53 protein-coding genes and 4 pseudogenes (2 of these 57 running past the window's edge) are annotated in these 55,464 nt (G+C 65.7%); 27 read left to right on the forward strand and 30 right to left on the reverse strand.

Translation table 11 applies throughout. The annotated features are described in order from the left end of the window. The 6 genes from N8H22_RS00235 to malE form a co-directional block, all read right to left on the reverse strand. Window positions 1-1,353: the 5' portion of an alpha-amylase family glycosyl hydrolase gene (locus N8H22_RS00235; RefSeq protein WP_264588635.1), read on the reverse strand. Its footprint begins 276 nt before the window's first position; the window shows 1,353 of its 1,629 coding nt (coding positions 1-1,353); the start codon lies at window positions 1,351-1,353; the stop codon falls past the left edge of the window. A 148-nt stretch (window positions 1,354-1,501) separates the two neighbouring features. Continuing rightward, window positions 1,502-2,050 carry a sugar O-acetyltransferase gene (locus tag N8H22_RS00240; RefSeq protein ID WP_264588636.1) on the reverse strand — a complete coding sequence of 183 codons (549 nt, stop codon included), beginning with the start codon at window positions 2,048-2,050 and terminating at the stop codon, window positions 1,502-1,504. Between the two features lie 110 nt (window positions 2,051-2,160). After that, window positions 2,161-4,908, reverse strand: coding sequence for an HTH-type transcriptional regulator MalT (gene malT, locus N8H22_RS00245; protein ID WP_264588637.1), 2,748 nt, complete (start codon window positions 4,906-4,908; stop codon window positions 2,161-2,163). A gap of 105 nt (window positions 4,909-5,013) precedes the next feature. After that, window positions 5,014-5,904: a maltose ABC transporter permease MalG gene (gene malG / locus N8H22_RS00250; protein WP_264588638.1), complete on the reverse strand. Its 891-nt coding sequence runs from the start codon at window positions 5,902-5,904 to the stop codon at window positions 5,014-5,016. Between the two features lie 10 nt (window positions 5,905-5,914). After that, a complete protein-coding gene (gene malF, locus N8H22_RS00255; protein ID WP_264588639.1) occupies window positions 5,915-7,480 on the reverse strand; it encodes a maltose ABC transporter permease MalF in 1,566 nt (521 codons plus the stop codon). 67 nt (window positions 7,481-7,547) lie between these two features. Beyond that, the gene (gene malE, locus N8H22_RS00260) at window positions 7,548-8,735 is read right to left on the reverse strand and encodes a maltose/maltodextrin ABC transporter substrate-binding protein MalE (RefSeq protein ID WP_264588640.1); all 1,188 of its coding nucleotides are present in this window, start codon (window positions 8,733-8,735) and stop codon (window positions 7,548-7,550) included. 423 nt (window positions 8,736-9,158) lie between these two features. Between malE and N8H22_RS00265 the strand changes: the two genes are divergently transcribed. Beyond that, entirely contained in the window at window positions 9,159-10,277 is a 1,119-nt protein-coding gene (locus tag N8H22_RS00265; protein ID WP_264588641.1) for a hypothetical protein, read from the forward strand. Between the two features lie 222 nt (window positions 10,278-10,499). Here N8H22_RS00265 and mta read toward each other — a convergent pair whose 3' ends face one another. Then, a complete protein-coding gene (gene mta / locus N8H22_RS00270) occupies window positions 10,500-12,146 on the reverse strand; it encodes a glucan 1,4-alpha-maltotetraohydrolase (RefSeq protein ID WP_264588642.1) in 1,647 nt (548 codons plus the stop codon). Window positions 12,147-12,532: 386 nt separating this feature from the next. On the opposite strand from mta, the gene N8H22_RS00275 reads away from it, so the two are divergent. Continuing rightward, on the forward strand, window positions 12,533-13,825 hold the full coding sequence (locus tag N8H22_RS00275) for a maltoporin (RefSeq protein ID WP_264588643.1): 1,293 nt from the start codon (window positions 12,533-12,535) through the stop codon (window positions 13,823-13,825). 114 nt (window positions 13,826-13,939) lie between these two features. Continuing rightward, window positions 13,940-14,863, forward strand: coding sequence for a MalM family protein (locus tag N8H22_RS00280; protein WP_264588644.1), 924 nt, complete (start codon window positions 13,940-13,942; stop codon window positions 14,861-14,863). A gap of 67 nt (window positions 14,864-14,930) precedes the next feature. Here the strand turns inward: N8H22_RS00280 and N8H22_RS00285 are convergent, their stop codons facing one another. From N8H22_RS00285 to zwf, 6 genes are all read right to left on the reverse strand, one after another. After that, complete coding sequence (locus N8H22_RS00285; RefSeq protein WP_264588645.1) at window positions 14,931-15,368, reverse strand: CBS domain-containing protein; 438 nt, start codon at window positions 15,366-15,368, stop codon at window positions 14,931-14,933. A gap of 150 nt (window positions 15,369-15,518) precedes the next feature. Then, on the reverse strand, window positions 15,519-15,839 hold the full coding sequence (gene sugE / locus N8H22_RS00290; protein WP_102827762.1) for a quaternary ammonium compound efflux SMR transporter SugE: 321 nt from the start codon (window positions 15,837-15,839) through the stop codon (window positions 15,519-15,521). A 220-nt stretch (window positions 15,840-16,059) separates the two neighbouring features. After that, complete coding sequence (locus N8H22_RS00295) at window positions 16,060-17,688, reverse strand: NADP-dependent glyceraldehyde-3-phosphate dehydrogenase (RefSeq protein ID WP_264588646.1); 1,629 nt, start codon at window positions 17,686-17,688, stop codon at window positions 16,060-16,062. Window positions 17,689-17,755: 67 nt separating this feature from the next. After that, window positions 17,756-18,493: a bifunctional 4-hydroxy-2-oxoglutarate aldolase/2-dehydro-3-deoxy-phosphogluconate aldolase gene (locus tag N8H22_RS00300; RefSeq protein WP_264588647.1), complete on the reverse strand. Its 738-nt coding sequence runs from the start codon at window positions 18,491-18,493 to the stop codon at window positions 17,756-17,758. A gap of 18 nt (window positions 18,494-18,511) precedes the next feature. Next, window positions 18,512-19,225, reverse strand: a complete 714-nt coding sequence (gene pgl / locus N8H22_RS00305; RefSeq protein WP_264588648.1) for a 6-phosphogluconolactonase — start codon at window positions 19,223-19,225, stop codon at window positions 18,512-18,514. Further along, window positions 19,212-20,681: a glucose-6-phosphate dehydrogenase gene (gene zwf / locus N8H22_RS00310; protein ID WP_264588649.1), complete on the reverse strand. Its 1,470-nt coding sequence runs from the start codon at window positions 20,679-20,681 to the stop codon at window positions 19,212-19,214. Before zwf ends, pgl begins: the two co-directional genes overlap by 14 nt. A 171-nt stretch (window positions 20,682-20,852) precedes the next feature. Here zwf and N8H22_RS00315 point away from each other — a divergent pair, with 171 nt between their 5' ends. Further along, on the forward strand, window positions 20,853-21,722 hold the full coding sequence (locus tag N8H22_RS00315) for a MurR/RpiR family transcriptional regulator (protein WP_264588650.1): 870 nt from the start codon (window positions 20,853-20,855) through the stop codon (window positions 21,720-21,722). Window positions 21,723-21,793: 71 nt separating this feature from the next. Here the strand turns inward: N8H22_RS00315 and N8H22_RS00320 are convergent, their stop codons facing one another. The 4 genes from N8H22_RS00320 to mdtD form a co-directional block, all read right to left on the reverse strand. After that, entirely contained in the window at window positions 21,794-22,753 is a 960-nt protein-coding gene (locus N8H22_RS00320) for a glucokinase (RefSeq protein ID WP_264588651.1), read from the reverse strand. Next, window positions 22,750-24,576 (reverse strand): phosphogluconate dehydratase, encoded by a 1,827-nt coding sequence (gene edd / locus N8H22_RS00325; protein WP_264588652.1) that lies wholly within the window; start codon window positions 24,574-24,576, stop codon window positions 22,750-22,752. Before edd ends, N8H22_RS00320 begins: the two co-directional genes overlap by 4 nt. A 104-nt stretch (window positions 24,577-24,680) precedes the next feature. Then, complete coding sequence (locus N8H22_RS00330; RefSeq protein WP_264588653.1) at window positions 24,681-24,941, reverse strand: hypothetical protein; 261 nt, start codon at window positions 24,939-24,941, stop codon at window positions 24,681-24,683. Between the two features lie 258 nt (window positions 24,942-25,199). Beyond that, window positions 25,200-26,627: a multidrug transporter subunit MdtD gene (gene mdtD / locus N8H22_RS00335; protein ID WP_264588654.1), complete on the reverse strand. Its 1,428-nt coding sequence runs from the start codon at window positions 26,625-26,627 to the stop codon at window positions 25,200-25,202. Window positions 26,628-26,806: 179 nt separating this feature from the next. Here mdtD and N8H22_RS00340 point away from each other — a divergent pair, with 179 nt between their 5' ends. The 4 genes from N8H22_RS00340 to N8H22_RS00355 are packed head-to-tail and all read left to right on the forward strand — an operon-like array spanning window position 26,807 to window position 29,927. After that, complete coding sequence (locus N8H22_RS00340; protein ID WP_264588655.1) at window positions 26,807-27,340, forward strand: iron transporter; 534 nt, start codon at window positions 26,807-26,809, stop codon at window positions 27,338-27,340. 14 nt (window positions 27,341-27,354) lie between these two features. Next, window positions 27,355-27,681 carry a cupredoxin domain-containing protein gene (locus N8H22_RS00345; protein WP_264588656.1) on the forward strand — a complete coding sequence of 109 codons (327 nt, stop codon included), beginning with the start codon at window positions 27,355-27,357 and terminating at the stop codon, window positions 27,679-27,681. Between the two features lie 15 nt (window positions 27,682-27,696). Beyond that, on the forward strand, window positions 27,697-28,554 hold the full coding sequence (locus N8H22_RS00350; protein ID WP_264588657.1) for an FTR1 family protein: 858 nt from the start codon (window positions 27,697-27,699) through the stop codon (window positions 28,552-28,554). Further along, the gene (locus tag N8H22_RS00355; protein WP_264588658.1) at window positions 28,551-29,927 is read left to right on the forward strand and encodes a 4Fe-4S binding protein; all 1,377 of its coding nucleotides are present in this window, start codon (window positions 28,551-28,553) and stop codon (window positions 29,925-29,927) included. Before N8H22_RS00350 ends, N8H22_RS00355 begins: the two co-directional genes overlap by 4 nt. Before the next feature lie 78 nt (window positions 29,928-30,005). On the opposite strand, the gene N8H22_RS00360 is transcribed toward N8H22_RS00355, so the two are convergent. The 3 genes from N8H22_RS00360 to N8H22_RS00370 all read right to left on the reverse strand — a co-directional run bounded on the left by N8H22_RS00360 (window position 30,006) and on the right by N8H22_RS00370 (window position 32,924). After that, entirely contained in the window at window positions 30,006-30,701 is a 696-nt protein-coding gene (locus N8H22_RS00360; RefSeq protein WP_264588659.1) for an anaerobic ribonucleoside-triphosphate reductase activating protein, read from the reverse strand. After that, on the reverse strand, window positions 30,698-30,853 hold the full coding sequence (gene nrdD, locus N8H22_RS00365; RefSeq protein ID WP_043297960.1) for an anaerobic ribonucleoside-triphosphate reductase: 156 nt from the start codon (window positions 30,851-30,853) through the stop codon (window positions 30,698-30,700). The genes N8H22_RS00360 and nrdD overlap by 4 nt, the downstream gene beginning before the upstream one ends. A gap of 76 nt (window positions 30,854-30,929) precedes the next feature. Beyond that, a complete protein-coding gene (locus N8H22_RS00370; protein WP_264589310.1) occupies window positions 30,930-32,924 on the reverse strand; it encodes a ribonucleoside triphosphate reductase in 1,995 nt (664 codons plus the stop codon). 256 nt (window positions 32,925-33,180) lie between these two features. Here N8H22_RS00370 and N8H22_RS00375 point away from each other — a divergent pair, with 256 nt between their 5' ends. Beyond that, window positions 33,181-33,858 (forward strand): Crp/Fnr family transcriptional regulator, encoded by a 678-nt coding sequence (locus N8H22_RS00375; RefSeq protein WP_264588660.1) that lies wholly within the window; start codon window positions 33,181-33,183, stop codon window positions 33,856-33,858. 97 nt (window positions 33,859-33,955) lie between these two features. Continuing rightward, window positions 33,956-34,369, forward strand: coding sequence for a putative zinc-binding protein (locus N8H22_RS00380; RefSeq protein ID WP_264588661.1), 414 nt, complete (start codon window positions 33,956-33,958; stop codon window positions 34,367-34,369). Window positions 34,370-34,408: 39 nt separating this feature from the next. On the opposite strand, the gene N8H22_RS00385 is transcribed toward N8H22_RS00380, so the two are convergent. The 5 genes from N8H22_RS00385 to norR form a co-directional block, all read right to left on the reverse strand. Continuing rightward, a complete protein-coding gene (locus N8H22_RS00385; RefSeq protein ID WP_264588662.1) occupies window positions 34,409-34,903 on the reverse strand; it encodes an SCP2 sterol-binding domain-containing protein in 495 nt (164 codons plus the stop codon). After that, the gene (locus N8H22_RS00390; RefSeq protein WP_264588663.1) at window positions 34,897-35,787 is read right to left on the reverse strand and encodes a U32 family peptidase; all 891 of its coding nucleotides are present in this window, start codon (window positions 35,785-35,787) and stop codon (window positions 34,897-34,899) included. Before N8H22_RS00390 ends, N8H22_RS00385 begins: the two co-directional genes overlap by 7 nt. A gap of 14 nt (window positions 35,788-35,801) precedes the next feature. After that, a complete protein-coding gene (locus N8H22_RS00395) occupies window positions 35,802-36,797 on the reverse strand; it encodes a peptidase U32 family protein (protein WP_264588664.1) in 996 nt (331 codons plus the stop codon). A 225-nt stretch (window positions 36,798-37,022) separates the two neighbouring features. Further along, entirely contained in the window at window positions 37,023-37,232 is a 210-nt protein-coding gene (locus N8H22_RS00400) for a hypothetical protein (RefSeq protein ID WP_264588665.1), read from the reverse strand. A gap of 85 nt (window positions 37,233-37,317) precedes the next feature. Then, window positions 37,318-38,847, reverse strand: a complete 1,530-nt coding sequence (gene norR / locus N8H22_RS00405) for a nitric oxide reductase transcriptional regulator NorR (RefSeq protein ID WP_264588666.1) — start codon at window positions 38,845-38,847, stop codon at window positions 37,318-37,320. A 150-nt stretch (window positions 38,848-38,997) separates the two neighbouring features. Here norR and ytfE point away from each other — a divergent pair, with 150 nt between their 5' ends. From ytfE to N8H22_RS00425, 4 genes are all read left to right on the forward strand, one after another. Next, window positions 38,998-39,669 carry an iron-sulfur cluster repair protein YtfE gene (ytfE, locus tag N8H22_RS00410; RefSeq protein WP_264588667.1) on the forward strand — a complete coding sequence of 224 codons (672 nt, stop codon included), beginning with the start codon at window positions 38,998-39,000 and terminating at the stop codon, window positions 39,667-39,669. A 54-nt stretch (window positions 39,670-39,723) separates the two neighbouring features. Continuing rightward, window positions 39,724-40,239, forward strand: coding sequence for a DnrO protein (locus N8H22_RS00415; RefSeq protein WP_264588668.1), 516 nt, complete (start codon window positions 39,724-39,726; stop codon window positions 40,237-40,239). Between the two features lie 146 nt (window positions 40,240-40,385). Then, window positions 40,386-41,069 (forward strand): Crp/Fnr family transcriptional regulator, encoded by a 684-nt coding sequence (locus tag N8H22_RS00420; RefSeq protein ID WP_264588669.1) that lies wholly within the window; start codon window positions 40,386-40,388, stop codon window positions 41,067-41,069. A 68-nt stretch (window positions 41,070-41,137) separates the two neighbouring features. Next, window positions 41,138-41,332: a DnrP protein gene (locus tag N8H22_RS00425; protein ID WP_264588670.1), complete on the forward strand. Its 195-nt coding sequence runs from the start codon at window positions 41,138-41,140 to the stop codon at window positions 41,330-41,332. 59 nt (window positions 41,333-41,391) lie between these two features. Here N8H22_RS00425 and N8H22_RS00430 read toward each other — a convergent pair. Next, window positions 41,392-42,388 (reverse strand): annotated as a pseudogene (locus tag N8H22_RS00430) (TonB-dependent receptor); the annotation flags it as partial. A gap of 9 nt (window positions 42,389-42,397) precedes the next feature. Between N8H22_RS00430 and N8H22_RS00435 the strand changes: the two are divergent. Beyond that, window positions 42,398-43,030: pseudogene (locus N8H22_RS00435) on the forward strand (tetratricopeptide repeat protein); the annotation flags it as partial. A 43-nt stretch (window positions 43,031-43,073) separates the two neighbouring features. On the opposite strand, the gene N8H22_RS00440 reads toward N8H22_RS00435, so the two are convergent. Then, the gene (locus tag N8H22_RS00440; protein ID WP_264588671.1) at window positions 43,074-44,237 is read right to left on the reverse strand and encodes a type III PLP-dependent enzyme; all 1,164 of its coding nucleotides are present in this window, start codon (window positions 44,235-44,237) and stop codon (window positions 43,074-43,076) included. Between the two features lie 394 nt (window positions 44,238-44,631). On the opposite strand from N8H22_RS00440, the gene N8H22_RS00445 reads away from it, so the two are divergent. Continuing rightward, window positions 44,632-46,215 (forward strand): peptide chain release factor 3, encoded by a 1,584-nt coding sequence (locus tag N8H22_RS00445; protein WP_264588672.1) that lies wholly within the window; start codon window positions 44,632-44,634, stop codon window positions 46,213-46,215. A gap of 68 nt (window positions 46,216-46,283) precedes the next feature. Beyond that, entirely contained in the window at window positions 46,284-46,592 is a 309-nt protein-coding gene (locus tag N8H22_RS00450) for a hypothetical protein (protein WP_264588673.1), read from the forward strand. A gap of 21 nt (window positions 46,593-46,613) precedes the next feature. On the opposite strand, the gene N8H22_RS00455 is transcribed toward N8H22_RS00450, so the two are convergent. Further along, the gene (locus N8H22_RS00455; protein WP_264588674.1) at window positions 46,614-46,931 is read right to left on the reverse strand and encodes a TraR/DksA family transcriptional regulator; all 318 of its coding nucleotides are present in this window, start codon (window positions 46,929-46,931) and stop codon (window positions 46,614-46,616) included. 172 nt (window positions 46,932-47,103) lie between these two features. Here N8H22_RS00455 and N8H22_RS00460 point away from each other — a divergent pair, with 172 nt between their 5' ends. From N8H22_RS00460 to N8H22_RS00480, 5 genes are all read left to right on the forward strand, one after another. Then, entirely contained in the window at window positions 47,104-47,409 is a 306-nt protein-coding gene (locus N8H22_RS00460) for a nucleotide pyrophosphohydrolase (RefSeq protein ID WP_264588675.1), read from the forward strand. After that, complete coding sequence (locus N8H22_RS00465) at window positions 47,406-48,155, forward strand: methyltransferase (RefSeq protein ID WP_264588676.1); 750 nt, start codon at window positions 47,406-47,408, stop codon at window positions 48,153-48,155. Before N8H22_RS00460 ends, N8H22_RS00465 begins: the two co-directional genes overlap by 4 nt. A 17-nt stretch (window positions 48,156-48,172) precedes the next feature. Further along, the gene (locus N8H22_RS00470) at window positions 48,173-48,769 is read left to right on the forward strand and encodes a DUF4136 domain-containing protein (RefSeq protein WP_264588677.1); all 597 of its coding nucleotides are present in this window, start codon (window positions 48,173-48,175) and stop codon (window positions 48,767-48,769) included. A 93-nt stretch (window positions 48,770-48,862) separates the two neighbouring features. After that, complete coding sequence (locus N8H22_RS00475; protein ID WP_264588678.1) at window positions 48,863-49,423, forward strand: DUF4136 domain-containing protein; 561 nt, start codon at window positions 48,863-48,865, stop codon at window positions 49,421-49,423. 90 nt (window positions 49,424-49,513) lie between these two features. Beyond that, window positions 49,514-49,963: a DMT family transporter gene (locus N8H22_RS00480; protein ID WP_264588679.1), complete on the forward strand. Its 450-nt coding sequence runs from the start codon at window positions 49,514-49,516 to the stop codon at window positions 49,961-49,963. Between the two features lie 9 nt (window positions 49,964-49,972). On the opposite strand, the gene N8H22_RS00485 is transcribed toward N8H22_RS00480, so the two are convergent. Then, window positions 49,973-50,905, reverse strand: a complete 933-nt coding sequence (locus N8H22_RS00485) for an SdiA-regulated domain-containing protein (RefSeq protein WP_264588680.1) — start codon at window positions 50,903-50,905, stop codon at window positions 49,973-49,975. A gap of 240 nt (window positions 50,906-51,145) precedes the next feature. Here N8H22_RS00485 and N8H22_RS00490 point away from each other — a divergent pair, with 240 nt between their 5' ends. From N8H22_RS00490 to N8H22_RS00510, 5 genes and pseudogenes are all read left to right on the forward strand, one after another. Beyond that, on the forward strand, window positions 51,146-51,439 hold the full coding sequence (locus tag N8H22_RS00490; RefSeq protein WP_264588681.1) for a hypothetical protein: 294 nt from the start codon (window positions 51,146-51,148) through the stop codon (window positions 51,437-51,439). Between the two features lie 96 nt (window positions 51,440-51,535). Continuing rightward, on the forward strand, window positions 51,536-52,912 hold the full coding sequence (locus tag N8H22_RS00495; protein WP_264588682.1) for an MATE family efflux transporter: 1,377 nt from the start codon (window positions 51,536-51,538) through the stop codon (window positions 52,910-52,912). A 2-nt stretch (window positions 52,913-52,914) separates the two neighbouring features. Further along, window positions 52,915-53,373, forward strand: a complete 459-nt coding sequence (locus N8H22_RS00500; protein WP_264588683.1) for a DUF2214 family protein — start codon at window positions 52,915-52,917, stop codon at window positions 53,371-53,373. 75 nt (window positions 53,374-53,448) lie between these two features. Next, window positions 53,449-54,564 (forward strand): annotated as a pseudogene (locus tag N8H22_RS00505) (ATP-binding protein); the annotation flags it as partial. 60 nt (window positions 54,565-54,624) lie between these two features. After that, a pseudogene (locus tag N8H22_RS00510) lies at window positions 54,625-54,951 on the forward strand (response regulator); the annotation flags it as partial. A 44-nt stretch (window positions 54,952-54,995) separates the two neighbouring features. On the opposite strand, the gene speA reads toward N8H22_RS00510, so the two are convergent. After that, window positions 54,996-55,464, reverse strand: the 3' end of a protein-coding gene (gene speA / locus N8H22_RS00515; protein ID WP_264588684.1) for an arginine decarboxylase. 1,442 nt of this gene lie beyond the right edge of the window; the window shows 469 of its 1,911 coding nt (coding positions 1,443-1,911); its start codon lies off the right edge, out of view; the stop codon is at window positions 54,996-54,998.

The raw sequence follows: 55,464 nt of genomic DNA on the forward strand, positions 1-55,464 counted from the left end.
ACAGTTGAGCATCGAATGCGGATCGGCATCCTGCGCGGCCACCGACAGCGAGCGGTGCGAGTCGTCCACCGGTAGCCACGGCTGGCTGCCGGTGAAGCCGGCGTGATGTGCCTCGCTCTCCCACGGCATCGGCGTGCGGCAGCCGTCGCGGCCCTTGAATTCCGGCCAGAAGGTGATGCCGTACGGATCGACCAGATCCTCGTAGCGCAGTTCCGCTTCCGGCAGGCCCAGCTCCTCGCCCTGATAGAGGCAGACGCTGCCGCGCAGGGACAGCAGCAGCGCCATCAGCACGCGACCGCGCTCAGGATCGGGCCGGCCATCGAGCGCCCAGCGCGTCATCACCCGCACCACGTCGTGGTTGCCCATGGACCAGCACGACCAGCCATCGGCCAGCTCGCGCTCGATGCCCTCCACCGTGCGGCGGATGTATTCCGGGCTGCACTGCTCGGTCAGCAGATCGAAGGAATAGGCCATGTGCAGCGTGTCGCCGCCGCTGGTGTAGGCGGCCATGGTGCGCAGCGACTCGTCACAGCCGATCTCGGCCACCGAGGAGGCACCGGGATAGCGCTGCAGCAGGGCACGCAAACGGCGGAGGAATTCCAGGTTCTCCGGCCGCGTCTTGTCGTAGATGTGGCGCTGGTAGGCGTAGGGGTTGTCGATGCGCACGCCGATGCTGCCTTCACGAATCTCGGCGTTCGGCGGGTTGTCACGCAATTCGAGGTCGTGGAAGTAGAAGTTGGCGGCGTCTAGGCGGAAGCCGTCGACGCCGAGCTTGAGCCAGAACTCCATGTCGTCGAGCAGCTGATCCTGCACGGCCGGGCAATGGAAATTCAGGTCCGGCTGGCTGGATAGGAAGTTGTGCAGGTAGTACTGCCGGCGCCGACTGTCCCAGCTCCACGCGGGGCCGCCGAAAACCGAGAGCCAGTTGTTCGGCACGCTGCCGTCCGGCTTGGGGTCGGCCCAGACGTACCAGTCGGCCTTGTCGTTGTCGCGGCTGGAGCGACTCTCGACGAACCAGGGGTGCTGGTCCGAGGAATGGTTGAGCACCTGGTCGATCAGCACGCGCATGCCGCGTTCGTGGCAGGCCTCCACCAGCCGGACGAAGTCATCCAGCGTGCCGAACAGCGGATCGACGCCGCGGTAGTCGGCCACGTCGTAGCCGAAATCCTTCATCGGCGAGGTGAAGAACGGCGACAGCCAGATGGCGTCGACGTTGAGGCTGGCGATGTAATCCAGCTTGTGCAGCACGCCGGGCAGGTCGCCCACGCCATCGCCGTTGCTGTCGAAGAAACTGCGCGGGTAGACCTGATAGATCACCCCGCCGCGCCACCAGTTCTGAAGTTGCTCGGACATACCACATACCTTGAGTGAGCAGTGAAGACGGGGCCACTCTAGGTGCGGCAAGCGGTCGCAACATCCTCCGGCGGCGGGGTGTTGCGGGCGTAACAAGCGGGCGTAGATGGCCCGCCGAGCGAGGGCGTAGAGCGGGCCAGCGAGCCGGTCAGCGCACCCGCGCCGGGTTGCCGACCACCGTGGCGCCGGCCGGCACGTCGCGGGTTACCACGCTGCCGGCGCCGATCAGCGCATCGTCACCGACCGTCACGCCAGGGAGGATGATCGCCCCGCCGCCGACCCAGACGTTGCGGCCGATATGGATCGGCCGACCGAACTCGACGCCCGAGCGGCGCGCCTCCGGGTCACGCGGATGGTCGGCGGTGTACAGCTGCACCGCCGGGCCGATCTGCGTGCCCGCGCCGATGTGCACCGCGACCACGTCGAGAATCACGCAGTTGAAATTGAGAAAGGCGCCTTCGCCCAGGTGGATGTTGTAGCCGTAGTCGCAGTGGAACGGCGGGCGGATCACCGCGCCGGCACCGACCGAAGCCAGCCGCTCGGCGAGCAGCGCGCGGCGCTCGTCCGGCGAGGCGGCCAGCGCCGCGTTGTAGCGCACCATCCAGGCCTTGGCCGCGGCCTGATCGGCGAGGATTTCCGGGTCGCCGGGGTGGTACAGCTCGCCGGCCAGCATCTTCTGTTTTTCGCTCATCGTCATCGTGGTGCCTCCATCAGCAAAGCTTCGTAGGTGCCACAGTCGGGCGCCGCCCTCCTCCTCCCCCGGCGTCCGCTCGCGAGGCTGGCGACCGGCGGTCAGCCAAACGCCAGCTAGTCGCCCTGGATCTTGCTCAGCAGGTCGCGCGCCAGCTGCACTGCCTCGCTGCGGTGGGTGATGTTGAGCTTCTGGTAGAGGCTGCGGATGTGCGTCTTGATGGTGGTGGGCGCGACGTTCAGGTGATCGGCGATCTGCTCGTTGGATTGCCCGGCGTGGATCAGGCTCAACACCTGCCATTCGCGCCGGGTCAGCGGCGAACGGCGGATCAGCTCGGGCACGTCGGGGCGGTTGATGATGTCCTGGATCACCGCCTCGTCGAGGGTGATGCGGATGGCACGGCTGAAATCGCGCTGCTGTTGCGCCAGCTGGATCAAGCGCGTGGCGCGCTGGGCCTCGGCTTCGTCGAGGGTGCGCTCGTGCAGCAGGCACTTGAGCATGCCGATGATCGGCTTGCCGACGCGCAGGAAGCTGCCGATCGCGCCGCTGCCGCTGGCCAGGGCCATGGCGCGTTGCAGGTGATCCAGCGCCTGCTGGCGCTCTTCGCGCAGCCAGTGCAGCTGCGCCAGCAGGATGTGGTTGCGGTTGCGATCCATCACCAGACCATGGCGCTCGGCATCGGTCAGCAGCTGGCGCAGGATTGGCAGTGCGCTGTCCAGCTGGCCCAGCGCCACATGGGCGCGGGCATGATTGCGCGCGTTGAGCTGGGCGAAGTGGTTGGCGCCGGCGCTGACCGGCGGCGCGCTGAGCAGCCACTGGCGGGTCGCCTCGCGGTCCTGGCTGGAATCCCAGTAGGCGAGCATCACCGCGTGGGCATTGGCCAGCCAGTCGATGTGGTAGCGATCATCGGCGAGCATCGCTTGCAGCTGGGCGATGTAGTCGGCACAGGCGCTCTGCTGGCCGCGGGCGTAGGCGACGCCGGCCAGCAAGGCGTAGTTCTGTAGGCGCCAGCGCTGGTCGCCGAGTTCATCGAGAATCTGGATGCCCTGCAGCGCGCACTGCTCGGCGGCATCCAGCTGGTGCCATTCCAGCAGCACCTGGCCGCGCACCCGGTAGACGAACTCGACGATCGGCGTGGCCTGCAGATGCTGCTGTTCGATGTACTGGATGGCGCGCTCCTGCAGCGTGTAGGCCTTCTGCAGATGGCCCTGGGCGATGGCGATCTCCGATAGCTGGCCGAGGCTCCACACCACCAGGTGCGAGGCGTTGATCTCCCGCGCGCGGCGCTCGGCTTCCTCGTACTGCTTTTGCGCCTGCGGCAGTGCGCCCTGGACGAAATGCGCCTCGGCCAGGCCGGACAACGCGGCCACACGCGAGGTGCGCATGATCAGCGGCTCGCAGGTCAGCGCCTCCTGGGCCAGGGTGATGGCGCGCTGCTCGTCGCCTTGGTTCATCGCCACCTGTGCACGCACCGCGTTGAACTCGCAGACGATGCGCGCCCAGTCCTGCTCGGAGCAGCTGCGCTGCAGCGCCAGCTCGGCGGCCTTGATCCAGCGCTCGACGTGCTCGAACTGATAGCAGTTCTGCGACACCCAGGCCTGCAACAGAGTGAGCAGCGGCGAGCCGGCGACCACCGCTTCGGGCAGGGTTTCCAGACATTGCTGCAGCAACTCCAGCCGACCCTGACGGTAGAAGGCACGTCCGTGCCGCTGCAGAATCTCGGCGACCTGCTGCGGGTCGCCGGCCAGCACGGCGTGCCGTGCGGCTTCCTCCGGCATGCTCTCGGCCAGCAGCGCCTCGGCGGCACGCAGGTGCAACTGGTTGAGCCGCTGCGGCTGATAGGTGCGCAGCTCGCCCTGGAGGAATACGGCGAACAGCGGGTGATAGCTGTACCAGCGGCGCAGGCTGTCCAGCGGCTGGATGAACAGACCACCACGCTCGAGCCGTTCGAGCATCTCGCGGCCGTGGCAAGCCTCGGTCAGGTGATCGGCCAGCGCGGCGTTGAAGCGCTCCAGCAGGCAGGTCGCTTCGAGGAAACCGCGCAGGTCAGCGGGCAGCCCCTCGATCACCTGCTCGCGCATGTAGTCGCGGATATCCGGGTGGCCGAGCTGCAGGTTCTCCAGGAATAGGTCCATGCCGCGGCTGGTCTGCACTTCCTGCAACGCCAGCTGCAGCGCGCAGGGCCAGCCACCGATGCGTCGATTGAGCCGTTCGACCTGCTCGCGGTTGATGTTCACCGGCACGCCCAGCTCCAGCAACGCCTGTACCTCGTCATCCTCGAAGGCCAGCTGGCGGGCATCGAGCAGCAGCAGCTGATGCTTGACCCGCAGCTCGGCGACGCCCAGCTCGGGCAGCTGTCGGCTACACACCAGCAGGGTCATCCAGCAAGGCATGTGGCGCAGGAAGAAGCGCAGCCCGGCGATCAGCTCGGCGTCGTGCAGCACCTCGAATTCGTCGAGCACGATCAGGATTGCCTCGTGCTCGCCCGGCAGCTCGGCCAGCAGTTGAGTGAACAGCGCATCCAGCGACACCTGGCCTTGCTCGGCCAGCGCCAAGGCCAGCGGACAGCCGGCATCCAGCTGGCGGTCCAGCGCCTGGGTCAGGTAGCGGCCGAACTGCAGCCCCAGGTTGTCGCTGGCATGCAGCTGGAACCAGGCGATGCGGCCGTCGAAGGCCCGTGCCCACTGCGCCGCCAGGGTGGTCTTGCCGAAGCCGCTGGCGGCATGCAGCACCGCCAGGCGCACCTGCGGCAGGCGCTGCTGCCACTCGTCCAGGCGCGGCCGTTCGAGCAGGCCCGGCGGCAGCATGGGGATCGCCAGCTTGGTGGGGATCAACGGCAGCAGAGGTGGCATCGCGGCATTCATCGACGGTTCCCTGTTCTTGTTCTTGTTCTGTTCTTGTCATGACCTGGCGCACCGATTCGCACCGCTCCCGCTCCCCGGTCTCGCGCCTCGTTTCAACTCACGCGGTCAGCCCTTCACCCCGCCGGCGGTCAGGCCACCGACGATCCACTTCTGGCAGTAGAGGAACACGGCGGTGATGGGCAGCCCGGAGAGTACCGCGGCGGCGGCGAAGTCGCCCCACAGGTAGTTCTGCGGATAGAGGTACTGCTGCGCGCCGACCGAGAGGGTGAGCTTGTCCACGTCCATCAGCAGCACCGAGGCGATGGGGTATTCGGTGACGCTGGTGATGAAGGCGAGAATGAACACCACCGCCAGGATCGGCACGCTCATCGGCAGCAGGATATGGAAGAACGCCTGCCAGGTGCTGGCGCCATCGACGATGGCGGCCTCCTCCAGCGAGGCGTCGATACTCTCGAAGTAGCCCTTGATGGTCCAGATGTGCAGCGCCATGCCGCCCAGCGAGGCGACGATCACCGCGCCGTGGCTGTTCACCCCGAGCCAGCTGACGTGCTGGCCGAGCTGGTCGAACAGGGCGTAGATCGCCACCAGCGAGAGCACCGGCGGGAACATCTGGAAAATCAGCATGCTCTTCAGGATCGGCGCCTTGCCGGCGAAACGCATGCGCGCGAAGGCGTAGGCGCTGGTGGTCGACAACAGCAGGATCAGCGCCGAGCTGACCAGGGCGATCTTCACCGAATTCCACAGCCACAGCAGCACCGGGAACGGCGGCTGGGTCACGCTGCCATCCTCGTGGGTGTAGGGGATGCCGAGGGCCAGCGACCAGTGTTCCAGCGTCGGGTTCTCCGGGAACAGGCTGCCGGTGGCGAAGTTGCCCTCGCGAAAGGAGATCGACACCACCATCAGCAGCGGAAAGAGGATCGCCACGACGAAGGCCAGCAGCGCCGCATGGGTCGCCCACAGCCGGTAACGCGCGGATTTCGGTTGCACCATGGCCATGACCGTCTCCTTATACCTTCACTTTCGAGAGCTTGAGGTTCAGCAGCGCCATGGCACCGACGAGAATGAAGATCATCGTGGCGATGGCCGCGGCCAGGGCGAAGTCCTGCCCGGAATCCTGGAAGGCGATGCGGTAGGTGTAGCTGACCAGCAGATCCGTGGTGCCGGCCGGCGTGCTCGCGCCGATGATGTCCGGGCCGCCACGGGTCAGCAGGGTAATCAGCACGAAGTTGTTGAAGTTGAAGGCGAAGCAGGCGATCAGCAGCGGCATCAGCGGCTTGATCAGCTGCGGCAAGGTGATGCGCAGCAGGTTGTCCAGCGGGCTCGCGCCATCGATCGCCGACGCCTCGTACTGATCCCGCGGGATGGCCTGCAAGAGGCCCATGCACAGCAGCAGCATGTACGGGTAGCCGAGCCAGGTGTTGACGATGAGGATCATCGTGCGCGCCAGGGCCGGGTCGCTGAACCAGTCCGGGCGGATGCCGAACAGCCCTTCGAGCAGCAGATTGATCTCACCGAAGTTCTGGTTGAACAGCCCGCGGAACACCAGGATGGAAATGAACCCCGGCACCGCGTACGGCAGGATCAGCATCAGCCGGTAGAACGCCTTGCCGCGCACCAGCTCCCACTGCAGCAGGCTGGCCAGCACCAGCCCCACGGCGAGGGTGAAGACCACGGTGAGCCCGGCGAAGGCGAAGGTCCAGGCGAAGATCTGCACGAACGGCTCACGGATGCTCGGTTCACTCAGCACCCGGGTGAAGTTGGCGAAGCCGGCGAACACGGTGAAGCCCGGCGGCACCGCTTTGCCCGTCTCGTCCACATAGAAACCGCGCTCCATGTCGGCGGTCAGGCGCGCACCGCTGCGGGTGTCGACCAGCACGCCAGGGCCTTCCTGGCGATAGACCGGCTCGACCGCCGCCACCTCGCGCAGCCCGTACAGCCGTAGCAGGCTGCCATCCGGCGCCTGCATGACCCATTGTTCCAGCGCCTTGCGCCGCTGAATCACCTCGCGCAGCGCCAGCGCCTCGCCCAGGCCTTCGACGCTTTCAGCCGGCTGCAGCGTCAGCGGTGCTTCCGCATCCGGCTCGCCGGTGAGCGGCGGACTGACGAACACGCCCTGCTCGCCCTTGTCCACCCGCAGCCGCTCGCCTTGCGGGCTCGAATGCAGGCTGAAGCGGAAGCGCTCGCCGGCCAGATAGGTCTGGCTCAGGTGATAACGCTCCACCTGGGCCAGGCTCAACAGGTGGCTGCCGCTGTAGTTGGTGAAGCCGATGCCCACCGTGTAGAGCAGCGGGAAGATGACGAACACCAGCATCCCCGCCACCGACGGGTAGACGTAGCGCTGGGCGTACATGCGCCGGTTGATGAACAGGTAGCTGGCGATGCCGGTGACCACCAGTCCGAGCAGAGCGAACGCCATCTGCTTCTGAACGTAGAGCGCGACCACCAGATACAGCGCGAAAGCGTTGAAGGCCAGCCAAAGCAGCCAGCGCAGGCCGGTGGTCAGGGAGCGGGGCAAACCCCAGGGTGTCGGGCGGGTCATGGCTGGGCTGGGCAACTCGGCACGGGCATTCACGGGAGCAGAACCTTTGAAAACGGAGCATAGTCCGCCGGCGCGCCCGAGGCGGCGGCCGGCGACGGGTTCAACGGGTGATGCGCTTGGCGGCGTCATCCAGGGCGGCGTCGACATCCTGCCGGCCGGAGGAGATGTTGGTCAGTGCGGCTTCCATCGCCGACCAGAACGCCCCCATCTCCGGTACGTTGGGCATCGGCTCGCCCATCTGCGCGTTCTCGAAGGTCGCCTTGATGTGCGGATTGCTGGACAGCTCTTCCATATAAGCGGTGTTGGCGACGGCACCCAGCGGCACGTCGGCGTTCACCGTCTTCAGTCCGTCGACCTCAAGCAGGTAGTTTTCGAGGAATTCCACGGCCAGATCCTTGTTCGGGCTGGCGGCGTTGAGCAGCGCCGCGGCCACACCGACGAAGGGCTTGCCCGGCTCGCCGTCGATGGCGGGAATCGGCGCCACGCCGAAGTCGATGCCGCTCTTCTCGATGTTCGACCAGGCCCAGGGGCCGCTGATCATCATCGCCGACTCGCCCTTGTTGAACGCCGCCTCGGCCACGCTGTAGTCGGCACCCTTGGGCATCACGCCCTTGTCGATCAGCTCGCGCAGCACCTTGGCACCGTCCTTGGCGCCGGCGTTGTTCACGCCGGTGGATTTGACGTTGTAGCCGCCGTCGGTCTGCTCGAACACGTAGCCGCCCTTGGCCGACAGCAGCGGCCAGGTGAAGTAGGTGTTGTTGTAGTCCCAGAGGATGGCCCGCTTGCCCTGAGGGGCGAGCTTCTCGTTCAGCGCCAGGACGTCGTCGAAACTCTTCGGCGGGGTGTCAACCAGCGCCTTGTTGTAGATCAGGCCGATGGTTTCCACCGAGATCGGGTAGCCCCACAGCTTGTTGTCGTAGGTCACCGCCTGCCAGGAGAAGTCGGCGATGCCGGACTTGGTTTCGGCGCTGGGGGTGACAGGGGTGAGCAGGCCGCTCTTGGCCCATTCGCCGATACGGTCGTGAGCCCAGATGAAGATGTCCGGGCCGTTGCCGGTGGCGGCGGCCTGCTGGAACTTGTCGGTGGCGCTGTCCGGGTGGGCCACTTCCACCGGAATGCCGGTCTCGGCGGTAAACCGCTTGCCAACTTCGGCCAGGCCCTTGTAGCCCTTGTCGCCGTTGATCCAGACGACCAGCTTGCCTTCCTCGATCGCTGCCAGCGCCGGCAGCGGCAGGCTGAAGGTGGCCGCCAGACCGACGGTGGCGATACACCAGAGTTTCTTGTTCATGCTTCGCTTTCCTCGTGGCTTCTTGTTTTTTGTTCCACCTGCTGCCGGCCTGAGGCTCTGGCAGTCGTGCCATGCTCGACGCGTGCTGCGCCCGCTACATCCTCCCCGAAGGCGGTGTCGAGGGCGTAGAAGCGGGGCGTAGTCCGTGACTGGCAACGTCACAAAATACGCTGCCAAGCCTAGCGCTTACGCCTGTTGCGGGCCGCCAATGCGCAGTCAAATGCTGCGAAATCACCACGGAGTTGCCGCGATGCCAGCCAATCCGTCGTCCGACCTGCCGCAAGCCCTCGGCCCGATGCGACCGAACGCAGCCCATGCCCGTGCGGCGTTTGTCGCTCGTTGCGTCAGGCGTGCACTTGGCACAGACAGCAGCCACCGCGACGAAGTGCCCGAAGCCGGTCGGCGCGGCGAGGAGTTCCGCCGATGAGCACGGCCTCCCTGAACGCCTCGGCACGGCGCCAGGCTCAGCTCGCCTTTCTCGCCAGCGGCACCGAGTATCGTCTGGGCCGCGCCGAGGATTGCCCGCTGCCACCGGAACAGCTGGCCGCGATCACGGGCGATGAGCCCTGGGTGCGTGCGTGCCTCGATGATGGGCTGACCGCTCGCGTCTACCGCATCCGGCTGGATGGCCGCGATTGGGCGCTCAAGGTCGCCCGCCGCCCCTGTCGGGTGCAGAACCCCGACGGCCAGACGAGCTTTCTCAACGAACTGCAGCGCCGCCGCGACCTTACCCGCTTGATGCGCACGCCGGAACAGGCCGAGCGTCTGGCCGGTATCGTGCCGACGCAGTACGCCTCACTGCAGCAGGGCATCATCCTCTCGCCCTGGGTCGAAGGCCGGCGCATCGAGCGCTGGGACGAGCGTCAGTTGCTGGAGCTGTTCGCCCTGCTGGTCGCCCTGCTACTGGGTGGGCTGTTCGAATGGGACCTGGCCGCCGGCAACACGCTGGACGACGGGCGCATCCGCCTGTTCGATTTCGGCTACCTCTACCCCTTCGACCCGCTGCGCCAGTACAACAGCGACGGCCTCGCCTCGCCGGGTTTCCACGTCGCCGAACGCTTCGAGACGCGGCAGCTGTTCGCCTGCCTGCTACGGCTGGAACAGGAAAGCGAGACGCAGGCACTGGCCGATTTCGCGCTGGAAAAACGCATCGCGCTGGAGGCCTACCAGCGCCTGCATCGGGAACTCGCCACCCGAGGTGCCAGCCAGGGAGTGCTGGCCTGGCTGGCCGACATCATGCGTCGCTGGCGCACGGCGCTGACCGGCAATCTGGGGGCGCTGTACCTGCAGGAGGCCTGGCGCTCGCACTGGCTGGATGTGAAGGACGACCTCAGCGGGCAGAGCTGTACGCCGCTGACCTTGCAGCGCCTGGCCTGGCTCAGAGACAAAGCCACCAGCCAGCGTGCCGAGCTGCTCGCCGGCGGGGCGCTGGCCAACGAACGACAGCCCGACCGCGAAGCGCTGCTCGACGACCTGCGCCAGGCCGAAGCGCAGGCGATTCGCTGGCAACTGGCCGATCTGCGGAGCGCCGAAGGGGTGTGAGCGGTGCGCAGATTGCGCCCGGGCGGGAAGGTATTGCGGCGGTGGGCTGAAGCCCTCCCTTCGACGCTACGATGAAGCCATCTCCTGTAGGGTGGGCTTCAGTCCACCACAACGGCCCCAGAAACAGCCGCGACCTCATCCACAACCCGCCGCTGCGCTCATGAGGCCAACAAAAAAAGCCCGCCTCCTATCGGCGAGGCGGGCCATCGCTACCGCTTAAGGCTAGAACCGCCCGGCCGTGGTGGCACCTTCGCTCGGCGTCAGGCTGTTGTTCGCCCCGCTCTGCCATTGCCGCACCTGGGTGGCGTTGGCCTCGTTGCGGATCAGGCATTTCCATTCCACCGGCTGCCCGGCCGGCACGGCAATACGGCCCTTCCAGGTCGGGTAGGCGCTGGTGTCGGTCAGGCGCACCGCCGATGCCGGGCTCCAGTTGCCGAGCTGGCTGACGTTGCCCGCCGCGTAGACGCTGTCGCCGGGTTGCGTCACGCCGTTGTCGCAGCGGAAATTCACATTGACCAGCGCGCCGGGTTCACCGCCACCGCTGCCCGTGCCGCTGCGCCAGACGCGCACCTGGCCGTCGCTGGCGTTGACCGCCTCGCTGAAGCTGCCGCTGGCGACCTGGCCGGGGTTGGCCAGATCGGAGTTGAGCGCCACCACCAGGGTCTGCTGGCTGCCGCTGACGGTGGCGACGAGGCCGCTGTAGCCGCTGTGGAAGCTGATCGCCGAATCGGCACGCACGCCGGCGGCGCGCCGCACCTGAATCAGCTGGCGGATGAAGTCGCCGTAGCCCCAGTCGTACATGTGCGACCAGTACACCACCGGCGTGCCCGGGCTGGTCAGAATGTAGGCGTAGGCCTGGCGGATCAGCCCGTCCTGCAGCGCCCAGTGGTGCTGGCCACCGTTCTGCCCGGGCGAATAGCCGGTGTCGTGGTTGTCGACAAAGGTCACCGCCACCTCGCGCCAGCGCGGGTCGGGGTTGCCGTTAAGGCCATGCTTCCAGTCGGCGACCGAGCCGTTCTGCATGCGCTCCTTGAGCGCGAAGTCGAACACCGGGCACTTGGCCCGGTCCGACCAGTCCTTGATGATCTGCTGCCAGCTGGCGGTGTTGCGCCAGTCCCAGCTCGGATATTCAGAAGGGCCTTTCCACAGCTCGCCAACGCAGAAGCTGCTGTCGGCGCTGTCGCTCATCCAGCTGTCGACCCGTTCGGGCGCATAGCCGCGAACGAAGTCGAAGCGGAAGCCGCCGGCGCCGTAGCCGCTGCGCAGGTTGGCAAGCTCGTCGCGAAACATGACGTAGATCTGCGGATGGCCGGTGTTCAGGTCCGACTCGCCGCCGATGAAGCGGTCACCGTCATCGCAGTCGTTGGGGTAGTTGCCCGGGTCGGCGCAGTCGTTGCGCCAGAAGCCCTGGCCGGCCGGCAGGTTGATCTCCTTGTCCGGGTAGCCGCGGTTCATGTGATTGGGCACCACATCGTAGAGCACTTTCACCCCGGCGCCGCCGAGCGCGCCGGCGGCCTGGCGCAGCTGGGCGTCGCTGCCGTAGCGGCCGTTCTTGTTGAAGTCATGCCAGAAGTAACCCTCGCCGCCGCCGGACTTGCCGCCGTCGGTCCAGCTGGAGAAGTCACGCCAGGGCACCGGCATCCAGATTGCCGAGAAGCCGTCCGCGGCGATCGTCGAGGCCTGCTGGCGAAGGATGTTGTACCAGTCGTTGGGCGCTTCGCGGACGACGTTCCAGTGGAAGCCCTGGAGGATGATTTCGTCGCCGCCGTGGTAGCGCACGCCGGCCGGGCTCTTGCCGGCCTGGTCAGCGAGGGCGGGGAACGGCAGCAGGATCGCCGCCAATACGGCGGCACGTAGGGTCTGGCTCATCGCAATACTCCGGTTCTTGTGCTTGTTCGCGGGTATCCGGCAACGGACTGCCGAATAAGGATGAACGCCGGTCGCACCTTCGACCGACCTGGGCAGCCTGCCCCTGCACGCCCCGGCCACCAACCTCCCCCGCCCAGTTGCAGGCGGCGTAGTGGCCAGGCCGAAGGCCCCTGGCAATCATCTGCGCCCTGCCGGGCGTAGCCCCGCCCCGGGGATTACGCCGCACTCATCCTGATTACGCCCTCGAGCTGCGCCAGCGAAATCTCTGGGCGGGAGGATGCCGCCAGCGGAGCCATCCCCGAGGCTTTCGCCACCGAGCTGCGCCCTGCGACACGCAGCGAAGGCGTGATCGATTCGGCATTAACAAGAAAAACAAGGACCTCGTCATGAAGCACACCGCGCACCCCCTGTTCGTCCTCAAACCCGCCTGCCTGCTTGCCGCCCTGCTGGTCGGCGGCCCGGCCCTGGCGGTCGATTTCCACGGTTATCTGCGTTCGGGCGTCGGCGCCACGGCCGGCGGCGGCGACCAGGCCTGCTTCCAGGCCGCCGGTGCACCGGCGAAATATCGCCTGGGCAACGAATGCGAAACCTACGCCGAGATCGGCCTCGGCCAGGAGGTGTGGAGCGAAGGCAACCGCAGCTTCTACGTCGATAGCATGATCGCCTACCGCTCCGACCAGGGTAACGACTGGGAAGCCACCGGCACCGACACCAATGGCGGCGAGAACAACCCCTTCGACGAGGCCGGCACCACCTCCATCCGCCAGTTCAACGTGGTCGGCAAGAACCTCATCCCGAGCCTGCCGGGCGCGGCGATCTGGGCCGGCAAGCGCTACTACAAGCGCCACGACGTGCACATCAACGACTACTACTACTGGGACGTCTCCGGCCCCGGCGCCGGCATCGAGGACATCGACCTGGGCTTCGCCAAGGCCAGCGTGGCGTGGATCCGCAACACCGACGGCGACTGGGTCTACCAGGGCTCGGGTACCGGCACCAATCTGGCCAACGACACCCTCGACTTCCGCCTTGGCGAGATCGACGTCAACCCGGGCGGCAAGCTGGAGATCGGCTACGACTACGGCAAGGCCAACCTCACCGACGAGCAGGAACGCGACCCCGGCTACGAGGACCAGAAGGGTCATCTGGTCACCCTCGAACACACCCAGAGCGACTGGTTCGGCGGCTACAACAAGCTCGCCCTGCAGTACGGCACCGACGGCATCATCGGCAGCAGCGGGCGCAACAGCACCGGTAACAGCGACGGCAAGATGTTCCGCCTGGTCAACCAGGGCGTGATCGGCCTGAGCGACAACATCGAGATGATGTACGTGCAGATCTACGAGGACCGCGACTTCGACAACGACTCCGGGCAGACCTGGGCCAGCTTCGGCGTGCGCCCGGTGTACAAGTGGAGCGAGGTGATGAGCACCGCGCTGGAGTTCGGCTATGACCGCGTCGATCCGCAGGCCGACGGCGAACGCACCCGCGACCTGAAGAAGCTCACTCTGGCCCAGCAGTGGTCGGCCGGCAACAGCTTCTGGGCGCGCCCGCAGATCCGCGTGTTCGCCACCTACGCGCAGTGGGACGGCGGCCGTTACCAGGCGGCCAGCGAATCCATCGATGCCGGCGACGACGACGGCATCACCTTCGGCGTGCAGGCCGAGGCCTGGTGGTAAACCGCACCGACTGAACGCCGTTAAGCAACGGCAGCCTTTCCGCTCCCACCGTCCAGACGGTGCCTTTTGCCCCGGCTCTGGCAGGTCGGGGCATTTTTTATCCGGAGAACCGCCATGCATCCTTTATCTCTTCTCGCCGCCGGGCTGATCGCCCTGGCGCTCGCCGGCTGCGGCAGCGAGCCGCTGCGCCGGGTCGACGCCCTCGCCGCCAGCCCTGCGCCGCTGCAAGGCTCGGTCGAACAGGCGCGCGCCGCACTGGCCGCCGCACCGATCTGCTGCAGCGGTGTCGACCGGTTGCCGTTCGAGCCGCTCGAAGCCGGTTTCGCCGGCGACGTGCTGATCGACACCCAGGCGCCGGCCTACCGCTTCGAGACCGGCAAGAGCTTCCTGCGCGCCTTCAAGCTACCGGCCGGCGGCCCGTCATTCGAAATCCGTCTCTACAGCCAGGCCGGCAGCAGCGTACTGGCACCCAACGCCATGCTGCTCGACAGCCGCATGCGCCCGACCCGCCTGCTGGATGCCGACGACTTCGTCTACGTTCCGCCAACCGGGCTCAAGGGCGACAGCCTGGACGCACGCCTGCGCATCGACCGTTCGCAGCCGGAGCACCCGGGCAACGAGCGCTACCTGATCCTCTACACCAGCGAGGCGCAGATGGCCGGCCAGACCACGCTCGAACACCCGGCCAAGGCCTATGCCAAGGCGCTGGGCAACGAACCGCCGAGCATCCCCGACCCGGTGGCGCAGCACTCGCCAGTAGGCGTGATCAAGCTGGTGATGATCCCCGACAGCGCCGCCGGTTCAACCGCCAAGGGCTATGTGCCGGGTTACAGCATCGGCCAGGAAATGGGCAACGAACTGCCCGTCGCGCCGGCCCCCGCGGTGCTGCCGGAGACTTCGGCCTACTACCGCCAGGCGATCGACGCCGCGCTGGCGCAGAAGGATCTGGAACGCGCGTTGCGTCTGGCCGACGAAGCGGCACGGGTAGGCGACAGCACGGCGAAGCAGCACCTGCTCGAACGCATCGAGATTCGCTGATCGGTCAGTCGTCGCCGGCTGGGTAACGGTGCAAGGGCCACAGCCGCCTGCGGCTGTGGCCTGACGTTCATTCGCCGCGGATGTACTGTTCGAGCTGCTGGATCAGGCTGTCCTGTTCGGCCATGGTTTCCTTGACCACGTCACCGATCGACAGCAGGCCGACGGTGCGGCCCTGGTCCAGCACTGGCAGGTGGCGCAGGTGCTTGTCGGTCATGATCTCCATGCACTCGCGGATGCTCTGGCGCGGCTCCACCGTGACCACCTTGGTCGTCATGATGGCGCTGACCGGGGTGACGAACGAGGAGCGCCCCTGAAGCACCATCTTGCGCGCGTAGTCACGCTCACTGACGATTCCCACCAGCCGTCCCGAGGCATCGGCGACTGGCAGTGCACCGACGTTTTTCGCGGCCATCAGCTTGAGCGCGTCGAACACCGAATCCTCGGGAGCGATCGTCACGATGCCCTGTGTCTGCTTGGCACCAATCACCTGCGCAACCGTTTTCATGGGACAGCTCCTTCTTGTTGGTTTTGACGGAAATGCGGCCCAGGGCATCTCCACGTCGAGCAAGCCGAAAGCAGAACATATAGCGTGGCCGCGAACGCAGCAAAGCGTTTCAGCCGGCGCATGAGCAAGCCTGTAATTGCTTCCGGCGAGTCAGGCGCTCAGCTTCAGGCCGACCAGCCCGGCGAGCAGCAACAGCGCGCTGAGCAGTCGCGCTGGCGAGGCACTTTCGCCAAAGATGACGATGCCCAACGCCACGGTGCCCAACGCACCGATGCCGACCCATATCGCGTAGGCCGTACCGACCGGCAGCACCTGCATGGCGCGGGCGAGGAGGAAGAAGCTGCCAGCCATCGCCAACACGGTGAGCACACTGGGCAGCGGACGGGTGAAACCTTCGGAAGCCTTGAGGCCAATGGCCCAGCCTACTTCCAGAAGGCCGGCAATGATCAGCATGATCCAGGCCGAATGCATGAGGATGACTCCATCAACGGCAGGGTCGTCCCCGCATGATCCGACACACCAGCGGGTCGTCCCGCGGCGAATGCGACCCTAGCACACAGCGCACCCTTGGGCAGCCACCGCAGCGTCCGCCGACGGATCGAATCCACGCGCGCACTGGGTGCGTCATCGCTCCGTGTAGGGTGGAAAACTGCGAAGCATTTTCCACCCTTGCTGGGCGAGGCCGACGCCGTCAGAAGATGTAGTCGGTGGTCAGGAAGCTCGACTGGCGGTCCCGAATGATCCGGTCGACCAGCTCCTTGTTGCCTTCGTTGAAGCGCGTCGCCACCAGGGTACGGATGGAGAACACGCGCAGGGCGTCATGTACCGACAGCGTGCCCTCGGCGGAATTCTTGCGACCATTGAACGGATAGCTGTCCGGTCCGCGCTGGCACTGGGCGTTGATGTTGATGCGCCCGACCTGGTTGACGAAGGCATCCACCAGCCGGCCTACCTGCGCCGGGTCGTTGCCGAAGATCGACAGCTGCTGGCCATAGTCGGAGGCGGTGACGTAGTCGATCACCTCCTGCAGGTCGCGGTAGGGCACCACCGGCACCAGCGGGCCGAACTGCTCTTCGTGATAGACACGCATCGTCGAATCGACCGGGCTCAGCACCGCCGGCTGGAAGAAGCTCTGGTGCGACTCGCCACCGCCGGCGTTGATCACCCGCGCGCCCTTGGCCACGGCGTCTTCCAGCACCGCATGCAGATAATCAGTCTTGCCCGGCTCGGGCAGCGGCGTCAGCGCGACGCCGGGCTCCCAGGGCATGCCCGGCTTGAGCGCGTTGACGCGAGCGGCGAAGCGTTCGAGAAAGCCATCGAGCACCGCCTCATGCACGAAGAGGATCTTCAATGCCGTGCAACGCTGGCCGTTGAACGACAGCGCGCCGGTCACGGCCTCTTCCACGGCATTGTCCAGATCGACCTCCGGCAGGACGATGCCCGGGTTCTTCGCGTCCAGCCCCAGCGCGGCGCGCAGGCGGTGCGGACGCGGGTGCAGTTTCTTCAGGTCGGCGGCGCCCTTGTGCGTGCCGATGAAGGCGAACACGTCGATCTTGCCGCTGGCCATCAGCGCGCTGACCGTCTCGCGACCACGGCCGTAGATGACGTTGATGACCCCGGCCGGGAAGCTGTCGCGGAAGGCCTCGAGCAGCGGGCGGATCAGCAGCACGCCGAACTTGGCCGGCTTGAACACCACCGTGTTGCCCATGATCAGCGCCGGGATCAGCGTGGTGAAGGTCTCGTTGAGTGGATAGTTGTACGGCCCCATGCACAGCGCCACCCCCATCGGCACGCGGCGGATCTGGCCGAGGGTGCCCTGCTCCAGCTCGAAGCGGCTGGAGCTACGGTCCAGCTCCTTCAGTGCGTGGATGGTGTCGACGATGTAATCGCAGGTGCGATCGAACTCCTTCTCGGAGTCCTTGAGGTTCTTGCCGATCTCCCACATCAGCAGCTTGACCACCGCGTCGCGCTGTTCGCGCATGCGCGCCAGAAAGCGCTCGACATGGGCAATGCGCTCGGCCACGCGCATGGTCGGCCAGGCACCGCGACCGTAGTCATAGGCGGCGACAGCGGCGTCCAGCGCACGCAGCGCGGCGTCGGCATCCAGCAGCGGCGTACTGCCAAGGACTACCTGGCGCTCGCCGCCGTCCGCCTCACGCAGGAACACCGGGCTGCGTAACTCGGCCAAAGGACCGTCCCAGTTCATCAGCTCGCCATTGACCAGATAATCGCGCTGCGTAACCGGTACATCCGGACGATAGGCCTCGGGAATCTCATCCAGACGGGGGAAAAGCTCGGCAAGCGGGCGCGCGGTAGTCATGGAACCTCCAGTAGCGAAGCGGGGCGATCGCGGCAGGCCCCACGCCCACCGCGACGGGTCGGACGGATTACAGCTCGCGCTGTTCGGCACGCTCGGCGCGCAGGTCGAAGTCGCGCGGCAGTTCGGCTGCCGGCGCGCTGTCCAGCGCCTGCAGGGCCTCGCGCGTGGCGCTTTCGATGGCGGCCCAGTCGCCGGCGCGTACGGCCTTGGCGTCGACCATCCAGGTGCCACCGACGCACATCACATTGGACTGCGCCAGGTAGTCCCGGGCGTTGCGCGCGTTGATGCCACCGGTCGGGCAGAAACGGATATTGCCGAACGGCCCACCCAGCGCCTTGAGCGCGGCGACGCCGCCACAGACCTCGGCTGGGAACAGCTTGAAGCGGCGATAACCCAGGGCGTAGCCGAGCATGATTTCCGAGGCGCTGGCCACGCCCGGCAGCAGCGGCAACGGGCTGTGCAGCGCGGCATCCAGCAGTTCGCCGGTGCTGCCCGGAGAGACGATGAACTGCGCCCCGGCAGCCTCGGCCTGCTCGAGCATGGCGGCATCCAGCACGGTGCCGGCACCGACGATCAGTTCGGGGCGCTGCTCGCGCAGCAGGCGGATGGCGCTCAGACCCAGCGCCGAGCGCAGGGTGATTTCCAGCACCTTGAGGCCACCGGCGGCCAGGGCGTCGGCCAGCGGCAGGATGTCCGCCTCGCGCTCGATGGTGATCACCGGCAGGATGCGTGCGGCACTGCACCACTGGTCGATCAGGGCGATCTTGTCGGTCATGCTGGCGGCGCGGGTTTGGCTAGATGTCATGGCAGATTCCTTGCGCCCTCACGGGCACCAGTAGATTTCGAGGGGACGGGCGAGGAAGGCGCGGATCGGCATCGCTTCATAGGATTCGCCGGCCAGGGCCTGGTTGAGCGTGGCCAGCTTGCCCGGGCCGTGCAGGGCGAGCAGGGTCAGCCGCGCGTTGGCCAGCAACGCCAGGCTCATGCTCAAACGCTGGCGCGGCACGCTCGGCGCCTGCATCGGCAGACAGCGCCGCGTACCACGCGGGTCGAGCGCCGCTTCTAGGTTCGGGCTGTCGGGGAACAGCGAGGCGGTGTGGCCGTCCTCGCCCATGCCCAGCACCAGCACGTCGATCGGCGGCAGTTCGGCCAGCACAGCATCGGCGCGCTCAGCCGCCTCGTCGAGACTGGCCGCGCTCTGATAAAGGCCGATCAGCCGTGCCGCGGCAGCCGGCCCCTGCAACAGGTGTTGGCGTACCAGCCCTTCATTGCTGTCCGGATGACTGACTGGCACCCAGCGCTCGTCGGCCATGCTGACGGTGACCTTGGCCCAGTCCAGCTCCTGCTGCGCGAGGCGCTCGAAGAAGGCGATCGGGCTGCGGCCGCCGGAGACCACCAGGGTCGCCGCACCGCGCTCGGCGATCGCACTGCGCACGGCGTTGCTCACGGTCAGCGCCAGTTCGCCGGCCAACTGGTCGGCGTTGCCGAGGCTGAAACCGAGGGTCTGCACCGGCAGATCGAGGTTAGAGATCGTCATACCAACTCCTGCCGTCACGGCTGATCAGGGCAATCGAGGCAGCCGGTCCCCAGCTGCCTGCTGTGTAGGGTTTGGGAGGGGCGCCGACGCGCTGCCAGCCGTCGATCAGCTGGTCGCACCACTTCCAGGCGTATTCGATTTCGTCCTTGCGCACGAAGAGGTTCTGGTTGCCCTTCATCACTTCCAGCAGCAGACGCTCGTAGGCGTCGGGGATGCGCGGGCTCTTGTAGGTTTCCGAGAAGTTCAGCTGCAGCGGCCCGCTGCGCAGCTGCATGCCCTTGTCCAGGCCCTGGTCCTTGGTCATCACCAGCAACGAGATGCCCTCCTGCGGCTGCAGGCGGATGATCAGTTTGTTGCCGATCAGCTGGCGCTGCTCCGGGGCGAAGATGTAATGCGGCGGCGCCTTGAAGTGGATGACGATCTGCGACAGCTTCTGCGGCATGCGCTTGCCGGTACGCAGGTAGAACGGCACGCCGGCCCAGCGCCAGTTGCAGATGTCCGCGCGCAGGGCGACGAAGGTCTCGGTGTCGCTCTGGGTGTTGGAGTTTTCCTCCTCCAGATAGCCCGGCACCTGGCGCCCGAGGATGCTGCCGGCCACGTACTGCCCGCGCACCAGCTGCTGGCCGAGCTGCTCCGGCGCGATGGGCGCCAGCGCCTTGAGCACCTTGACCTTCTCGTCGCGGATGCTGTCGGCGGAGAGGTCGCTGGGCGGGTCCATGGCGATCAGGCAGAGCAGCTGCAGCAGGTGGTTCTGGATCATGTCGCGCAGCTGGCCGGCCTGGTCGAAGTAGCCCCAGCGGCCTTCGATGCCAACGGTTTCGGCGACGGTGATCTCCACATGGGAGATGTGGTTCTGGTTCCACTGGGTCTCGAACAGGCTGTTGGCGAAACGCAGGGCGATCAGGTTCTGCACCGTGTCCTTGCCCAGGTAGTGATCGATGCGGTAGGTGCGGTCTTCCGGGAAGAAGCGCGCCACCGCGTCGTTCACTTCGCGGGATGACTCCAGGTCATGGCCGATGGGTTTTTCCAGCACCACGCGGGTGCGCTCGGCCAGCCCCGCCTCGGCCAGCCCGGCGCAGATCGCACCGTAGACGGACGCCGGAGTGGCGAAGAAGGCAACAATGCGCTCGGCCTGGCCGGCCTTGTCCGCCAGCGCGGCGAAATCTCCGGTGCGGCGAAAATCCATGCTCAGGTAGTCCAGCCGGGCCAGGAAGCGCTGCAGCACGATCTCGTCGAGCTCGCGTTCGGCCACATGCCGACGCAGGTGCTCGGCGATCAGCGCCAGATGCGTGGCCGGCTCGCCGCCGTCGCGGGCCAGACCGAGGATGCGGGTGTCCTCCGGCAGCAGGCCGGCACGATCGAGCTGATAAAGCGCGGGGAACAGCTTGCGCAGGGCCAGGTCACCGAGGGCGCCGAACAGCGCCAGGGTGCAGGGTTCGACAGATAGTGGCGTCATGATGTTTGTTCTTCTACTAAAACTGCCCTATGAATACACGGCGATGCTCGGTTATTCAAGTTCAATGTAGTAATAAAAACAACATTTACCGCAGATTTAGATACCTGTGGCCGCTGCGCACCACCCTCAGTAGGATAGGCCACCCCTTTGGCAAGCCGCATCAGGACCGACATGGACCGCGTACACAACCTGCTCGAGCAGATCCAGCGCCGCCTCGAAGACCTCAACAAGGCCGAGCGCAAGGTCGCCGAAGTCATCCTGCGCAACCCGCAGCAGGCCACCCGTTTCAGCATCGCCACCCTGGCGCAGACCGCACAGGTCAGCGAGCCGACAGTGAATCGCTTCTGCCGCTCGTTCGGCGTCAGCGGTTATCCGGAACTGAAGATGCAGCTGGCGCAGAGCCTGGCCAGCGGCGCCGCCTACGTCAGCCAGGCGGTAGAGCCGGACGACGGCCCGGCGGAATACACCCGCAAGATCTTCGGCTCGGCCATCGCCTCGCTGGACAGCGCCTGCCAGAGCCTCGACCCGCAGCTGGTCAGCCGCGCCGTGGACCTGATGATCCAGGCCCGGCAGATCCACTTCTTCGGCCTTGGCGCCTCGGCCTCGGTGGCGCTGGATGCGCAGCACAAGTTCTTCCGTTTCAACCTGGCGGTGACCGCGCATTCGGACGTACTGATGCAGCGCATGCTGGCCTCGGTGGCGCATACCGGCGATCTGTTCGTGATCATTTCCTATACCGGGCGCACCCGCGAACTGGTGGAGGTGGCGCGCGTCGCCCGACAGAACGGCGCCTCGGTACTCGGCCTGACCGCCGCCGGCTCGCCGCTGGCACAAGCCAGCACGCTGAGCCTGAACATTCCGCTACCCGAGGACACGGACATCTACATGCCGATGACCTCGCGCATCATCCAGCTCACCGTGCTCGACGTGCTCGCCACCGGCATGACCCTGCGCCGCGGCGTGGATTTCCAGCCGCATCTGCGCAAGGTGAAGGAAAGCCTGAATGCCAGCCGCTACCCGGCGGACGAAGAGCCGAGCTAAGGGAACGGAACCAGCACGAACGCGGGATGTTGCTATAACAACATCCCGCCATCACACCCCGACATAACCCGTCAGCGTGCCAGCGCCTGCTCCAGCGCCACCCCGGCGCCCTCCAGCCCCGGAAACTCAGCAGTCACCAGCCACACCGGCACATCGCCGAGATAGCCGCTCATGCAGCCCTTGCTGGTAAAGCCGCGGGCGAAACCACTGGCCGCGAAGAAATCGGCGAAACGCGGCACCACGCCACCGACGATATACACCCCGCCCCGCGCACCGAGCGTGAGCACGTTGTTGCCGGCGACGCGGCCGAGCCACACGCAGAACTGCTCCAGGGTCGCCACCGCGACATGATCGCCAGCCAGCGCCGCCGCCGTGACTTCAGCCGGCGACGTCAGCTGCGGCGTCAAACCGGCCAGGGCGCAGATCGCCCGATAGAGCAGCAACAGGCCGCCACCACTGAGCACGTCCTCGGCACGCACATGGCCAAGCTGCGCGAAGAGCATCTGCCACAGCGCCGCTTCGTGTGCATCCGCCACCGGCAGATCGACGTGCCCGCCCTCCCCCGGCAACGCACGCCAACTACCACCATCCAAGGGCATCAACGCGGCAACCCCCAGCCCGGTGCCCGGCCCGATGACCAGCGCCGGCGCGTCGGGCTCGGCGACGCCGGGGCGGATCGTCCGCCGCTCCGCCCCGCTGACCCGGGTCATGCCCAGCGCCATCGCGGCGAAATCGTTGATCAGCAGCAGCTCATCCAGCTGCAGCGCACCGCAGAAGTCGCGCCGCGACAGCCGCCAGTGATTGTTGGTGAAGGTGAACTGCTCGCCCTTGACCGGCCCGGCACAGGCCAGGCACGCCGCACCGACGCCGCCCGGCGCCAGACCGAGCGAAGCCAGGTAATGTTCGACTGCCTGTTCCGGCGTGACGAAATCCGCCGCCGCCAGCACTTGCACCGCCTCCAGCCGCGAGTCGCGCCACAGCGCGAAGCGCGCGTTGGTGCCGCCGATATCCCCGACCAGCGCCAGCCTCATCGCAGCGCCTCCAACCCGGCGGTGAACACACTGGCGCCCTGCTCGGCGGAGCTGAACGCCGCGCGCATGAAGCCGAACAGCTCGCGGCCGCAGCCCTGCACACCTGCGGCCGGCGCCGCTGCCGGCGATCGGTCGGCCAGCTCGGCGGCATCGACCAGCACCTCAAGCGTGCCGCTCTGCCCATCCACGCGCAGCAGATCGCCGTCGCGCACGCGCGCCAGCGGTCCGCCGTCGATCGCCTCCGGGCACACATGGATCGCCGCCGGCACCTTGCCCGACGCCCCGGACATGCGCCCGTCGGTGACCAGCGCGACCTTGAAGCCGCGATCCTGCAGCACACCGAGATAGGGCGTCAGCTTGTGCAGTTCCGGCATGCCATTGGCGCGCGGCCCCTGAAAACGCACCACCGCGACGAAATCACGCTCCAGTTCGCCGGCCTTGAACGCCTCCACCAGCTCCAGCTGATCGGCAAAGACCCGCGCCGGCGCTTCCACCACGCGATGCTCGGGCGCCACGGCGGACACCTTCATCACCCCGCGCCCGAGATTGCCACTCATCACCCGCAGCCCGCCTTCAGCCGAGAACGGCCGCGCCACGGGGCGCAGGATGCTCTCGTCCAGACTCGTCGCTGCACCGTCCCGCCAGGTCAGCCGGCCGTCTTCGAGGAAGGGTTCCTGCGCGTAGCGCCTGAGCCCGCGCCCCATCACGGTCTGCACATCCTCGTGCAGCAGGCCGGCATCGAGCAGCTCGCGCACCAGCAGCGCGACGCCGCCCGCGGCATGGAAGTGATTGATGTCGGCTGAACCATTGGGATAGACCCGCGCCAGCGTCGGCACCACCTCGGAGAGGTCGGCCATGTCCTGCCAGGTCAGCTGGATGCCCGCCGCCTGGGCGATGGCCGGCATGTGCAGGGTGTGATTGGTCGAGCCGCCGGTGGCATGCAACGCGACGATGGCGTTGACCAATACGCGCTCGTCGACGAGCTCACCGAGCGGCGTGAAGCTGCCGCCCTGTGGCGTCAGTCGAGTGACCTGCCGCGCGGCCTCGGCGGTCAGCGCATCGCGCAATGGCGTGCCCGGGTTGACGAAGGAGGAGCCGGGCAGATGCAGACCCATCACTTCCATCAGCATCTGGTTGGTGTTGGCGGTGCCGTAGAAGGTGCAGGTGCCGGGGCTGTGGTAGGCCTGCATCTCCGCGGCGAGCAGTTCGTCGCGACTGGCCTTGCCTTCGGCGTAGCGCTGGCGCACCGCGGCCTTGTCCTTGTTGGCCAGCCCGGAGGGCATCGGCCCGGCCGGCACGAACACCGCCGGCAGATGACCGAAGCGCAGCGCACCGATCAGCAGCCCGGGGACGATCTTGTCGCAGATGCCGAGCAGCAGCGCCCCATCGAATAGGTTGTGCGACAGCGCCACCGCGGTGCTCATGGCGATCACCTCGCGACTGGCAATGGCCAGCTCCATGCCCGGCTCGCCCTGGGTGACGCCATCACACATCGCCGGCACACCGCCCGCCACCTGCCCCACCGAACCGATCTCGCGCAGCGCCTGGCGCAGACGCTCGGGATAATCCTCGTAGGGCTGATGCGCCGAGAGCATGTCGTTGTAGGCGGTGACGATGGCGATGTTGGCGGCATCGGGCAGGCGCAGGCGCTGCTTGTCCTGCGCGCCGCAACCGGCGACGCCGTGGGCGAAGTTCGCGCACTGGGCGCCGCTGCGCGCCGGCCCCGCCTCCGCCGCCCCACGAATCAGCGCCAGATAGCGCTCACGGGTTGGGCGACTGCGGGCGATCAAGCGCTCGGTAACGGCGAGGACACGAGGGTGCATGCGGCTGACTCCAGATCATTTTTGTTGGTTTTATACCAACCGAAGTCGTCGCTAACAATACAAAAGCCGCCACAAACAACAAATATATTGTTTTTATAACAAGATCAGCGATTGATCAGTTCAAGCTGCCGACGCAGTTGCGCCGCATGTGCCTTCTCCGCACGCAGCCCCGCGAAGAACTCGGCCTTCTCACGCTCAAGGCGCTCGATGATCGCGCCGATGTTCAGCAGCAGTTCGCGCAACACCCGCAACTCGCTCTGCTGCCGGCGATAGCCGAACCCGAGTGCGCAGAGCGCGATCAGCGCTACCAGCACCATACACAGCGACACTCCCATCACCAGCCAGGACATGCTCAGCGCATTCATATCTCCACTCCTTGTGCATTGGCAAAACGCCATGATTCGAGCGGAAAGATATGTAACGTTAGAAGACAGGTCGATAATGTTTACTTGAACAGGTAAAGGAATGCAGCAGGTTATCCGCGCGCTGGCCTGCCAACAGGCAACAGCCCTGGCGGCCGCAACCCGCCGGACCACGCTGGCTGGAGGCCTGAGCGCGCCCGCAGTGGCGCCGCGCGGATATGTCAGGAAACTGGGCAGATGAACTACCGCCGCGGTGCGGGGCTAGTCGCCCATCGGCATCGCGCCGCGCCCCTCGCGGGGCTGACTGCCGTCATGTCGACCCAGCTGCAGGAAAATACTCGCGGCCAGCAAGGCCATGCCGCCGATACAGAGGAAGGTCAGCCGGAAGGCCGGCAACACCTCGACACCCTGCGCCCCGGGCACGGTGAATCCGCCAAGCAGCGCACCGGCTGCCGCCACGCCGAGACTCATCGACAGTTGCACCACCACCGAGAGCAAGCTGTTGCCGCTGCTGGCGTTGGCGTTGCTGAGACCGACCAGCGTGACGGTGTTCATCGCGGTGAACTGCATCGAATTGACCATGCCGATCAGGCTCAGATGCAGCAGCAGAAGCAGCTGGGAGGTATCGGCATCCACCGTGGCCAGGCTGCCGATCAGCAGGCCCAGCAGCACGGTGTTGCCGAGCAGGATGTGTCGATAGCCAAAGCGATCGATCAACCCCTTGGCCATTGGCTTGACCAGCATCGCCCCCAGCGCCAGCGGAATCATGGTCATCCCCGCCTGCGCTGGCGAGTAGCCCAACGCCACCTGCAGCAGCAGCGGCAGCAGGAACGGCAGCGCGCCGCTGCCCAGCCGGGCGAACAGGTTGCCGAAGATCCCGACGGCGAAGCTGCGCGTATGGAACAGCCTCGGACTGAACAGCGGCGCATCGATGCGCCCGGCGCGCAACCAGTATGCCGCCAGGCAGGCCGCGCCGCCGAACAGCAGCAACAGCACCCGCGCGTGCGGCATGCGCAATTCGCCGAGCCCCTCCAGAGCGATGGTAATCAGCACCATCGCGGTACCGAACAGCAGGAAGCCGAGGCTATCGAAGCGCACCCGCTTGTCCGTCTTGAAATCGGGCATGAAACGGAATGCTGCGATGCAACCGACCAGCCCCACCGGCAGGTTGATCAGGAAGATCCAGTGCCAGGAGGCGTACTGCACCAGCCAGCCACCGAGCGTCGGCCCGAGCAGCGGCCCGACCATTCCTGGCAGGGCAATGAAGGTCATCACCCGCACGAACTCGCTGCGCGGAAAGGCGCGCAGCACCACCAGTCGCCCCACCGGCAGCATCAGCGCACCGCCGAGCGCCTGGATCACCCGCGCGGCTACCAGCTGGTTGAAGCTGGTCGACAGCGCGCACAACAGCGAACCGAGGGTGAACAGCAAAATCGCCGAGAAGAAGATGCGGCGCGTGCCGAAGCGGTCGGCGATCCAGCCGGACGCTGGAATCAGCAACGCCACGGTGAGCATGTAGGCGATCACCACGCCCTGCATGCGCAGCGGATCCTCGGCCAGGTCGCGGGCCATCGCCGGCAGCGCAGTATTGAGGATGGTGCCGTCCAGCGTCTGCATGAAAAAGGCGATGGCGACCAGCCAGGGCAGTACGCGGGCGGAGCGGGCATCCAGTACGGCAGTTGATGACATGGGGGCCCCTGAAGCGAAAAGTGCACCATCTTAGAGGATTCGCCCGCACAGGGTTCGCCGACGAAGGGGCGAGCGGGCATTTGCAACTGACTATTTCAGAGATTCTTGACGCGAATCATTAGCATTAAATATCGCAAGGAGGATGCTTGCTTCGACCTTCCCACCTTCGGAGTTTTCCCATGCGCATCCCCGCTACCCTGGCCGCCACCGCCCTGCTGCTCACTCCACTCGCCCAGGCGAAGGAATACCCCATCGGTGAACCGCAGCACTGCGGCGGCATGGAAGTCGGTGCGGTGTATCTGCAACCGGTGGAGATGGACCCGCCGGGCATGATGCGCGCCGCCGCCGAATCCGACGTCCACCTGGAAGCCGACATATCCGCCACCGAGGACAATCGCAACGGCTGGCAGGAAGGCAGTTTCGTGCCCTACCTGAGCATCCACTACAGCCTGCGCAAGAAGGGCTCCGATGAAGTGGTCGAAGGCGATTTCCACCCGATGGTCGCCAACGACGGTCCGCACTACGGTGACAACGTCAAGCTGCTCGGCCCGGGCAAGTATCAGCTGACCTTCAAGATCCTGCCGCCGGGCAAGGGCCACAACATGTTCGGCCGCCACGTCGACAAGGAAACCGGCGTGCAGCCCTGGTTCGAAGGCTGCCAGCTGAACTACGAGTTCACCTACGCCGGCATCGGCAAGAAAGGCGGTTATTGAAGCGGAGTACTCCCATGCGCACCTTCCTGCTCCGCGCCCTGCTGCTCGCCGGATTCGCCGGTGGCGCACAGGCCGCCCTGCCCACCTATGAGCTGACCATCCGCGACGGCCATTTCGAACCCGCGTCGATCGAAGTGCCGGCGCGCCAGCGTTTCAAGATCGTGGTGCACAACGCCGGCAGCGGTCCGACCGAGTTCGAGAGCACACCGCTGCGGGTGGAGAAGGTGCTGTCGCCGGGTGTGACGTCGTTCGTCGTGATCCATCCGCTGAAGCCGGGTCGTTATCCGTTCTTCGATGAATTCCACATGGACCTTCCCGAAGGCGAGATCATCGCCAGGTAGTGCAGGAGAGCTGGCATGGGCCAATCAATGTTCATCGTCTGGCGCGAGAGCGTCGAGGCACTGCTGGTCATCGGCATCCTGCATGCGTGGTTGCGCCAGCAGCCGGGCGCGGGCCACGCGCTGCGCATGCTCTGGGGCGGCGTCGCGGCCGGCCTGGGGCTGGCGGTCGCGCTGGGCTGGGGCGTGCTGCGCGCCGGCGACTGGCTGGCCGGCAGCGGCGGCGAGTGGTTCCAGTGCGGCATGCTGCTGGTGGCGAGCATGCTGATCCTGCACATGGTCGGCTGGATGCATCACCACGGCCGCACGCTCAAGAGCAGCCTGCAGAACAGCGCGGCGCAGAAGCTCAGCCAGGGCAGCGGCTTCGGCCTGCTGCTGCTCGCCATGCTTGCGGTCGGGCGCGAGGGCAGCGAAACGGTAGTGTTCCTCTACGGCATCGGCAACCAGCAGCAGGGCCACGACCTCACCGGTTTCATCATCGGTGGCGTGCTCGGCTTCGTGCTTGCGCTGCTCAGCTACGCCGCACTGCAGGCCGGCAGTCGGTACTTTTCCTGGCGGCGCTTCTTCCAGGTCAGCGAGGCGTTGTTGCTGCTGCTGGGCAGCGCGCTGCTGATGGCCGGTCTGGATCGCTTCAGCGGCCAGCTGATGGGGATGGATGTGCCGGAGCAGTTCTACAGCTTCTTCGGCGATCCGCTATGGGATACCTCGGCCTGGCTGGATGACGATGGCGCGCTGGGCGGCACGATCGCCGGACTCACCGGTTACCGTGCCATGCCGTCGCTGGCGGCGGCGCTGACCATGCTGGCGTACTGGCTGGCCGTGTGGGCCTGGCTGCGACCGGCGACGCCCGCACCGCTGGCAGTGAGGCCGGCATGATCGCCCAGACGCCCTGGCTGGCACGCGCCGGCGATGCCCTGCGCCGCCACGCCGCGGCGATCCGGACGGTGCAGTGGCTGGTGGTCGGTTTCTACCTGGTGCTACTGGTGATCCCCGCCCTGTTGCCATTGCCGCCGGCTCAGGCAGGCATGCTCGACAACCTGACGCTGCTGGCACAGTTCGTCTTCTGGGGCCTGTGGTGGCCGTTCGTGCTGCTGTCGATGGTGCTGTTCGGCCGGTTATGGTGCGGTGTGCTCTGCCCGGAAGGCTCGCTCAGCGAGTGGATCAGCTGGCGCGGGCTCGGCAAGGGCACACCGCGCTGGATTCGCTGGGGCGGCTGGCCGACCATCGCCTTCATCCTCACCACCGTCTATGGCCAGCTGATCAGCGTCTACGATTACGCCCAGGCCGCGCTACTGATCCTGGGAGGCTCCACCGTCGCGGCGATGTTGGTGGGTTACCTCTATGGCCGCGGCAAGCGCGTCTGGTGCCGCTACCTGTGCCCGGTCAGCGGGGTATTCTCGCTGCTTGCCCGGCTCGCCCCGCTGCACTACAAGGTCGACGAACAGCGCTGGCTCGCCAACAACGGTCCGCACCTGCCACCGCCGAACTGCGCACCGCTGCTGGACATCCGCCGCATGCAGGGCGCCAGCGATTGCCATGCCTGCGGTCGCTGCAGCGGCCAACGCGGCGCCGTGCAGCTCAGCGCGCGCTCGCCGAATCAGGAAATCCTCATCGTCGGCAGCCTGCCGCAGCACAGCCACTGGGACAGCACCCTGCTGCTGTTCGGCGTAATCGGCCTGGCAATGGGCGCCTTCCAGTGGACGGTCAGCCCCTGGTTCATCGCCCTGAAACAGACTGCCGCCGAATGGCTGGTCGATCGCGAGCTGTTCTGGCCGCTGGAAGCCGATGCACCCTGGTGGCTGCTGACGCATTATCCGCAGCTCAACGACGCCTTCAGCTGGCTCGACGGCGCAGCCATTCTCACCTACATCGGCGCCGCCGCGCTGCTGCTCGGCGGCGCGCTGTGGCTGCTGGTGCGGGCCGCCGTACGTCTGATGGGACGCAGCGGCAACGTCTTCCATCATCTGGCGCTGAGCCTGACACCGCTGGGCGGTGCCGGGCTGTTCCTCGGCCTATCCGCCACCACCGTGAAGCTGCTGCGTTACGAGGGACTGGTGCTGGCCTGGGTCCAGCCAGCGCGTGCGCTGCTGCTGATCGGAGCGATCGTCTGGAGCCTGTATCTGGCCTGGAACGTCATCGGTCACCATGGCGCCAATGGCCTGCGCCGCCTGCTGGCGTTCGCCTGCATCAGCACCGGATGCGCGCTGGTGGGCTATGGCTGGTGGCTGCAATTCTGGGGCTGGAGCTGAGGTTTCAGCGACATCCGGTGAGCTGAAGGCCATGCGCGCCCGAGTCGGTCGGGCGCGCCGCATCAGTCCGCGCCATCGCTATCCGCGCAACACAAACGAAGGAAACAGCCGATCCAGTCGCTCCCATAAGCGCTGCTGGTCATAGGGCGCACGGCTGTCGGCAAGGCTGTCATCAAGCATGTGCGCGGTGCGCACGCACTGTACGGCGAAGCGCTCGACACCCAGCCGACGCAGGCGCTGGGCCATGTCCCACAGCGTATCGGCGTCGAACAGCTGCCAGTGCACGGTGGTCCGGCACTCATGCTCGACGCCGCTTTCCAGCAGGTGTTCGAGACTGGTCCAGTTGGCCTTGCCACTGCCATCCACGCCGGTGATCGCGGTGCTCTGCTCGGGTAGCGCCTTGACGTCGAAACCGACCCAGTCCACCAGCGGCAGCACCTGACGAAACAGCTTCGGCTTGATCCCGGCACTGTGCAGGCCGACCTTGTAGCCCAGCGCCCGCACCTGGGCGATGGCCTCCGGTAGCGCGGTCTGCAGGGTCGGTTCGCCACCGCTGAACACCACCGCCTCGAGCAGGCCGATGCGCTGCTCGAGGAACGCGAGAATCTCAGGCCACGGCTTTTCCTCGCCGCCGCAGGCGGGGATCAGCTGCGGGTTGTGGCAGTAGCGGCAGCGCCAGCCGCAGCCCTGGCAGAACAGTACGCAGGCCAGATGATCAGGGAAATCCAGAGTGGTCAGGGGCACCAGGCCCCCGACACGCAGCGCTGCGGTCACCGCGCCGCCGCTTCGGTGAAATGCAGGCGCTCGCGGTGCTCGGACTGCTTGCCCGGATTGAACGCCGCGACCGGGCGGTGATAGCCCATCACGCGGGTCCAGACTTCACAACGCTGGCGTTGCTCCTGGGGCAATTGGCTGGCTTGGCTCATGGTGCTTCTCCTTACTTGCTGGGGTGTGAGTATGCAGCGCCGCACCATGCGGAGCCGCGGGGCATGGGGTCGCAGTTCAGGCGGGCAATGCCGCTTCGGCGCGCTGCTTGTGCAGCAGGGCCTCGTCGCACTTGGGGCAGAACTCGTGCTCGCCGGCCAGGTAGCCGTGCACCGGGCAGATCGAGAAGGTCGGCGTCACCGTCAGGTACGGCAGGCGGAAACGCGACAGGGCGTTGCGCACCAGCTTCTTGCAGGCTTCGGTGGAGGAAATCTGCTCGGCCATGTACAGGTGCAGCACGGTGCCGCCGGTGTACTTGGTCTGCAGCTCGTCCTGCAGCGCCAGTGCCTCGAAGGGATCGTCGGTGAAGCCCACCGGCAGCTGCGAGGAGTTGGTGTAGTACGGCGCCTCGGCCGAGCCGGCCTGGAGGATGTCCGGGAAGCGCTTGCGGTCTTCCTTGGCGAAGCGGTAGGTGGTGCCCTCGGCGGGCGTCGCCTCGAGGTTGTAGAGGTGGCCGGTGGCTTCCTGGAACTGCACCAGCCGCGCGCGGACATGGTCGAGCAGCTCCACGGCCAGCGCGCGGCCGGCCGCTGTGTGCATGCCCTCGCTGTCGTCGGTGAAGTTGCGCACCATCTCGTGCAGGCCGTTCACGCCGATGGTGGAGAAGTGATTGCGCAGCGTGCCGAGGTAGCGTTTGGTGTACGGGTAGAGTCCGGCATCCATGTGATGCTGGATCACCTTGCGCTTGACCTCGAGGCTCTGCCGCGCCATGTCCAGCAGCGCGTCCAGATGCTCGAGCAGCGCTGACTTGTCGCCGGCGTGCAGATAGCCCAGCCGCGCGCAGTTGATGGTCACCACGCCGAGCGAGCCGGTCTGCTCGGCCGAACCGAACAGCCCGCCGCCGCGCTTGAGCAACTCGCGCACGTCCAGTTGCAGGCGACAGCACATCGAGCGCACCTGGTTGGGCTGCATGTCCGAGTTGAGGAAATTCTGGAAGTACGGCAGGCCGTAACGCGCGGTCATCTCGAACAGGCGCTCGGCGTTCTCGCTGTCCCAAGGGAAATCGTGGGTGATGTTGTAGGTCGGAATCGGGAAGGTGAACACCCGGCCGAGACCGTCGCCGGCCTGCATGACTTCTATATAGGCGCGGTTGATCAGCTCCATCTCCGCCTGCAGCTCGCCGTAGGCGAAGGGCATCTCCTCGCCGCCGATATAGGGGATCTGCTCGCGCAGGTCCTCGGGGCAGACCCAGTCGAAGGTCAGGTTGGTGAACGGTGTCTGCGTGCCCCAGCGCGACGGCACGTTGAGATTGTAGATGAACTCCTGGATCGCCTGACGCACCTCGTCAAAACCGAGGTTGTCCTTACGCACGAAGGGCGCGAGATAGGTATCGAAGCTGCTGAACGCCTGCGCGCCGGCCCACTCGTTCTGCAGCGTGCCGAGAAAGTTGACCATCTGCCCCAGCGCGCTGGACAGGTGCTTCGGCGGACCGGCCTCGACCCGTCCGGGAATGCCGTTGAAGCCCTCGTTGAGCAGCGTGCGCAGCGACCAGCCGGCGCAGTAGCCGGCGAGCATGTCCAGGTCATGGATGTGCAGATCGCCGTCGCGGTGGGCGCGGCCAATCTCCGGGCTGTAGACCTCGTCCAGCCAGTAGTTGGCGGTCACCTTGCCGGAGACGTTGAGGATCAACCCGCCCAGCGAATAGCCCTGGTTGGCGTTGGCACGCACCCGCCAGTCCTCGCGCGAGAGGTATTCGTTCATCGACGCGGCGACGTCGACGATGGCCTTGCGGTCGCGCCGCAGGCGGCCGTGCCGCTCGCGGTAGACGATATAGGCCCGCGCAGTGTCGAAGTAGCCGGCCTCCATCAGCGTTTGCTCGACTCGGTCCTGCACCTGCTCGACATCGACTTCCGGCAACGCCGCCAGCTGTCGCTGCACGGCATCGGCCAATGCCCGGGCCGTGGTTGCACCGAACTCGCCGGTCGCTTCGCCCGCCGCCTCGATGGCCCGGCTGATCTTGTCCAGCTCGAAATCGACCTGCCGCCCGTCCCGCTTGCGCAGCCTCATCGGCATCCTTCCACCCTGCTCGCTCATTAGACCTCCGATCACTACATGTAGTTATCAATGGCGCGACAACCACTAGATGCTGTGAATCTACGGGCTATCCCCTGGAAGCAAATTGACCATCATCAAGACCGGACAAAGACTTGGGGAGTGGCGGGCGGAGCGCCCCGCCGCTCCAACTTGTCCATGGTCAAGGAAATCGGACCGGCCGACCTCCTAGGATGCAGCCTCGAACCATCCCGGCCTCGGTGTCGGGGGAGGAACCATGCTTACCGAACCGTCCCTAATCGCAGCGTTGCGCCGCCACCATCTGTTCAGCCGCCTGCCGGAGGCCGCGATGCAGGAGGTCTGTGCGTCGGCCAACCTGAAACGCCTGCCGGCAGGCGCCTCGCTGTTTCATCAGGGTGACAAGGCCGATCGCTTCTATTTCCTCTTCAGCGGGCAGATCAAGCTGCACCGGGTGATCTGCGATGGACAGGAAAAGCTGGTGGAAGTGATGCGCCCGGGCGAGTCGTTCGCCGAAGCATTGCTGTTTCGCGGCATGCCGCTGTACCCGGTCAGCGCCACCGCGCTGAAGGCCAGCCTGGTCGCCAGCCTGAACGGTCCGCAATACCGGCGCATGCTGGAAGAGCACCCGGGAATCTGTCTGGAAATTCTCGCCACGCTGAGTGTGCGCCTGCACCAGCGCATGGGCGAGATCGATACCCTCACGCTGGCCAATGCCAGCCGCCGCGTGGTGCGCTTTCTCACCCAGGCGCAGAACGACGACAGTGGCGTGATCATGCTCGACGTGCCCAAGCGTCTGATCGCCTCGAAGCTGGGCATCCAGCCGGAAACCTTTTCGCGCATCCTGCACCGGCTGGTGGAGTCCGGAACCATCGCCGTACAGCGACGACGCATCGAGATCCTCGACAGCCGCGGACTGGCAGCCTACGACGAATAGCCTGCGGCCGATCGCCTCAGGGGTCTTGATTGCAATCAACGCCGTTCGCGCCTGCGGACGCGATACTGCCCACCGTTTCAAGCCGCGGGAGGATTTCATGACCAAGCCAAGCACTCAGCCACTGGTGTATTCCTGCTCGGGCTGCTCCAACGTGGCACAGATGGCCAACACGCTGGCAGTGCGCCTCGACCGCGCCGGCCTGGCGGAGATGTCCTGCATCGCCGGCGTCGGCGGCCGCGTGGAAGCGCTGGTGAAGAAAGCCCATTCCGGCCGGCCGATCCTGGCCATCGACGGCTGTCCGCTGCACTGCGCGCGCGCCTGCCTGGCCCAGCACGGCGTCACCCCGGACGTGCATATCACCCTCAGCAGCTACGGCTTGCGCAAGCGCTACCGGCAGGACTGCAGCGAGGAAGAAGTCAGTGCGCTGTTCGAGGACATGAAGAGCATCATCGCCAGCGATCGCATGCAGCCACGTGCTCCTCGCTCCACGCCGCAGGCGGTCTCCGGCTGAGCCGACCGCCGCGCTCGCGCAACAGTCACAGGCTGAAATTCAGGCGCCGGCTGCCTGCGCGCGCCCGGCCAGCGCAACTTCCTCGCCGGCACCTTGGAGGATCTTCCACAGCCAGGCCGGCAGCGTGTCGGGATCCAGGCTGTCGATCAGGTTCTTGATCGCCAGGCCCAGCTCGGTATCGCCTTCGATGACCAGGCGTCGGCGGAAGAACAGCGTATCCGGATCCTCCTGGCGGCTGGCCAGCAGCAGGAACTCGCGCCAGTTGCCACGGATGGTCACCTCCACCGGCGCCTGCGCCGCAATGCGCAGGGTCTCGCGCTCGCAGGTCAGGCACCAGGCCAGCCCGAGGTCGGCGACCTCCAGTTTCATCCAGTGGCCATCCAGCGCGTCGAACGCACCATCAGCCAGCGCCTCGGCGAATACCTGATTGAGGCTACGTTCCAGCGCCAGGCGCTGCAGCAGGAATGGCGTCTTGGCCGCCAACGGCAGCAGCCGCCCGCCGAGTTTCACCAGATGCGCACGGGGTTTCAGCATAAACCGGCCTCCTCAGCCCGTAGCATGCCCGGTTGGCCATGCCAGTATCCATTGCAGCCGTCCACCGCCAGCGGCGGCAGCGCGCCGTTGCGCACGGCATCGAACGCCGCGATCACATCCTCCATGCCAGCCGCTCGCGGGCTCAGGCGCAGCAGATCGGCACCGCTGTCGACCAGCCCCTCGTAATCGGCCAGCAGGTTGCTGACCGAAGCGGACATGGTCTGGATGCCGTTGATGGTGAACAGCGCCTCACCCTCCTGACTGAGCAGCGGGATGCCCTCCGGATAGTTCTGGCAGCAGAACTGGCAATCGTCCTTGGGCCGGTTCTCCGCGCGGGCAGTGAAGCAACGTGCCGAGTAGGCCAGCGGCAGGTGGCCGTAGGCGAAGATTTCGATCTCGGGCAGCTCGACACCGAGCCCCTGCAGTTGCGCACGCGCGCTCTTGATCAGCGAACCGGATGCCTCGACCGGCGGCACCCAGCGGGTCATGCCACCGTTCACCAGCTCGGCAAGGGCATAGCCGTTGTACAGATTGAGCGCCGGGCCGCCAACGAACGGCAGCTTGCGCTCGGACATCAGCTGCACCGCGCCCATGTCGTTGGCTTCGACCAGCAGCTCGCCGTTGTCGCACAAGCGGCGCAGACTCGACAGCTCGGAAGCCGCCTCGACCAGGGTCAGCCCGGACAGCACCAGCTGCGCCGAGGTGACCTCGGCCAGATCGCGAGCCAGGCCCAGCCAGTCGTCGAGCATCATCGCGCGGCGCTTGGAGCACACGGTTTCGCCCAGGTAGATCACATCCAGCGGCTGGCTGGCCATGTTGGCGTAGAAGTCCAGCGTCTGCTGGCGGTCCCAGTAGAACAGCACAGGGCCCAGGGAAAGTTTCATGGTGGCGTCCTCGTTCATTGCCAGGCCCGGTGGTAGGCACCCAGGGTGGTTTGCGAGCCTTCGGAGAGGCCATCGAGCGCCTCGCGCCAGGCCGGCTGCACGCTGTAGCGCTGCGGCGCCTTGAGGTAGCTGTCCAGCGCCGCCCGCCAGACGCGGGTGACCTGCTCGACATAGGCCGGACTGCGCTGGCGGCCTTCGATCTTCATCGCGGTGACGCCGATGGACGCCAGCTCAGGAATCAGGTCGAGGGTATTCAGGCTGGTCGGTTCCTCGAGGGCGTGGAAGCGCTGGCCATTGACCATGAAGCGGCCTTTGCACAGCGTCGGATAGCCGGCCGATTCGCCTTCGGCATAGCGGTCGATCAGGACATTGTTGAGGCGCGAGGTCAGCCCCTCCGGCTCCTCGCTCCAGCGCACCGCCTTGGCTGGCGAACAGACACCGCACAGGTTCGGCGACTCGCCCGTCAGGTACGACGACAGATGGCAACGGCCTTCGGCCATGATGCACAGGCTGCCGAAGGCGAACACCTCGATCGGCACCGGACTGCTCGCGGCGACCTGCTTGACCTGCTTGAGCGACAGCACCCGCGGCAGCACCGCGCGGCTGATGCCGTAGCGTTCCTGATAGAAGGCCAGCGCCGCCGCGTTGGTCGCCGAGCCCTGCACCGACAGATGCAGCTTGAGCTTGGGATGGCGCTTGCTGGCATAGCCGAGCACGCCGGGATCGGCAGCGATCAGCGCGTCGACGCCCATGTCGGCGGCCTGGTCCACCGAACGCTGCCAGCGCGACCAGCCCTCGGGCTGTGCGTAGGTGTTGACTGCCACGTACAGCTGGCGCCCCTTCTCGCGGATCAGCTGCAGGCCCTTGTCGAGCTGCTTCTCGTCAAGGTTGAGGCCGGCGAAATGGCGGGCGTTGGTGTCGTCGCGAAAACCGACATAGATGGCATCGGCGCCCTGCTGGACGGCGGCCTTGAGCGCGGGCAGGCTTCCTGCCGGGCAGACCAGGTGCATGGCAACTCCTAGACTTCGGATAATGCGCGCTGCACCCCGAGGCACAGCGATCGTTCGGGCTGAACGGAGCAAAAACAGCCGGCAGTCTAGGCAGCTGACCAGTGGCCAGCATTGATAGGCGTCAAGATCGACCGCGCAGGGGTCGTGCGACGAAAAGCCCCAGCCACGGCAGGCGTGGGCGCCTCAGTCACGCCCTACAAAGCCCGCCCGCACGGGGCCAGCGGGCTATACGCCCTCGTCGCCCTCGAACTCCTCGGTGGCACGGGCGACCATCTGCCGCCAGGCGCCAGACTCCTCGCCCAGCAAGCGCATAGCCTTGAGCGTGGCAGCGAAGGCATCGCGGTAATGCAGCGGATTGTTCTCGCTGGCAGCCAGTTCGGCATGGGCCAGCGCCTGGCCCAGCAGGCCGTCGAATTCTTCCTGGTTCAGCGCCATTGCGGTCTCCTCGTCGGTAGGCAGTGAGGTTAGACCATGCAGGCGCGCCAACGTCGCGGCCGGCCAGCGGTCGCTGGCGGTCGAACTACTTGAGCTTCAAACGACGCGCCAGCTTGTGCAGGTTGCTCGGGTCGACATCCAGCAAGCGTGCGGCCTGCGCCCAGTTCTCGCCGCTGGCCTCGAGTGCTTGGATGATGGCCTGGCGCTGGCTGGCGTCGACCGTCTCGCGTAGAGGCAGGATTACATCACCCGGCGCCAGCGAGTCGGCAGCAACGACCGCCGCCACGGCATTCTCGGGACGGCTGTCGAGGTCGAGCATCTCGGCCTCCAGCGTGAGAATTTCGCTGCGAGAAGCTCCGCGGCTGAGCAGACGCAACGCGGCGCGGCTGATCACATGCTCCAGTTCGCGCACATTGCCCGGCCAGGCGTAGCCCAACAGCGCACGCTCGGCGGCCGGGGACAGGCGCACGCTACGCAACCCCAGCCGCGCCCGATTGAGTTCCAGGAAATGCCCGGCGAGGATCAGTACGTCGTTGTCGCGCTCGCGCAGTGGCGGGATCGGCGCCGGGTAGACCGACAGCCGATGATAGAGGTCGGCACGGAAATGGCCGTCGCGCACGCTCTCGCGCAGGTTGCGGTTGGTCGCCGCGATGATGCGCACATCGACCTGCCGCGGCTTGTCAGCGCCCAAGCGCTGGATCTCGCCGTTCTGCAGGGTACGCAGCAGCTTGGCCTGCACCGTCAGCGGCAGTTCACCGACCTCGTCGAGCAGCAGCGTGCCGCCATTGGCCGCATCGAAGCGTCCGGGACGATCGGTGGTGGCACCAGAAAACGCGCCCTTCACGTGACCGAACAGCTCGCTCTCGGCCAGCGACTCGGGCAAGGCGGCGCAGTTGACATGTACCAGCGGCTTGTTGCGCCGCCGCGAATGACGGTGCAGCCAACGGGCGAACAGCTCCTTGCCGACCCCGGTCTCGCCCAGCAGCAGCACCGGCAGCTCGGAATCGGCCACCACCTGCAGTTCGCGCAGCAGCTCGCGGATCACCGTGCTGTGCCCGAGGATTTCACCATCGTCCTGCACCAGGCTGGTTTCCAGAGCGTCGGTGCGCGCCAGCCGCAGGCCGCGATTCTCGTGCTCCAGACGCGTGACGCGCACCGCTGCCTCGATCACCAGCGTATAGCGCTGCAAATCGCGGCGGGCTTCGTCATCGAAGGTTCCGGCGTGCAACGCATCAAGGGTCAAGGCGCCCCACAGCTTGCCTTCGACGTAGAGGCTGACGCCCATGCAATCGTGCACCGGCAGTGGCTCGCCGACCCGCGCATCGAGCAGGCCGTCGTAAGGATCAGGCAGGCGGCTGTCGGGTTCGAACCAGGTCGGCTCGCGCTGGGAAAGAATCGCCGCCAGCCGAGGATGCTGGGCGACAACGAAACGCCGCCCCAACGCTTCCTGCACCAGTCCGACAGCTGCCAACGGCCGCAGGCTGTCGTCATCCAGACGCAGCAGCACCACCGCACCGCAGCGAAAGCGCTGGTGCAGCGTATGCACCAGTCGCTGCAGGCGCACTGCATTCGGCAACTCGGTGATCAGGTCGGCGAGTAATGCCTCTTCCATCATGGTTGTTACTACCCTTACGGTTTTTTAAACCCTAACGGCAAAGGGTTCATTTCACCAGCAAAAACTATCGTCTTCTTTAAAAACAATAACTTAGACATGGCATACGGCTTGCGATAAGCAGGAAGACTTCTTCCACTCGGTGTTCCCACCATGACCGTAGCGTTGATCGACCAAACCCTGGGCAATCTGGCCTGCTCCATCCCCGGCGCCACCCGGGTGTTCCGCCAGCACAAGCTGGATTTCTGCTGCGGCGGCAACGTGCCGCTGCGCGAGGCCGCCGACAGTCGTGGTCTCGATGGTGCGCAGATCGCTGCCGAACTGGCGGCACTCGACAGCACCCCGGTGGGTGAGCCGGACTGGCGCAGCAGCCCGCTCAATGAGCTGATCGAACACATCCTCGAGCGCTTCCATGAGCGCCATCGCGAACAGCTGCCCGAGCTGATTCGCCTGGCCAGCCGCGTCGAGCATGTCCACGGCGCCAAGCCGGACTGCCCGAACGGCCTGGCCGAACACCTGTGGACCATGCAACAGGAGCTGGAGAGCCACATGCTCAAGGAGGAACAGATCCTCTTCCCGATGCTGCAACGCGGCATCAAGACACCGCAGACCGACGGGCCGATCTCGGTGATGCGCTACGAGCACGATCAGCATGGCAATGCGCTGGCCCAGCTGGCCGCACTGACCAACGACATCACCCCGCCGGCGAATGCCTGCAACACCTGGCGCGCGCTGTATCGCGGGCTCGAGGAGCTACGGGACGACCTGATGCAGCACATTCACCTGGAGAACAACATTCTCTTTCACAGCGCCGAAACGCGCTGATCACTAGGCATTGCGGCGCGAGCTATGCGCCTCAGCGGCACAGGGGGAACCACCATGAAGCATGTCATCCAACCATTGGCCTGGGGCCTGGCCATCGCTTCGATCCTTGCCACCGCGAGTAGCTTCGCGCTGGGTTTCGTCGCTGGCACCGTGCAGGCGGCCACACCGCACCACGAACATGGCCATGCACAGCCGTTGCTACGACCGGCCAATGGCCAGCAGTGGGCCACCGACGCGGCACTGCGCGAGGGTATGACACGCATCCACGAAGCCGTTGATGCTGCCCTCGCGCAAGCGCCGGACGAAGGCTTGAACGACGCTCAGGCTCGTGACCTGCAGCAGGCGATCGATGCAGCAGCCGCCTACCTGACCGGCAACTGCAGGCTCGCACCGGAACCGGATGCCGCACTGCACGCGCTTCTCGGCCAGCTGCTGCAAGGTGCCGAGGCGTTGGGCGACCGCCACGCGCGCGAAGCCGCACTGGGCCAGGTGATCGCCAGCCTGCAGCAGTACAGCGAACTGTTCAGCGAGCCGCGCTGGCGCGAAGCGGCGGTCGCTGCACATCATTGAGAGCGCTCGAATCGACGTGCCGGTCGATGCTATGGTCGCACCATTGCCCGGCGCCTTGCCGGGCCGGACCAGGATGAGCGGCAGCCGTCGGCCACGCTGTCCAGACCTCGCTCATGCTCCTACACCAAGAATTCAGGATGCCTTGCATGGTGCTTCATCGCGTACACCACCAGATTCTTCGCAGCCATCACCTGTTCGAACCGTTGAACGACGAACAGATGGATGAGCTGATGAATGCCAGCCAGCTGCTCAATCTCGACAAGGGCGACAACCTGTTTCTTCAGGGCGAGCCGGCGCATTCGTTCTATTTCGTGATTTCCGGCGCGATCAAGATCTATCGCCTGACCCCCGACGGCCAGGAGAAGGTCTTCGAGGTCATCGGCAACCGCCAGACCTTCGCCGAAGCGATGATGCTGATGGACACGCCCAACTACGTGGCCTCGGCCCAAGCGGTCTGCCCGTCGCAGGTCTATCGCTTCTCCAACGCCGCCTACATGCGTCTGTTGGAAGCCAACCAGCGCCTGGCCTTCGCCCTGCTCGGCAAGCTCAGCGTGCGCCTGCACCAGCGCATCAACGAGATCGAGACGCTGTCGCTGAAGAACGCCACCCACCGCGTGGTGCGCTATCTGCTGACCCAGCTGTCGCGGGTCAAGGACGGCAGCAACAGCTTCGAACTGCCGATGGCCAAGCAACTGGTGGCCGGGCACCTGTCAATCCAGCCGGAAACCTTCTCGCGGATCATTCGTCGGCTGATCGACGAAGCGATCATTACCCAGGAAGGCCGGCAGATCAGCATTCTCGATCGCCAACGGCTCGAACAGTTCGAATGAGTGACCTGCCCGACAACCGCGCGGTTGCTTCGCTGGGCCGAGCGCAGCCATGAGGAGACCCGAACGCCATGCCTAAATGCCTCTATTGCCAGCAGGACAACGCACCCGGGGAAGCCGATTGCCAGAACTGCGGCATGCCGCTGCCGGAACGGGCCGATGGCGCGAGTGAACGTCGTCAGCGGCGCTTCCTGTGGTTCTGCATCGGCCTGGCGGTGTTCTGTGCGGTGATGATTCTCTGGCTACCACGCGGCAGCTTCGGCTGAACCTCGGTGCATGAAATGAAAAGACCGCCAGCTGGCGGTCTTTTCGTTCATACGGCGACTCAGAAGTGGAAGTTCGTGCTCAGCAACGCGGTACGTCCGGGCGCCACGTGCGCCATGTGGCTGGAGTAGACCTGATCGAAGTAGCGCTTGTCGGTCAGGTTCTGCACGTTTAGCTGCAGATCGAGGTTCTTGCTCACCCGATAGGCCGCCATCACATCGTAGCGCCAGTAGGACGGTACCTCGATGCGGTTGTTGACGTCCCCGTAGCGCGAATCCACGTAATTGGCCCCACCGCCGACGGTCAGGCTCTGGGTCAGGTGGTAGGTGGTCCAGAAACTGAAGCTGTTCTGCGGCGTGCTGGGGATGTCGTTGCCGTTGGCGCCACCTACGACGTTGTTGCTTACAGCGGTCGGGTCGATGTCCACACGGCCGCTGTCGACCACCTCGCCATCGAGATAGGTGTAGCTGGCAAACATGTTCCATTTCGGCGTGAGCTGGCCAGTCACACCCAGTTCGAAGCCGTCGACCTGGGTTTCACCGACGCTGCTGGTGGTGCCGTCAGCCTCAAGCACGCGTGCATTGGTTTTCTCGGTACGGAATAGCGCTGCCGTCAGCCCCAGGCGCGCATCGAGGAAGTCCCACTTGGTTCCCAGCTCGTAGTTGCGGTTGCGCTCCGGACTCAGGGCATCGTTGCTGGCGCTCAGGCCGTCCGCCCCTTCCCCCGAGGTTTCCCCGACCGGATTGCTGGACGTCGACCACGCCGCGTAGATGCTGCCGTTAGGGGCTCTTAGCCGAGCGATAGACCAGCCCGTTGGGCAGGTTGCCGGCCTTGGAGTCGTTCGGCGTGGTGACGATATAGTCGAGGGTGGTGCGTACCACCCGGGTGGTGTTGGACAGCGTGAGGCTGTCGCTGAGGTCATGTTCGAGCTTGACGGTGCCCGCATCGGTGGTGCTTTCGCGATAGTCGCGACTGCTCAACCCGTAGAAGTTGTCGCGATCGACGCTCACCGGCTTGCGCACCGAGTTGGCCGAAGTGGCATCGGTCAGCGGCAGACCGCCGCGCAGCTGCTCGGCCAGCTCCTTCTCGATGGCCGCGGCATCCAGGCCGATCCGGCGCTGGCGCTGACCTGGTTCCGCATCGCTGCGGCCCGCGGGCATGCCATGGCCTGCAACATGGCCGGACGCTGTCTCGAGCACGGCTGGGGCTGCCAGCCGGCACCAGCCGAAGCCGCGCGCTATTACCACCGGGCAGCCGAACTGGGGCTGGACTGGAGCCAGTACAACCTCGCCAATCTGCTCGCCACCGGGCGCGGCGTTGCCGAGGATCAGGCTGCGGCTTACCGGCTGTATCGCCAGGCCGCCGAGCGCAGGCATGCCAAGTCGATGAATCTGGTGGGGCGCCATCTGGAGGAAGGCCGCGGCGTCGCGCAGGATATCGTCCAGGCGCACGACTGGTATCGGCGCTCGGCCGAAGCAGGCGATTTCCGCGGTCAATTCAGCCATGCGTCCATCCTGCTGGCGCAGGGTCAGTGGCCTGCCGCGCGCCACTGGCTGCTCAGCGCGCTGCACGCCGGGCATCTGAAATTTCTCGACACCGCGCTGTCGGCCCTGCGTGCCACCGGCCTGGCCGAGATTGAGGATATCGTCGCCGCCTATGCCGCCCGCCGCGACCGGCTCGCCAGCGAACGTCAGAAATGAAAACGCCCCGTCAGACGGGGCGTTTTCATGTGCGGAACAGGCCTTAGAGGTAGTAGGCCTTCAGCGGCGGGAAGCCGTTGAACTCCACCGCGCTGTAGCTGGTGGTGTAGGCGCCGGTCGACAGCCAGTACATGCGGTCGCCGATGGCCAGGTTCAGCGGCAGGCCGTACTTGTAGTTCTCGTACATGATGTCGGCGCTGTCGCAGGTCGGGCCGGCGATCACCACTTCTTCCATCTCGCCCCGCTTCTCGGTCCAGATCGGGAACTTGATGGACTCGTCCATGGTTTCGATCAGACCGCTGAACTTGCCCACATCGACATAGACCCAGCGCTCGACGGCGGTACGCGACTTGCGCGCCACCAGCACCACTTCGCTGACCAGGATGCCGGCGTTGGCGATCAGCGAGCGGCCCGGCTCGAGGATGATTTCCGGCAGGTCATCGCCGAAATCTTCCTTGAGGAAGCGAATGATTTCCTCGGCGTAGGTTTCCAGGCTGTTGGTACGGGTGATGTAGTTGGCCGGGAAGCCGCCACCCATGTTGATCATCTTCAGCTCGATGCCGTCTTCTTCCTTCAGGCGCTCGAAGATCACCTTGACCTTGGCAATGGCGGCATCCCACACGGAGATGTCGCGCTGCTGCGAGCCGACGTGGAAGGAGATGCCGTACGGCACCAGGCCCAGTTGACGGGCAAGGATCAAAAGATCCATCGCCATGTCGGTCTGACAGCCGAACTTGCGCGACAGCGGCCAGTCGGCGGTGGTCGAGCCTTCGGTGAGGATGCGCACGTAGACCTTGGAGCCCGGCGCGGCCTTGGCGATGTTGCGCAGGTCGGCTTCGGAGTCGGTGGCGTACATGCGCACGCCCTTCTCGAAGAAGTAGCGGATGTCCTTGGCTTTCTTGATGGTGTTGCCGTAGCTGATGCGCTCCGGACCGACCCCGCGGGACATGACCTTGTCGAGCTCGTAGATCGAGGCGATGTCGAAGCTCGAACCCTTGTCCTTGAGCAGGTCGATGATCTCCACCGCCGGGTTGGCCTTGACCGCGTAGTACACCTTGGCGAACTCGAAGCCGGCGCGCAGGTCATCGTAGGCCTTGGCGATGGTTTCGGTGTCGATGACGACGAAGGGGGTTTCGTGCTGGTCGGCGAAGGCCTTCATCTTCTGGAAGGTCGCTCGCGGGAAATAGTCTTCGATCTTGACGGTCATGCCTGAACTCCAAAACGGGAAAACGAAAGTCGGACTAGGGATGAAAAACAGAACGCCTGATCAGTTTCCCCACTTTGGTTCGCCTACTTCCCAAGGCATGTCGCCGAGTATCGCGGCAGCGATCTCTCGTCGTCAGTACTTGAGCCGGATGGATCGTTGCCAGCATGGACGTTCGGGCGCGAACTTTAGGACCAAGGGGGGCATAGATCAATCAAAAAAACGTCCCGATTGCGCATCCGTTTCGAGTTGTTGTCGATTCAAAACAAAGCGTCCTAGAAACTGCACAAAACGGCCGATTTCCGCTGCCGTGCGGGCCGCAGGGAAATCCATTTGCCGCTATAATCGCCGCCTTTTTTGACAGACCGACTACTCGTCGACGGGTTCCTTAATACCGATGACCACTCAGGCCGCCGAAGTCGCGAAGCGCCGTACCTTCGCCATCATCTCGCACCCCGATGCGGGCAAGACCACCATCACCGAAAAGCTGCTGCTGATGGGCAAGGCGATTGCCGTCGCCGGTACGGTGAAGTCGCGCAAGTCAGACCGCCATGCCACCTCCGACTGGATGGAAATGGAGAAGCAGCGCGGTATCTCCATCACCACCTCGGTGATGCAGTTCCCCTACCGCGAACACATGATCAACCTGCTCGACACTCCCGGCCACGAGGACTTCTCCGAGGACACCTACCGCACCCTGACCGCGGTGGACTCGGCGCTAATGGTGCTCGACGGCGGTAAGGGCGTCGAGCCGCGCACCATTGCGCTGATGGACGTCTGCCGCCTGCGCGACACGCCGATCGTGAGCTTCATCAACAAGCTCGACCGCGACATCCGCGACCCGATCGAGCTGCTCGACGAGATCGAGGCAGTACTGAAGATCAAGGCCGCGCCGATCACCTGGCCGATCGGCTGCTACCGCGACTTCAAGGGCGTCTACCACCTCAGCGAAGACAAGATCATCGTCTACCAGCCGGGCCACGGCCACGAACGTATCGAGACCAAGATCATCGACAAGCTCGACTCAAACGAGGCCCGCGCGCATCTGGGCGATCTCTACGAGCGCTTCCTCGAGGAACTGGAACTGGTCCAGGGCGCCTGCCACGAATTCGACCAGGACGCCTTCCTGCGCGGCGAGATGACCCCGGTGTTCTTCGGCACCGCACTGGGCAACTTCGGCGTCGACCAGGTGCTCGACGCTATCGTCGACTGGGCCCCGATGCCGCTGTCGCGCGCCGCCCACGAGCGGGTGGTCGAGCCCGTCGAGGAGAAGTTCAGCGGCTTCGTGTTCAAGATCCAGGCGAACATGGATCCCAAGCACCGCGACCGCATCGCCTTCATGCGCATCTGCTCGGGCAAGTACGAGAAAGGCATGAAGATGCGCCACGTGCGGATCAAGAAGGACCTGAAGGTCGCCGACGCGCTGACCTTCTTCTCCAGCGAGCGCGAGATGCTGGAAGAGGCCTATGCCGGCGACATCATCGGCCTGCACAACCACGGCACCATCCAGATCGGCGATACCTTCAGCGAAGGCGAAGTGCTGGGTTTCACCGGCATCCCGCACTTCGCACCGGAACTGTTCCGCCGCGTGCGCCTGAAGGACCCGCTCAAATCCAAACAGCTGCGCCAGGGCCTGCAGGAACTGGCCGAGGAAGGCGCCACCCAGGTGTTCTTCCCCGAGCGCAACAACGACATCATCCTCGGCGCGGTAGGCGTGCTGCAGTTCGACGTAGTCGCCAGCCGTCTGAAGGAGGAATACAAGGTCGAGTGCGCGTATGAAGCGATCAACGTCTGGTCGGCACGCTGGATCGAGTGCAGCGACGAGAAGAAGCTCAAGGAATTCCAGGACAAGGCTTACGAGAACCTCGCCATCGACGGCGGCGGCCACCTCACCTACCTGGCCCCAACCCGCGTCAACCTCAGCCTGATGGAAGAGCGCTGGCCGGACGTGAAATTCCGCGCCACCCGCGAGCATCACTGAGGCCGGCCCCGCAGGCGGTGCGCGAACGATAGGCTATGCTCCGGCGCTCAACTTCCGGAGCAAACCTCGTGCAACGTCTGCTGATTCTTCTCACCCTGCTTGCCCCTGCCGCTCAGGCTGGAGTGCTGATCAATAGCCCGTACTGGGTCATCGCCCTGGATTGCCCGAACAACCAGCAGTGCTACGCCTCCAGCAACGCGGGCTATACAGGCTCGCTGAATGGAGCACGGCGCTTCGACGATCAGTCGCAGGCCGCAAAATTCCTCAACAGTCTGACCTCGAGCCTGCGGGGCAAATCCCCGCGCATCGAACAGCACGGCGAACAACGGTGCGTCGAACCCAGCGGCGACCGCCAGCCCCAAGGGCGTCCTTGCTGACTGGCCGCACGCGATCCACGTTCAGCTAGAAGCGCACTGCAGGCAGAACTCCGCCGCCGGCTTTGCCCGCAGGCGCGCCTCGTCGATCGGCTCGCCACAGCGCTGGCATTCGCCATAGCGGCCTTGCGCCAGTCGCTGGCGCGCCAGTCCGACCAGACGCAGCTCTTCTTCGGCCTCGATCAGCAGGCTGCGCAGGACGTCATCGTTCTGCCGTTCCTGCGCCTGTTCGGCGAAATCCGGGTCGTGAGCCTTCGCCAGATCACGGCGCAGCGCCGCGGCGCGCTGCAAGTATTCGTTGGAAAGTCGTTCGAGCGCTTCGTTGGGATCGAATCGGGACATGTTCAGCCTCCTGGATGGTTGCATCAGTGTGGCCTGATTCCCTGATCCCGCACTGATGGCCGTCAACCTTCGGCACTGCCGGCAGCTATGTCGTCTGCCGCCCGAGGCACGCCTGACACTTGCGAGGCGTCGCCGGCTGACGGAAGCTAGCCGCCTTTTCCCGAGCGCCCGCATGAACATCGAACAGATCACCCAGCGCCTGCATGCCATCCGCGACCAGAATGACTGGCGCCGTTTCCACAGCCCGAAGAACCTGGCCATGGCCGCCAGTGTGGAAATGGCCGAGCTGGTGGAGATCTTCCAGTGGCTGAGCGAGGACGAGTCCTACCGCCTGTCGCCGGCCAAGCTCGAGCACGCCGGCCAGGAAGTCGGCGATATCCTGATGTACCTGCTGCTGCTCTGCGCCGAGCTGGGCATCGACATGGAACAGGCGCTACTGGCCAAACTGGCCGACAACGAGAGGCGCTTCGCCAAATGAGTGACCGGCATTTCGACGAACTGGCGGCACGCTTCGCCGAGAAGATCTATGGCGGCGCCAAGGGCGCGATTCGCCTCGCCGTATTGCAGGCCGACCTCGCCGAGGTTCTGCCGCAACGCCGGCTGCGTGTGCTCGACATTGGCGCCGGCCTCGGCCACATGAGTCTCTGGCTGGCACAGCAGGGGCACGACGTCACCCTCACCGAGCCCGCTGCGCCGATGCTCGAGGGCGCGCGCGAGCGCTTCGCCGCTGCCGGCCAGCACGCGCGGTTCATCCAGGCGCCCTGGCAGGAACTGGAAACGCAGGTCGACGATCGTTACGACCTGGTGATCTGCCACGCGGTGCTGGAATGGCTGGCCGAACCACAGGCGATCCTGCCGGTGCTGCACCGCCTGGTCGCCGCCGATGGCTGGCTGTCGCTGGCGTTCTACAACCGCGACGCGCTGATCTACCGCAACCTGCTCAAGGGCCACTTCAAGAAGCTGCGCAGTCAGTCCTTCGCCGGCGAACGGCAGAGCCTGACGCCGCAGCAGCCACTCGATCCGCGTGAGCTGGCAAGCCAACTCGAGCCCCTCTGGCAGGTCGAACACCGCAGCGGTGTACGCGTTTTCCACGACTACATGCCCGCCGATTTCCAGGCGCGTACCGATCCGACCGAGCTACTGGAAATGGAATTGGCCTACCGTCGGCATCCCACCTTCGGCGGGCTCGGACGCTATCTACACTGGTTGTGTCGACCACGCTGAAACGGTCGGGAGGTTCCATGCTGATCCGCCTCGCAACTTGCCTGTTCTGCCTCGCCCTTGTCGCCTGCCAGCGGGACAATCCCTATAGCGACGCGGCAGCTCCGATCCCGCCAGCGCCTCCGGCTGCCGACGGTGCGATCGACCGCAGCGCCTACCCCGCCGCACCGGTGGAATTCTCCGGCTACCGCTACTGGCGCTGGCACAGCCCGCCGGCCGGGACCGGCTCGCTGGCGCCCGAGGAGCTGCAGGACATCGTCGCCAGCGCCCTCGACCAGCGCGGCCTGCGCCCGGCGACGACCGCGAACCAGGCCGACCTGCAGGTCAGCGCCACGGTGCGCAGCGAAACCCGTCTGCGCCAGGTCTACGACGACTACGGCACCTACTATGGGCGCGGTCGCTACGGCAGCGATTACGGCATGTGGGGCAGCGCGCCGCTGATCCGGACCTACCGCGAAACCGTACTGGTGGTGAATCTCGAGTTCTTCGACCCACGGCGCGCGGCCGTGATCTGGAGTAACCAGGCGGAAACCCGCGGCGACGGCGAGCGCAGCCAGCTGCGTGATGCCCTGCGTGAGGCAGTGCAGCGCGCTCTGGCCGCCTATCCGCCACGCTGAGCGGCAACCGGCTGCGACAAACCGCTCCGCCGCGATCACGCCATCCGGCCGGTACCGGCATACACTCGACACATTCACCCACGGAGACCGCTCATGTACCGCCATCTGCTGCTGATTCCGCTGCTGGTAATGCTCGCCGCCTGTCAGACGGCGCAACTGCAGCGCGACTTCGACCCCAATCGCGACTTCAGCGTTTACCGCAATTGGAGCTGGAAGGAGCCGGCACTGCAGTATCGCCCGGACGATCCACGGGTTCGCAGCGACCTCACCGAGCAGCGCATCCGCACAGCGGTGAGCGAACAGCTCGACCAGCGCGGGCTGCGCCCGGCGACGACGGGCACACCGGCACAGGTTCTGGTGCAGGCCTGGCTGATCGTCGAGCAACGGACGCAGACCTATACCAGCCTGTCCAACGGCGCCTGGGGCAGCCCGTGGCCGGGCTTCTGGGGCGGACCGATGTATACCGACACACGTACCGTGGACTATCAGGTCGGTACGCTTCAGATCGACTTCTACGATGCCGTCGACGGCAAACTGGTCTGGCGCGGCAGTGCCGAGCAGATCCTGCCGCGAAACGCCGGCACCCCGGCCGAACGCACGGGCATGCTGCGCGAGACCGTGGCCAAGGTTCTGGCGCAGTATCCTCCTCGCTGAATCCTCCTGGTAGGCGACCATCACCGCCACTGGCCAGGCGTCGACGGACTGTCCATACTGCCGCGCCTATTCGACTTGGGAGTCCTGTGCATGCCTGCTGTAGCCTGGTGGCTGCTCACTCTGCCATTCATCGCCGGGGCATTCCTGCCGGTGCAGGCGGGCATCAACGGCCAGGTCGCACGCCACCTCACCAGCGTGATGGGCGCGGCGCTGCTGTCGTTCGCCGTGGGTACGCTGGCACTGTTGTGCCTGGTGCTGGTTCAGCGCGATCTGCCGGCGCTGCAGACGCTCAAGAGCCTGAGCTGGTGGCACTGGAGCGGCGGCCTGCTCGGCGCCTTCTTCATCGCCACCGCCGCCTTCGCCGCACCGCGCACGGGCGCCTTGCTGTTCATGGCATTGGTGCTGGCCGGGCAGCTGTCGATCGCCCTGCTGCTGGACCACTTTGGCTGGGCCGGCTTCCGCCAGGCGCCCGTCAGCGGCGGCAAGATCGCCGGCCTGCTGCTGATCTTCGCCGGGGTCTGGCTGATCCAGCGCGGCTGACGATCGGGGTTAGTCCCGCTCGAAGGCATAGAACAGGTTCGGCTCGCTGACCAGATAGAGATTGCCCCGCCGGTCGAAGGTCATCCCCTCAGCCTGCGGCACGCTGCGCTGCAGACCGGCAAAACCACTCCACAGCGAACGGAAGCTGACCATGCGGCCGTTGGCATCGAGCTCAAGCATCATCTTCGCCTCATCACTGAGCAGCACCAGGTGACCGGTACGCTCGTCGAAGTGCACCGAGGCCAGGTCGCTGGCCATATCCTTGTCTTCGATCCAGGCTTCGCGATCGATGATTTTCAGGTCCATGCGGCCTGCCAGGCTGGCGCGAATGCCCCGGATCTCGTAGAGCTTGCGCGGCGAGTGCTCCTTGACCACGAACAGCCGATCGCCTTTGCGGTCGTAGCCGACGCCTTCGAAGCCGCTGTTGTCCGGCGCGTGCAAGCCGAGGCTGATTGACTGATAGTCGGCGCGCCGCAAGGGTCCGCTGGTTGTAGGCAGCGGCACGATGACCAGCGACTGGCTGCGCTCCTCGGCCAGCAACAGTAGGTCGTCTCCCAGATAGGTTACCCCCTCGACATCGCTGAACCCCTGCAACCGATAGCGCCCGATGAGCCGGCCGTCCTTGCCCAGCGCCAGCAGCTCCTCGGGGTTGTTGACCACTGCCCACAGCTGGTCCCGCCGCTCATCGTAGGTGAGCCCGGAGAGGTTGTTGGCCACGCCGTCCACCGCCAGCGCTTCGGCGCGCACGCGGTATTCAGGCAGCCACAGGCTGCGCTCGCTCCATCGACTTTCGTGCCAGGCGGTGCGCAGCGAGTAGAACAACCGCTCGTCCAGGTGGAACGTGGTGGTGGCATAACCGCAACAGAGCATGAGCAGGCCTGCCAACCACACTTGCGGGCGCAACCCGCCCATCAGGCCCAAGCGTTTGGACGCCTCTCGCATCGTCTGCTCTCTCGTTTGACTGGCCCGCCCACACTGCGGGGAAAGCTTTGCAATTGAATGACGCTGACGACACGCCCCGCTCACGACACGAATAGCCAAGCGCAATACCGACTGTGCCAAGCTCTCGAGGTTCCCCTGCCAAGCGATTACGCTAACGGAACTCGCCGACGCGATCGGCAGCCAAAGCGGGGACGGCAGCACGCGCGGAGCGGCGCCATCTCAACGGAACGGGAGAGCAGCATGCGGGTGGAAGGCGTCTTCGAATGGTTGGGCCAGGCACTCGGAACGGTGATTCGCTACATCGTCGAGGCGCTTAGCGGCTTCTTCGGTTTTTTCGTCACGGCCGGTCACGATTTCCTCGAGGGCCTTTCGCGCACACTGGGCATGGATCGCTCGCTGCTGAGCCTGGCGGCTCTGGTGATCGGCCTGCTGTTGCTGGTGGCGGCGCTTCGGGCGTTCTTCCGCCGGGCCTTCATCAGCGGGCTGATCTGGCTGTTTCTCGGTCTGTGGCTGTTGAGCTGGCTGATCGGTTAAGCCAACCGCGCACTGCGGACGGCAATCAGGGCAGCCGCGGCGGCTGATTTCCGCCGCATGGCCACGTATAGTTCCGGGTCGTTCTGGAGTTTCCGCATGTCCCGGTTGCTCGCCGCCTGGCGCCATACCCCGACACATCAACGAGTCTGGGCGCTGGCCGCGCCGATGATCCTGTCGAACCTTTCCGTGCCGCTGGTCGCGCTGGTGGACAGCGCCGTGGTCGGCCATCTGCCGCATGCCCATCAGTTGGCAGCGGTCGCCGTCGGCGGCAGCCTCTACACGCTGCTGGTCTGGGTGATGGGCTTTCTGCGGATGGGTACCACCGGCTTTGCCGCCCAGGCCAGTGGTCGGCGTGACGGCGGCGCGCTGCGTCAGGTATTGCTGCAGGGCCTTGCACTGGCACTGGGCTTCGGCCTGCTGCTGGGCCTGCTGGCACTACCGCTGAAGGGCCTGGCGTTGCAACTTATGCAGCCTTCCGCCGAGCTCGACAGCCTCACCCGTGAATACTTTCATACCCGCCTGCTTGGGTTGCCGGCCGCCCTGGCCAGCTACGCCCTGATCGGCTGGCTGCTCGGCACGCAGAACGCCCGCGCGCCGCTGGCGATCCTGCTCACCACCAATCTGACCAACGTCGCGCTCGATCTCTGGTTCGTGCTCGGCCTGGATTGGGGCGTCGCCGGCGCGGCGCGGGCTTCGGTGATCGCCGAGTGGAGTGGCGCACTGCTCGGTCTGACGCTGGCGCGCAGCGCGTTGCGGCGCCATCCCGGCCGCATCGACTTGCCCGCGCTGCGCCGCTGGTCGAACTGGCGGCCGCTGATGGCGGTCAATCGCGACATCTTCCTGCGCTCACTGGCACTGCAACTGGTGTTCTTCCTGGTCACGGTACAGGGCACCCGGCTGGGCGATGCGACCGTGGCGGCCAATGCGCTGTTGCTGAACGGCCTGCTGCTCACCGCCCATGCGCTGGATGGCCTCGCCCACGCCGTGGAGGCGCTGAGCGGGCATGCCATCGGCGCTTGTGATCGCAAGGCACTGCAGCGGGTGATGGTGGTAGCCGGAGGCTGGTCGCTGCTGGCCAGCATGGCTTTCGGACTGTTCTTCCTTTTTGGCGGTCAGTTGTTCATCCACCTGCAGACCGACATCCCCGAGGTACGCCGGCTAGCGCTTCACTACCTGCCGTATCTCGCGGCGCTGCCGCTGGTGGCGGTGTGGAGCTATCTGCTCGATGGTCTGTTCATCGGCGCCACCCGCGCACGCGAGATGCGCGACAGCATGCTGCTGGCGGTGAGCCTGACGTTGCCGCTGGGCTGGTTGCTGCAGGGGCTAGGCAATCATGGCTTGTGGCTGGCTTTTCTGAGCTTCATGCTGATGCGCGGCCTGTGCATGGGGTTGCTCGCCCTGCGCCTGCAGCGCCGTGACGCATGGGTTACCGGAAGCCGGCAGACCACCGGACATCCCGTCGAAGGAGCCTGAACATGGCGTATGCCATCGCTGCCTATCTGCACTTCATGGCGATCTCTTTGCTGTTCGCGCTGCTGCTGCTCGAGCATCACCTGTTCCGCCAGCCACTGACGCTGGAGCGGGCCCGCAGTCTGTTCCGCATCGATATCGTCTTCGGCATCAGCGCGGCGGTGGTGCTGGCGTCCGGCATCGCCCGTGCGACCTTCTATGGCAAAGGCCTGGACTATTACTTGAACAACAGCCTGTTCCACGCGAAGGTCGGGCTGTTCGTGGCAGTCGCGATCCTGTCGATTTACCCGACCCTGACCTTTCTACGCTGGCGCCCCGCTCTCACCGAAAGCCAGGCACCACGTGTCTCCAGCAGCACCGCCAGATGGGTTACGGCGGCGATCCGCCTGGAACTCATGCTGCTGCTACTGATCCCACTACTCGCGGTGTTCATGGCGCGCGGCTTCGGCGTAACTGCCGGCTGATCGACGCATTTCGCCATAGGAGCCAAAATCCATCGTAGCCTGACCTGACCGAATCACATTCAACCGAGATGCCCCATGGCCGATCATCCTGCGTTCCAGCTCTCCAGCGAGAACTACGAAGTTCTGGTGAATGCCGTCGTCGACTACGCCATCTACATGCTCGATCTGAACGGCCATGTGATCAGCTGGAATGTCGGTGCCGAGCGCATCAAGGGTTACAGCCGCGAGGAGATCCTTGGCGAGCATTTTTCCTGCTTCTTCACCGAGGAGGATCGCCTCGGCGGCAAGCCCGACCTAGCTCTGAACACGGCGAAGAATGGCGGCCGGTTTCAGGACGAAGGTTGGCGTCTGCGCAAGGACGGCACGCGGTTCTGGGCGCTTACGGTGCTCGATGCGGTATATGACCGCCAGGGCAGACTGATCGGGCTGGCCAAGATCACTCGCGACATCACCGAACGCCACGAAGCACAGCAACGCCTCAACGAAGCACGCGAGCAACTGCTGCAGTCGCAGAAACTCGAAGCACTCGGCCAGCTCACCGGCGGTCTTGCGCATGACTTCAACAACCTGCTGACCATCATTCGCGGCGCCGCCGATCTAGGCTCACGAAAAACCACCGACGCGGGCCTGCTGCGCCAGTTCGAGGCCATCCGAAATGCCGCAGACCATGGCAGCAACATCACTCGCCAGTTGCTGGCCTTCGCCCGGCGCGAACCGTTGCGCCCCCAGATCATCGGCCCTAGCGAGACCTTGCGCAGCACCGTTCAGCTGCTTCGGCAATCCCTGCGCAGCGAGTTGCAGCTGACCTGCGACATCCCCTCCGGTCTGCCCAGCATCGAGGTGGACCCGAGCCAGCTGGAGCTGAGCCTGCTCAACCTCGCGGTCAACGCCCGCGACGCTATCACCGGCGCCGGCACCATCCACTTGAGCGCAACCTGCTGCGAACTGCACGACCAGTACGACGGCCTGCAGGGGAACTTCGTCGCGATTAGCCTGCGCGACAACGGCTGCGGCATATCCCCGGAGTTCGCCCAGCGGGTATTCGAGCCGTTCTTCACGACCAAGCAGTTCGGCCAGGGCACGGGCCTCGGCCTGAGCCAGGTGTACGGCTTCGCCAAGCAGTCCGGAGGGGACGTGCGGCTACACTCTGAACCCGGCAAGGGCACCACGGTCACTTTGTATCTACCGACCCGCACGCGGCCTGACATCGATGCGACTGACCAGCCGGCCGCCAAACACATTCTGCTGGTCGAGGACGACGTCAATCTGGCCCAGGTATGCAAGGACATGCTGGAGATGATGGGCTTTCAGGTAACGCTGGCACATGACGCTGCGACCGCCATGCAGACGTTCAACCAGCTGCTGCCTGTGGATCTGCTGTTCAGCGATATCCGCATGCCCGGCGGCACGAACGGCCTGGAATTGGCCAACCGGATACGTCAGCGGCAGCCGGAATTGCCGGTGTTGCTCACCACCGGTTTCAGCGAAGCACAGCGCAGCGAGGCGCTGATCTACCCATTGCTGAACAAGCCCTACACCTACGAAAGCCTGTCGCAGGCGATTAGCGAGCTGCTGTAACTACGACGCCGCCGCTTGACCGCAGCCAAGCGGCAACGGGCCACTCAGGGCGTCAGGTAGGACGAGCGCGTCAGGCCTAGGCGCAGCGCGTCGATGTACTGGGTGCGTTCCTTGGCGCTCAGCTTGGCACTGGCCACCTTGTCACGGTAGTAGGTCATCAGCTCCTCGGGCGACAGGTGCACGTAGCGCAGCATGTCCTCGATTGTGTCGTGGGTCTCGATGCCGGCGTGGTAGTAGCTGCCGTCCTCACGCTGATAGACGTTCACCGAGTCGGTGTCGCCGAACAGGTTGTGCATGTCGCCGAGAATTTCCTGGTAGGCGCCGACCAGGAACACGCCGAGGAAGTACTCCTCGCCAGGCGCCACCTCGTGCACCGGCATGCTGCTCTCAATGCTCTGCTCGTCGACGTAGTGCTTGATCTTGCCATCCGAGTCGCAGGTCAGGTCCTGCAGCACCGCGCGGCGCACCGGCTCTTCGCTCAGGCGCTGCAACGGCACGATGGGCAGGATCTGG

The organism is Stutzerimonas sp. S1 (assembly GCF_025966695.1).
Taxonomy (GTDB): Bacteria; Pseudomonadota; Gammaproteobacteria; order Pseudomonadales; family Pseudomonadaceae; genus Stutzerimonas.

Bases quoted from the DNA above. Each gene is read 5' to 3' on its own strand.
- N8H22_RS00240 (WP_264588636.1), bottom strand. From the start codon at position 2,050: ATGACGATGAGCGAAAAACAGAAGATGCTGGCCGGCGAGCTGTACCAC.
- malT (WP_264588637.1), bottom strand. From the start codon at position 4,908: ATGAATGCCGCGATGCCACCTCTGCTGCCGTTGATCCCCACCAAGCTG.
- malG (WP_264588638.1), bottom strand. From the start codon at position 5,904: ATGGCCATGGTGCAACCGAAATCCGCGCGTTACCGGCTGTGGGCGACC.
- malE (WP_264588640.1), bottom strand. From the start codon at position 8,735: ATGAACAAGAAACTCTGGTGTATCGCCACCGTCGGTCTGGCGGCCACC.
- N8H22_RS00265 (WP_264588641.1), top strand. From the start codon at position 9,159: ATGAGCACGGCCTCCCTGAACGCCTCGGCACGGCGCCAGGCTCAGCTC.
- mta (WP_264588642.1), bottom strand. From the start codon at position 12,146: ATGAGCCAGACCCTACGTGCCGCCGTATTGGCGGCGATCCTGCTGCCG.
- N8H22_RS00275 (WP_264588643.1), top strand. From the start codon at position 12,533: ATGAAGCACACCGCGCACCCCCTGTTCGTCCTCAAACCCGCCTGCCTG.
- N8H22_RS00280 (WP_264588644.1), top strand. From the start codon at position 13,940: ATGCATCCTTTATCTCTTCTCGCCGCCGGGCTGATCGCCCTGGCGCTC.
- N8H22_RS00285 (WP_264588645.1), bottom strand. From the start codon at position 15,368: ATGAAAACGGTTGCGCAGGTGATTGGTGCCAAGCAGACACAGGGCATC.
- sugE (WP_102827762.1), bottom strand. From the start codon at position 15,839: ATGCATTCGGCCTGGATCATGCTGATCATTGCCGGCCTTCTGGAAGTA.
- N8H22_RS00295 (WP_264588646.1), bottom strand. From the start codon at position 17,688: ATGACTACCGCGCGCCCGCTTGCCGAGCTTTTCCCCCGTCTGGATGAG.
- N8H22_RS00300 (WP_264588647.1), bottom strand. From the start codon at position 18,493: ATGACATCTAGCCAAACCCGCGCCGCCAGCATGACCGACAAGATCGCC.
- pgl (WP_264588648.1), bottom strand. From the start codon at position 19,225: ATGACGATCTCTAACCTCGATCTGCCGGTGCAGACCCTCGGTTTCAGC.
- zwf (WP_264588649.1), bottom strand. From the start codon at position 20,681: ATGACGCCACTATCTGTCGAACCCTGCACCCTGGCGCTGTTCGGCGCC.
- N8H22_RS00315 (WP_264588650.1), top strand. From the start codon at position 20,853: ATGGACCGCGTACACAACCTGCTCGAGCAGATCCAGCGCCGCCTCGAA.
- N8H22_RS00320 (WP_264588651.1), bottom strand. From the start codon at position 22,753: ATGAGGCTGGCGCTGGTCGGGGATATCGGCGGCACCAACGCGCGCTTC.
- edd (WP_264588652.1), bottom strand. From the start codon at position 24,576: ATGCACCCTCGTGTCCTCGCCGTTACCGAGCGCTTGATCGCCCGCAGT.
- N8H22_RS00330 (WP_264588653.1), bottom strand. From the start codon at position 24,941: ATGAATGCGCTGAGCATGTCCTGGCTGGTGATGGGAGTGTCGCTGTGT.
- mdtD (WP_264588654.1), bottom strand. From the start codon at position 26,627: ATGTCATCAACTGCCGTACTGGATGCCCGCTCCGCCCGCGTACTGCCC.
- N8H22_RS00340 (WP_264588655.1), top strand. From the start codon at position 26,807: ATGCGCATCCCCGCTACCCTGGCCGCCACCGCCCTGCTGCTCACTCCA.
- N8H22_RS00345 (WP_264588656.1), top strand. From the start codon at position 27,355: ATGCGCACCTTCCTGCTCCGCGCCCTGCTGCTCGCCGGATTCGCCGGT.
- N8H22_RS00350 (WP_264588657.1), top strand. From the start codon at position 27,697: ATGGGCCAATCAATGTTCATCGTCTGGCGCGAGAGCGTCGAGGCACTG.
- N8H22_RS00355 (WP_264588658.1), top strand. From the start codon at position 28,551: ATGATCGCCCAGACGCCCTGGCTGGCACGCGCCGGCGATGCCCTGCGC.
- nrdD (WP_043297960.1), bottom strand. From the start codon at position 30,853: ATGAGCCAAGCCAGCCAATTGCCCCAGGAGCAACGCCAGCGTTGTGAA.
- N8H22_RS00370 (WP_264589310.1), bottom strand. From the start codon at position 32,924: ATGCCGATGAGGCTGCGCAAGCGGGACGGGCGGCAGGTCGATTTCGAG.
- N8H22_RS00375 (WP_264588660.1), top strand. From the start codon at position 33,181: ATGCTTACCGAACCGTCCCTAATCGCAGCGTTGCGCCGCCACCATCTG.
- N8H22_RS00380 (WP_264588661.1), top strand. From the start codon at position 33,956: ATGACCAAGCCAAGCACTCAGCCACTGGTGTATTCCTGCTCGGGCTGC.
- N8H22_RS00385 (WP_264588662.1), bottom strand. From the start codon at position 34,903: ATGCTGAAACCCCGTGCGCATCTGGTGAAACTCGGCGGGCGGCTGCTG.
- N8H22_RS00390 (WP_264588663.1), bottom strand. From the start codon at position 35,787: ATGAAACTTTCCCTGGGCCCTGTGCTGTTCTACTGGGACCGCCAGCAG.
- N8H22_RS00395 (WP_264588664.1), bottom strand. From the start codon at position 36,797: ATGCACCTGGTCTGCCCGGCAGGAAGCCTGCCCGCGCTCAAGGCCGCC.
- N8H22_RS00400 (WP_264588665.1), bottom strand. From the start codon at position 37,232: ATGGCGCTGAACCAGGAAGAATTCGACGGCCTGCTGGGCCAGGCGCTG.
- norR (WP_264588666.1), bottom strand. From the start codon at position 38,847: ATGATGGAAGAGGCATTACTCGCCGACCTGATCACCGAGTTGCCGAAT.
- ytfE (WP_264588667.1), top strand. From the start codon at position 38,998: ATGACCGTAGCGTTGATCGACCAAACCCTGGGCAATCTGGCCTGCTCC.
- N8H22_RS00415 (WP_264588668.1), top strand. From the start codon at position 39,724: ATGAAGCATGTCATCCAACCATTGGCCTGGGGCCTGGCCATCGCTTCG.
- N8H22_RS00420 (WP_264588669.1), top strand. From the start codon at position 40,386: ATGGTGCTTCATCGCGTACACCACCAGATTCTTCGCAGCCATCACCTG.
- N8H22_RS00425 (WP_264588670.1), top strand. From the start codon at position 41,138: ATGCCTAAATGCCTCTATTGCCAGCAGGACAACGCACCCGGGGAAGCC.
- N8H22_RS00440 (WP_264588671.1), bottom strand. From the start codon at position 44,237: ATGACCGTCAAGATCGAAGACTATTTCCCGCGAGCGACCTTCCAGAAG.
- N8H22_RS00445 (WP_264588672.1), top strand. From the start codon at position 44,632: ATGACCACTCAGGCCGCCGAAGTCGCGAAGCGCCGTACCTTCGCCATC.
- N8H22_RS00455 (WP_264588674.1), bottom strand. From the start codon at position 46,931: ATGTCCCGATTCGATCCCAACGAAGCGCTCGAACGACTTTCCAACGAA.
- N8H22_RS00460 (WP_264588675.1), top strand. From the start codon at position 47,104: ATGAACATCGAACAGATCACCCAGCGCCTGCATGCCATCCGCGACCAG.
- N8H22_RS00465 (WP_264588676.1), top strand. From the start codon at position 47,406: ATGAGTGACCGGCATTTCGACGAACTGGCGGCACGCTTCGCCGAGAAG.
- N8H22_RS00470 (WP_264588677.1), top strand. From the start codon at position 48,173: ATGCTGATCCGCCTCGCAACTTGCCTGTTCTGCCTCGCCCTTGTCGCC.
- N8H22_RS00475 (WP_264588678.1), top strand. From the start codon at position 48,863: ATGTACCGCCATCTGCTGCTGATTCCGCTGCTGGTAATGCTCGCCGCC.
- N8H22_RS00480 (WP_264588679.1), top strand. From the start codon at position 49,514: ATGCCTGCTGTAGCCTGGTGGCTGCTCACTCTGCCATTCATCGCCGGG.
- N8H22_RS00485 (WP_264588680.1), bottom strand. From the start codon at position 50,905: ATGCGAGAGGCGTCCAAACGCTTGGGCCTGATGGGCGGGTTGCGCCCG.
- N8H22_RS00490 (WP_264588681.1), top strand. From the start codon at position 51,146: ATGCGGGTGGAAGGCGTCTTCGAATGGTTGGGCCAGGCACTCGGAACG.
- N8H22_RS00495 (WP_264588682.1), top strand. From the start codon at position 51,536: ATGTCCCGGTTGCTCGCCGCCTGGCGCCATACCCCGACACATCAACGA.
- N8H22_RS00500 (WP_264588683.1), top strand. From the start codon at position 52,915: ATGGCGTATGCCATCGCTGCCTATCTGCACTTCATGGCGATCTCTTTG.